General features: G+C 71.6%; 49 protein-coding genes and 1 pseudogene (2 of these 50 running past the window's edge). 26 read left to right on the top strand and 24 right to left on the bottom strand.

Annotated features, from left to right (window positions below; all coding sequences use genetic code 11):
- From ACBJ59_RS26835 to ACBJ59_RS26820, 4 genes are all read right to left on the bottom strand, one after another.
- Positions 1-775, bottom strand: partial view of a hypothetical protein gene (locus ACBJ59_RS26835; RefSeq protein ID WP_375113013.1) — the 5' end (the start) only. 983 nt of this gene lie to the left of the window's left edge; only the first 775 of its 1,758 coding nucleotides appear in the window; the start codon lies at positions 773-775; its stop codon lies off the left edge, out of view.
- Positions 776-1,383: 608 nt separating this feature from the next.
- Positions 1,384-1,758 (bottom strand): hypothetical protein, encoded by a 375-nt coding sequence (locus ACBJ59_RS26830; RefSeq protein WP_375113012.1) that lies wholly within the window; start codon positions 1,756-1,758, stop codon positions 1,384-1,386.
- A gap of 401 nt (positions 1,759-2,159) precedes the next feature.
- Positions 2,160-2,465, bottom strand: a complete 306-nt coding sequence (locus ACBJ59_RS26825) for a DUF2637 domain-containing protein (RefSeq protein WP_375113183.1) — start codon at positions 2,463-2,465, stop codon at positions 2,160-2,162.
- Between the two features lie 859 nt (positions 2,466-3,324).
- Entirely contained in the window at positions 3,325-4,239 is a 915-nt protein-coding gene (locus tag ACBJ59_RS26820) for an alpha/beta fold hydrolase (protein ID WP_375113011.1), read from the bottom strand.
- A gap of 398 nt (positions 4,240-4,637) precedes the next feature.
- On the opposite strand from ACBJ59_RS26820, the gene ACBJ59_RS26815 reads away from it, so the two are divergent.
- The 5 genes and pseudogenes from ACBJ59_RS26815 (at position 4,638) to ACBJ59_RS26795 (ending at position 8,927) form a co-directional block, all read left to right on the top strand.
- A complete protein-coding gene (locus ACBJ59_RS26815) occupies positions 4,638-5,459 on the top strand; it encodes a lysostaphin resistance A-like protein (protein WP_375113010.1) in 822 nt (273 codons plus the stop codon).
- Positions 5,456-6,613 carry a sensor histidine kinase gene (locus ACBJ59_RS26810; RefSeq protein ID WP_375113009.1) on the top strand — a complete coding sequence of 386 codons (1,158 nt, stop codon included), beginning with the start codon at positions 5,456-5,458 and terminating at the stop codon, positions 6,611-6,613. The genes ACBJ59_RS26815 and ACBJ59_RS26810 overlap by 4 nt, the downstream gene beginning before the upstream one ends.
- Positions 6,610-6,913, top strand: a pseudogene (locus ACBJ59_RS26805) (response regulator transcription factor); the annotation flags it as partial. The gene ACBJ59_RS26810 and the pseudogene ACBJ59_RS26805, both read left to right, overlap by 4 nt.
- Positions 6,914-8,083: 1,170 nt before the next feature.
- Entirely contained in the window at positions 8,084-8,668 is a 585-nt protein-coding gene (locus ACBJ59_RS26800; RefSeq protein WP_375113008.1) for a GNAT family N-acetyltransferase, read from the top strand.
- Between the two features lie 61 nt (positions 8,669-8,729).
- Positions 8,730-8,927, top strand: a complete 198-nt coding sequence (locus ACBJ59_RS26795) for a hypothetical protein (protein WP_375113007.1) — start codon at positions 8,730-8,732, stop codon at positions 8,925-8,927.
- Positions 8,928-9,304: 377 nt separating this feature from the next.
- Here the strand turns inward: ACBJ59_RS26795 and ACBJ59_RS26790 are convergent, their stop codons facing one another.
- Positions 9,305-10,426, bottom strand: a complete 1,122-nt coding sequence (locus ACBJ59_RS26790; protein WP_375113182.1) for an ABC transporter substrate-binding protein — start codon at positions 10,424-10,426, stop codon at positions 9,305-9,307.
- A gap of 154 nt (positions 10,427-10,580) precedes the next feature.
- On the opposite strand from ACBJ59_RS26790, the gene ACBJ59_RS26785 reads away from it, so the two are divergent.
- The 3 genes from ACBJ59_RS26785 to ACBJ59_RS26775 are packed head-to-tail and all read left to right on the top strand — an operon-like array spanning position 10,581 to position 14,274.
- A complete protein-coding gene (locus ACBJ59_RS26785) occupies positions 10,581-11,090 on the top strand; it encodes a PadR family transcriptional regulator (protein ID WP_375113006.1) in 510 nt (169 codons plus the stop codon).
- Positions 11,087-11,779 (top strand): ABC transporter ATP-binding protein, encoded by a 693-nt coding sequence (locus ACBJ59_RS26780; protein WP_375113005.1) that lies wholly within the window; start codon positions 11,087-11,089, stop codon positions 11,777-11,779. Before ACBJ59_RS26785 ends, ACBJ59_RS26780 begins: the two co-directional genes overlap by 4 nt.
- Positions 11,776-14,274 (top strand): FtsX-like permease family protein, encoded by a 2,499-nt coding sequence (locus ACBJ59_RS26775; protein ID WP_375113004.1) that lies wholly within the window; start codon positions 11,776-11,778, stop codon positions 14,272-14,274. Before ACBJ59_RS26780 ends, ACBJ59_RS26775 begins: the two co-directional genes overlap by 4 nt.
- Before the next feature lie 52 nt (positions 14,275-14,326).
- On the opposite strand, the gene ACBJ59_RS26770 is transcribed toward ACBJ59_RS26775, so the two are convergent.
- Positions 14,327-15,550, bottom strand: a complete 1,224-nt coding sequence (locus tag ACBJ59_RS26770; protein ID WP_375113003.1) for a cytochrome P450 — start codon at positions 15,548-15,550, stop codon at positions 14,327-14,329.
- Between the two features lie 101 nt (positions 15,551-15,651).
- A complete protein-coding gene (locus tag ACBJ59_RS26765) occupies positions 15,652-16,590 on the bottom strand; it encodes an RNA polymerase sigma-70 factor (protein ID WP_375113002.1) in 939 nt (312 codons plus the stop codon).
- Between the two features lie 206 nt (positions 16,591-16,796).
- On the opposite strand from ACBJ59_RS26765, the gene ACBJ59_RS26760 reads away from it, so the two are divergent.
- The 3 genes from ACBJ59_RS26760 (at position 16,797) to nhaA (ending at position 20,919) form a co-directional block, all read left to right on the top strand.
- A complete protein-coding gene (locus ACBJ59_RS26760; RefSeq protein ID WP_375113001.1) occupies positions 16,797-17,675 on the top strand; it encodes an SDR family NAD(P)-dependent oxidoreductase in 879 nt (292 codons plus the stop codon).
- 478 nt (positions 17,676-18,153) lie between these two features.
- A complete protein-coding gene (locus ACBJ59_RS26755) occupies positions 18,154-19,506 on the top strand; it encodes a TrkH family potassium uptake protein (protein WP_375113000.1) in 1,353 nt (450 codons plus the stop codon).
- Positions 19,507-19,635: 129 nt separating this feature from the next.
- The gene (gene nhaA, locus ACBJ59_RS26750) at positions 19,636-20,919 is read left to right on the top strand and encodes a Na+/H+ antiporter NhaA (protein ID WP_375112999.1); all 1,284 of its coding nucleotides are present in this window, start codon (positions 19,636-19,638) and stop codon (positions 20,917-20,919) included.
- Positions 20,920-21,039: 120 nt separating this feature from the next.
- On the opposite strand, the gene ACBJ59_RS26745 is transcribed toward nhaA, so the two are convergent.
- Positions 21,040-22,077 carry an FAD-dependent monooxygenase gene (locus tag ACBJ59_RS26745; RefSeq protein ID WP_375112998.1) on the bottom strand — a complete coding sequence of 346 codons (1,038 nt, stop codon included), beginning with the start codon at positions 22,075-22,077 and terminating at the stop codon, positions 21,040-21,042.
- Positions 22,074-22,526: a GbsR/MarR family transcriptional regulator gene (locus ACBJ59_RS26740; protein ID WP_375112997.1), complete on the bottom strand. Its 453-nt coding sequence runs from the start codon at positions 22,524-22,526 to the stop codon at positions 22,074-22,076. The genes ACBJ59_RS26745 and ACBJ59_RS26740 overlap by 4 nt, the downstream gene beginning before the upstream one ends.
- A 144-nt stretch (positions 22,527-22,670) precedes the next feature.
- On the opposite strand from ACBJ59_RS26740, the gene ACBJ59_RS26735 reads away from it, so the two are divergent.
- Both ACBJ59_RS26735 and ACBJ59_RS26730 read left to right on the top strand, forming a co-directional pair.
- Positions 22,671-23,357: a DUF998 domain-containing protein gene (locus tag ACBJ59_RS26735; protein ID WP_375112996.1), complete on the top strand. Its 687-nt coding sequence runs from the start codon at positions 22,671-22,673 to the stop codon at positions 23,355-23,357.
- A 227-nt stretch (positions 23,358-23,584) separates the two neighbouring features.
- Positions 23,585-23,968: an STAS domain-containing protein gene (locus ACBJ59_RS26730; protein ID WP_375112995.1), complete on the top strand. Its 384-nt coding sequence runs from the start codon at positions 23,585-23,587 to the stop codon at positions 23,966-23,968.
- Positions 23,969-24,212: 244 nt separating this feature from the next.
- Here ACBJ59_RS26730 and ACBJ59_RS26725 read toward each other — a convergent pair whose 3' ends face one another.
- Positions 24,213-24,773: a TetR/AcrR family transcriptional regulator gene (locus tag ACBJ59_RS26725; RefSeq protein WP_375112994.1), complete on the bottom strand. Its 561-nt coding sequence runs from the start codon at positions 24,771-24,773 to the stop codon at positions 24,213-24,215.
- Between the two features lie 87 nt (positions 24,774-24,860).
- On the opposite strand from ACBJ59_RS26725, the gene ACBJ59_RS26720 reads away from it, so the two are divergent.
- Positions 24,861-25,604, top strand: a complete 744-nt coding sequence (locus tag ACBJ59_RS26720; protein ID WP_375112993.1) for an SDR family oxidoreductase — start codon at positions 24,861-24,863, stop codon at positions 25,602-25,604.
- A gap of 32 nt (positions 25,605-25,636) precedes the next feature.
- On the opposite strand, the gene ACBJ59_RS26715 is transcribed toward ACBJ59_RS26720, so the two are convergent.
- Positions 25,637-26,563, bottom strand: a complete 927-nt coding sequence (locus ACBJ59_RS26715; RefSeq protein ID WP_375112992.1) for an alpha/beta hydrolase — start codon at positions 26,561-26,563, stop codon at positions 25,637-25,639.
- Between the two features lie 151 nt (positions 26,564-26,714).
- Here ACBJ59_RS26715 and ACBJ59_RS26710 point away from each other — a divergent pair, with 151 nt between their 5' ends.
- Entirely contained in the window at positions 26,715-27,590 is an 876-nt protein-coding gene (locus tag ACBJ59_RS26710) for a helix-turn-helix domain-containing protein (protein ID WP_375112991.1), read from the top strand.
- 52 nt (positions 27,591-27,642) lie between these two features.
- Here the strand turns inward: ACBJ59_RS26710 and ACBJ59_RS26705 are convergent, their stop codons facing one another.
- The 6 genes from ACBJ59_RS26705 to ACBJ59_RS26680 form a co-directional block, all read right to left on the bottom strand.
- Positions 27,643-28,140 carry an ATP-binding cassette domain-containing protein gene (locus tag ACBJ59_RS26705; protein ID WP_375112990.1) on the bottom strand — a complete coding sequence of 166 codons (498 nt, stop codon included), beginning with the start codon at positions 28,138-28,140 and terminating at the stop codon, positions 27,643-27,645.
- Between the two features lie 2 nt (positions 28,141-28,142).
- A complete protein-coding gene (locus ACBJ59_RS26700) occupies positions 28,143-29,315 on the bottom strand; it encodes an ATP-binding cassette domain-containing protein (protein WP_375112989.1) in 1,173 nt (390 codons plus the stop codon).
- The gene (locus tag ACBJ59_RS26695; RefSeq protein WP_375112988.1) at positions 29,308-30,933 is read right to left on the bottom strand and encodes an ABC-F family ATP-binding cassette domain-containing protein; all 1,626 of its coding nucleotides are present in this window, start codon (positions 30,931-30,933) and stop codon (positions 29,308-29,310) included. The genes ACBJ59_RS26700 and ACBJ59_RS26695 overlap by 8 nt, the downstream gene beginning before the upstream one ends.
- A gap of 244 nt (positions 30,934-31,177) precedes the next feature.
- Positions 31,178-31,813, bottom strand: coding sequence for a cytochrome b/b6 domain-containing protein (locus tag ACBJ59_RS26690; RefSeq protein ID WP_375112987.1), 636 nt, complete (start codon positions 31,811-31,813; stop codon positions 31,178-31,180).
- Positions 31,779-32,513 carry a molybdopterin-dependent oxidoreductase gene (locus tag ACBJ59_RS26685; protein WP_375112986.1) on the bottom strand — a complete coding sequence of 245 codons (735 nt, stop codon included), beginning with the start codon at positions 32,511-32,513 and terminating at the stop codon, positions 31,779-31,781. Before ACBJ59_RS26685 ends, ACBJ59_RS26690 begins: the two co-directional genes overlap by 35 nt.
- Complete coding sequence (locus ACBJ59_RS26680) at positions 32,510-35,140, bottom strand: BTAD domain-containing putative transcriptional regulator (RefSeq protein WP_375112985.1); 2,631 nt, start codon at positions 35,138-35,140, stop codon at positions 32,510-32,512. Before ACBJ59_RS26680 ends, ACBJ59_RS26685 begins: the two co-directional genes overlap by 4 nt.
- Before the next feature lie 97 nt (positions 35,141-35,237).
- On the opposite strand from ACBJ59_RS26680, the gene ACBJ59_RS26675 reads away from it, so the two are divergent.
- Positions 35,238-36,053, top strand: a complete 816-nt coding sequence (locus tag ACBJ59_RS26675; protein ID WP_375112984.1) for a BTAD domain-containing putative transcriptional regulator — start codon at positions 35,238-35,240, stop codon at positions 36,051-36,053.
- A gap of 35 nt (positions 36,054-36,088) precedes the next feature.
- On the opposite strand, the gene ACBJ59_RS26670 is transcribed toward ACBJ59_RS26675, so the two are convergent.
- Positions 36,089-38,857, bottom strand: coding sequence for an AAA family ATPase (locus tag ACBJ59_RS26670; protein WP_375112983.1), 2,769 nt, complete (start codon positions 38,855-38,857; stop codon positions 36,089-36,091).
- Positions 38,858-39,080: 223 nt separating this feature from the next.
- On the opposite strand from ACBJ59_RS26670, the gene ACBJ59_RS26665 reads away from it, so the two are divergent.
- The 3 genes from ACBJ59_RS26665 (at position 39,081) to ACBJ59_RS26655 (ending at position 41,346) form a co-directional block, all read left to right on the top strand.
- Positions 39,081-39,716: a hemerythrin domain-containing protein gene (locus tag ACBJ59_RS26665; protein WP_375112982.1), complete on the top strand. Its 636-nt coding sequence runs from the start codon at positions 39,081-39,083 to the stop codon at positions 39,714-39,716.
- A gap of 6 nt (positions 39,717-39,722) precedes the next feature.
- Positions 39,723-40,574, top strand: a complete 852-nt coding sequence (locus ACBJ59_RS26660) for an LLM class flavin-dependent oxidoreductase (RefSeq protein ID WP_375112981.1) — start codon at positions 39,723-39,725, stop codon at positions 40,572-40,574.
- Positions 40,575-41,037: 463 nt separating this feature from the next.
- The gene (locus ACBJ59_RS26655; RefSeq protein ID WP_375112980.1) at positions 41,038-41,346 is read left to right on the top strand and encodes an alpha/beta fold hydrolase; all 309 of its coding nucleotides are present in this window, start codon (positions 41,038-41,040) and stop codon (positions 41,344-41,346) included.
- A gap of 5 nt (positions 41,347-41,351) precedes the next feature.
- On the opposite strand, the gene ACBJ59_RS26650 is transcribed toward ACBJ59_RS26655, so the two are convergent.
- On the bottom strand, positions 41,352-41,903 hold the full coding sequence (locus ACBJ59_RS26650; protein ID WP_375112979.1) for a TetR/AcrR family transcriptional regulator: 552 nt from the start codon (positions 41,901-41,903) through the stop codon (positions 41,352-41,354).
- A 164-nt stretch (positions 41,904-42,067) separates the two neighbouring features.
- Between ACBJ59_RS26650 and ACBJ59_RS26645 the strand changes: the two genes are divergently transcribed.
- Positions 42,068-44,830: an AAA family ATPase gene (locus ACBJ59_RS26645; RefSeq protein ID WP_375112978.1), complete on the top strand. Its 2,763-nt coding sequence runs from the start codon at positions 42,068-42,070 to the stop codon at positions 44,828-44,830.
- Between the two features lie 5 nt (positions 44,831-44,835).
- Here ACBJ59_RS26645 and ACBJ59_RS26640 read toward each other — a convergent pair whose 3' ends face one another.
- On the bottom strand, positions 44,836-45,609 hold the full coding sequence (locus ACBJ59_RS26640) for an alpha/beta hydrolase (protein WP_375112977.1): 774 nt from the start codon (positions 45,607-45,609) through the stop codon (positions 44,836-44,838).
- Positions 45,610-45,880: 271 nt separating this feature from the next.
- On the opposite strand from ACBJ59_RS26640, the gene ACBJ59_RS26635 reads away from it, so the two are divergent.
- Positions 45,881-46,939, top strand: coding sequence for an alpha/beta fold hydrolase (locus tag ACBJ59_RS26635; protein WP_375112976.1), 1,059 nt, complete (start codon positions 45,881-45,883; stop codon positions 46,937-46,939).
- An 85-nt stretch (positions 46,940-47,024) separates the two neighbouring features.
- Here the strand turns inward: ACBJ59_RS26635 and ACBJ59_RS26630 are convergent, their stop codons facing one another.
- Positions 47,025-47,582, bottom strand: a complete 558-nt coding sequence (locus ACBJ59_RS26630) for a DUF308 domain-containing protein (protein WP_375112975.1) — start codon at positions 47,580-47,582, stop codon at positions 47,025-47,027.
- Between the two features lie 31 nt (positions 47,583-47,613).
- Positions 47,614-49,230, bottom strand: coding sequence for a tannase/feruloyl esterase family alpha/beta hydrolase (locus tag ACBJ59_RS26625; RefSeq protein WP_375112974.1), 1,617 nt, complete (start codon positions 49,228-49,230; stop codon positions 47,614-47,616).
- A gap of 334 nt (positions 49,231-49,564) precedes the next feature.
- Between ACBJ59_RS26625 and ACBJ59_RS26620 the strand changes: the two genes are divergently transcribed.
- From ACBJ59_RS26620 to ACBJ59_RS26605, 4 genes are all read left to right on the top strand, one after another.
- The gene (locus tag ACBJ59_RS26620) at positions 49,565-50,389 is read left to right on the top strand and encodes an alpha/beta fold hydrolase (RefSeq protein ID WP_375112973.1); all 825 of its coding nucleotides are present in this window, start codon (positions 49,565-49,567) and stop codon (positions 50,387-50,389) included.
- A 29-nt stretch (positions 50,390-50,418) separates the two neighbouring features.
- Positions 50,419-50,865 (top strand): VOC family protein, encoded by a 447-nt coding sequence (locus ACBJ59_RS26615; protein WP_375112972.1) that lies wholly within the window; start codon positions 50,419-50,421, stop codon positions 50,863-50,865.
- 41 nt (positions 50,866-50,906) lie between these two features.
- Positions 50,907-52,355: a dihydrolipoyl dehydrogenase family protein gene (locus ACBJ59_RS26610; RefSeq protein WP_375112971.1), complete on the top strand. Its 1,449-nt coding sequence runs from the start codon at positions 50,907-50,909 to the stop codon at positions 52,353-52,355.
- 100 nt (positions 52,356-52,455) lie between these two features.
- The gene (locus ACBJ59_RS26605; protein WP_375112970.1) at positions 52,456-53,316 is read left to right on the top strand and encodes an oxidoreductase; all 861 of its coding nucleotides are present in this window, start codon (positions 52,456-52,458) and stop codon (positions 53,314-53,316) included.
- A gap of 228 nt (positions 53,317-53,544) precedes the next feature.
- Here ACBJ59_RS26605 and ACBJ59_RS26600 read toward each other — a convergent pair whose 3' ends face one another.
- Together ACBJ59_RS26600 and ACBJ59_RS26595 are read right to left on the bottom strand one after the other, a co-directional pair.
- The gene (locus ACBJ59_RS26600; protein ID WP_375112969.1) at positions 53,545-55,380 is read right to left on the bottom strand and encodes a DJ-1/PfpI family protein; all 1,836 of its coding nucleotides are present in this window, start codon (positions 55,378-55,380) and stop codon (positions 53,545-53,547) included.
- 32 nt (positions 55,381-55,412) lie between these two features.
- Positions 55,413-56,213, bottom strand: a complete 801-nt coding sequence (locus tag ACBJ59_RS26595; protein ID WP_375112968.1) for an SGNH/GDSL hydrolase family protein — start codon at positions 56,211-56,213, stop codon at positions 55,413-55,415.
- 403 nt (positions 56,214-56,616) lie between these two features.
- On the opposite strand from ACBJ59_RS26595, the gene ACBJ59_RS26590 reads away from it, so the two are divergent.
- Positions 56,617-56,741: the beginning of a dihydrofolate reductase family protein gene (locus ACBJ59_RS26590; RefSeq protein WP_375112967.1), read on the top strand. The gene runs 454 nt beyond the window's last position; the window shows 125 of its 579 coding nt (coding positions 1-125); it begins with the start codon at positions 56,617-56,619; its stop codon lies off the right edge, out of view.

The raw sequence follows: 56,741 nt of genomic DNA, 5'->3' as shown, positions 1-56,741 counted from the left end.
GATTCCAGTTCTGGCTCGTCGGAAGATCTGCGGCCAGTGGCCGGCCTAGTACCCGAAGCGCCACCTGATTGAGGAGCCTGGTCGATGGCTTGGACATCGCGACCAGCGCCGTCAGCACGCCGGGCTGGGTCGTCTTGATGAACTCCTCGCCCCACTCCTTACCGAGTCTGCCCGCGCGCTCAGCGTTGGCGTACGCCTCGACAAGCGGGCCAAGGGCCTCCTTCCCCTCCTTGAGGGTGCCGGGTGGCACCCCCTTGTCCATGGCCGGACCTTTGTTCTTCATCCAGTGCATGAACAATGCGCGGAACCTGTCCGGCCCGAGAGCCGATAGCAACGCGGCAGCGTAGGCAGGGTCGTTCAATTTCTGCTTAGTCGCCGCCACGGCGGCGGTCACCTTGCGCCAACTCTCCGGCGAGTTCTCGATCTCATGCTGCTTGAGCGCCCCCATGATCGGCGCCGCGTCAGCCTTCCCCTGACGGGCGGCCTCCGCTTCGCTGGTGAACGCGAACGCCCCGCTGAGCAGGCCGTCTCCTGCCATCGGAACCATCTGCTTGAGGGTGTCCATGCGCCACTTGAGGTCTCGCTGGGTGTCGTTGAAAAACGCCCAAGACCTGTGCATGGCACTGACCCCCTGCGCGCCGGTCCAGGAAGCGCCGGCCTCCGCGATGGCCGCTTCAAGGCCGTGCCGGGTACGGCCCAGGATGTCCTTGCCGGTCTCCATCTGCCGGATCAGCTGATCTGCCCCGCGGGGATCGATGCCGACGAACTCCCCCATGCCCCCTCCCGGAGGATGCGGCTACAACGCAGGAGTTAAGCACACCAGTGGATCCCCAACACATCCATATAAGGAATCGGAATTCGATAAGCAGGGGAAATGTCATGAAGACGGGACGTTTGGGCGTTGATGCCGCGCTCACTAGGGGTGGCGGGTGCGGAGGTGATCAAGCGGTCCTTACCACATAGGGTGCTTCATCGAGGGTTCAAGCACAGTAGCGGCCGATGGCATCGATGATCTGGCCGGCGTTCTTGGCCCACGTGAAGGGGCGGGCGTTCTCGTACCTGCGCTTGAGCCATTACTGCAGCGCGGGGGTGAATTCGTCGAGGGAGCAGAACACGCCACGATCGAGGCGACGGCGCTGTAACCCGGCGAACACTGCTCGACCTGGTTGATCCACGATGATAGGTCGGAGTGAAGTGCAGGTGGACCTCGGGTGTTCGAGGAGCCACTTTGGACCACCAGGGCCTTGTGGGTGGACAGGTTGTCGCAGATCATGTGTACCTCCAGGCTGGCTCGACCTGCTGGAAGATCTCATCCAGGAGTCGCGAAAGTCCACCGCGCGATGCTGCGCCAATAACGTGCCGATCATCTTGCCGGTGGCCACGTCAGCGCTGCGAAAAGGTCGATGGGGCCGTACCGGTGGTAGTCGTGGCTACGCCGCTCGGGAGTGCCGGGCACCATCGGCAGCAGCGGCGCGAACCGTCCGATCGGCTTGATGTGCGGCTTCTCATCGGCGGAGAAGACCACCGCAAGCTCGGGCAGGACAGGTACAGGCCGACCACGTCGCGGATCTTGTCGATCAGCAGCGGATCGGTGTAGATCTTGAACTCCTCCACCCGGTATGGCTGTAGGCCGAATGCCTGCCAGATGCGCCGCACGCTGGACAGCGAGATGCCCACCCGGGCGTTCAACTCCCACCGCGACCAGTGGGTGGCGCCTGCGGGCACCTCTTCCAGCGTGCGGACCATCACCTCCTCCACTTGCGCGTCGGTGAGTTTGCGCGGCGTGCCGTGTCACGTCGTACTCGTGGGTGGAGTAGCACACACCGATCACGGTCGGAGCACCCGCATCTGAAGAGCGGTAACCGTAACGCTTCGTAGGGTTTTCGCCGCAGATAACGTCTTGACCAGCACAAACGCCCGTCAAGCGATGGACGATGGGTGGTCCTTGTCGAGGAGTCGGTGAACACTCGAGCACAACCGCATATCGCCCATCGGTGGATATGTTGGACTCGAAATGACTCGAGCTCTCTTAAAGCGGGTGCCGCAGGTTCGAATCCTGCCGAGGCACTCATCTCGACCAGGCGACACACTTCCGCTCTATGCACGCGGGGGCGTTCCACCGTGGGCTCGGGTCTGGTGGAGCAGAATCAGAATCCGGTTCACATGAGCATCTCGTACGCGCCGATCAGCGCCAGGCTGGGCCAGCCGGCGATCACCCGTGCGTTGACCGTCGGCTCCGCGACCGCCACATTCGCTCCGATGCTCGCCAGACTGCTGGCGATCAACAGCACCCACGGCAGTACGCCACCTCGAGTGCCTTGTCGGCTGGCGCTCAGCAACACCATCGAGGCCGCCAGGATCGTGCCGTCGACCGCCAACGGGATGAGAGTAGCCGCCGGCTCATCCCCACCATGCGCAACAGCCAGCTCACGAGATCGGTCCCCGAGTCCTGCTTCCTCCTCCACAGCCGGTGACACGCCAGCGCCACCCTGCCTTGTTTGCGCCTCGGTCCCGTCAGATACTTCGGCCGAAGCATCGATCAAGGTCGTCGTCCACCCGCCGACGATGGCGGCTTCGCGTGGCGCCGTGGGAGTGGCCTCACAGCCTCGATCTTCGCCCGTCTGCTCCGGTCTCTGTCTACATCGGCAGGCTGCGCAGAAGCCGTCTCGACGTGTTCCCTTCTTCTGGGTCCCTCGCAGGGGGCACTCGGTCTTGAGGAGCGGTTCCGGCCGTTGACCAGGGCAGATATCGCAGGTACGGGCGGGCCGCCAGTCTCACGGAATCCCGCCCGTTCTCGTCGAAGCTCGCGGGTTGAAGACCAGTTGTGGTCCAACAGCGATCTCTGCATGAGTCGTTGCTGCGTGTGCCTGCTGAAAGCCCCGTCCACGCAGATCGAGCGGCATGTACGTATTCGTGGGGTACGCCGCCGAGTCGGTCTCGTCGGCGTATGTCAAGGTTGGCCGGTCTGACTGAATCGATGATCGGGACCGGGACAGCGCGTGGCCGCTCGCGGGCTACCTCAAGCAGAACTTCTGGGTCGCCGGCAGCGGCACCAACAGCCCCCGCTACCTGTGCTGGACCGCCGAGGTCATAGGCACCGACCGGATGCCCACCGGGTGCCGTACTCCATCGGATGCTGTGCTCCACCGCCTACCTTTCGCCTACGGCTTTCGTCCCGGCGGCTTCCCCTATCGGCACCAGCGACGGCGCCGCCCGCTCCTTCCTGGAGGACGCGCCCTTCACCGACGAGCAGAGGGCCGACATCGCCCACCGCGCAACGGGGAACGCCTCACCGCCCGCGCGGCGGAGCGTCGAACCGGCGGGTTACGCACCATGCGCTTGACGTGCGACCTGCGCGGTGACGCGCTCAATGGCCTGGACGGCGGCATCGGGCTGGTCGACGTAAATGTAGTGGCCGCTGTTCGTGGCCGTGCTCAGCTTGCTGCGGCTGGACAGCGCGAGCCACTTGCGCTGGCCTGCGGTCCACGCCTGCTCCAGGCGCTGCCCGTACTCGGGGACGGCCGCGAGGTACGGCTTGCCGTGCTGGATCACCTCCACCGGGATGTTCCCGGCGGAACGGACCTTCCCGTCGGTGATGACGAGCTTCTCCGGGTTCTCGCCCTTGAATATCGCGAGGTTCTGCGTGCGCACCTCGGCCGCCGGCCCCTTGGCGGACTCGGGGATCGACTTCGAGATGTCGGCCAGCATCGTGGGCGGGGTGGCGTCCATCAGGACCAGCCCCTTGACCCTGTCCTGGTGGTCGGGGGCGTACCTGGCGGCGATCAGCCCGCCCAGCGAGTGCCCGGCCAGGACGACCGGGCTGTCCGCGGCGATCCGATCGAGCACGCCGGTCAGAACCTTTCCGGTGCTGGCGAAGTTCTGCGGGCCGTCCGGCTGGTCGCTGGCGCCCGCGCCGAGCCGGTCGTAGGAGCACACCCGGTTCTGCTTGCTCAGCTTCTGCTGGAGGGCGGCCAGCTTGTCCAGCCCATCGCCTCCCCCGTGCATCAGGATGATGACCGGCCTGCCCTTCTCCGGGGCGCCCGAACAGGACACGTTCACCGACCGGCCCGCGACATCGATCTCCGTGGTTCCGGAGATCGGGGCGGCATCGGCTGTCCGTGTGGCGGGGGCGAGGGGGTCCCAGTTCTCCATCGCGTCGCCATCGCAGCCGGCGGCCCCCGCGCCGAGGACGGTGCAGCACAGCGCGGCCACAATGGTTGTCTTGATCTTGCGGGGCATGAGGTCCTCCAGTGAGGGGGTCGACGCCGGGGTGATGCGCACGGCGGTGTAGCGGGAAACTCAGACGAGGCGCCGTGGCTGGGCCGTAACGCTACGGAACGGGGCGGTCCGAGATCATCCCCGCACGGTGGACATTCGCCGGTAGCTCGTGCGGGGGACAAGTGTGGTGTGCGGGAAGGGCCGGGAAGGGCCGCGGTCGTCGCGCTCTGACGTTCGGCTGACGTCCGGTGCGGGCCGCCGCGGCGGCGTCGTACGACGAAGCGCGTGCGCGCCTGTCCCCCGTGCGAGCTACTCGCGAATGTCCACCGTGCGGGGACGATTCCCGACCGTCGGATCTCTAACGTTTCCCTGCGTAGCGGCGGCGCCCCGCCGCAGAGCCCCCACGTAAGAGAGTCGTCATGCGGTTGTTGAAACAGCTCGTCCCCGTCGCGGTGGTCGCCTTCGCCGGCGGCACGATCGTGGGCGCGGTGCGGGGAAACCCGTTCCTCACCCTGCTCCTCGGCGTCGCGACGGCCGTGCTGGCCGTGCTCGTGTACGCCCGGATGGTGCGCTGGTCCGAGCGCCGGGCGCCGGTCGAGGTGGCCGCGAAGGGCGCCGTCGCCGCCACCGTGCGCGGGATGGTGATCGGTGTCGGAATGTTCGCGGCCGTCATCCTGAACATCGCCTTCCTGGGCGGCTACCGGATCGACGGTATGGGCTCGGTGCCGGGCGCGGTGGCGCTGGTCGGGTTCATGGCCGCCGCCGCGGTGACGGAGGAGTTGTTGTTTCGCGGCATCCTGTTCAGGATCGTCGAGGAGCGCACCGGCACCTGGATGGCGCTGGTGCTGACGGCGGTGTTGTTCGGCCTGGTGCACCTGTTCAACGTGCACGCCAGCCTGTGGGGGGCGATCGCCATCGCGATCGAGGCAGGTGGCATGCTCGCCGCCGCCTACGCCGCCACCCGCACCCTGTGGGTGCCGATCGGCCTGCACTTCGGCTGGAACTTCGCAGCGGCCGGCATCTTCGGCACCGAGGTTTCGGGCAGCGGCGCGACGCAGGGGCTGCTGAACGGTGTGACGTCGGGCCCGGCCCTGCTCACGGGCGGTGACTTCGGGCCGGAGGCGAGCCCGTACGCGGTGGTGTTCGGCCTGCTGCTGACGGCCGTGTTCATGTGGCTGGCCCGCCGGCGCGGCAACGTGGTCCCGCTGCGGCGCCGCACGACCGCTACCCTCGCCCAATGATCGATTTACGGCGGGTCACGGAGCTGTGGCGGCGGTGCGACGTCGTGGTCCGGGATCTACCGTTCGGGCTGCTGCTGGCCGTCCTATCGCTCCTGCCGGCGCTCTACGGAAAGGGTACGCAGGTCGGCGACCTGCCGGCCCGTCCCTTCGACGCGGCGGCGTTCGTGGTGATCGCCCTGGAGTGCCTTCCGCTCGCCGTGCGCCGGCGGTGGCCGGCCGTGTGCCTCGTCCTGGTGTCGCTCGGTTTCGTCCTCGACCAGGTGCGCGCGTACCACGTGTTCGCGAGCAACGCGATGCCCATCGCGCTGATCAGCGCGGGCGCCCACCTGGAGCACCACCGGCGCGTCACCGTGGTCGTCCTCTCCATGGCGTACGTGCCGCTCACGCTCGCGCTCGGCCGGCTCGGCGCGACCGAGAGGGTGGAGGGCTACGTGGTCTTCTACCTGGCCCTGGCCCTCGCATGGGGCATCGGCGCCTGGCTGCGCTCCACCCGCGCCACCGAGGCCGAACGCCGCCGCCACCTCGCCGAGGCCACCCGCGCCGCCGAACGCACCCGCATCGCCCGCGAGCTCCACGACGTCGTGACCCACCACGTGACGGCCATGGTCGTGCAGGCCGAGGCGGCACGCTACCTGACCGCCTCCCCCGATCGCCTCGACGCGACGCTGAGCGCCGTCACCGACACCGGCCGGCGGGCCATCACCGACCTGCGGCACATGCTCGACCTGCTCAAAGCCGATCACGACACCGACGTCAGCCTGCCCTCCGCCGGCGAGCTCCACACGCTCGTGGAGCAGACCCGCCAGGCCGGGCAGCCGGTGGAGTTCACCGAAGAGGGCCGCCCGGCGGAATCGGCGGGCAGCGCCGAGTTCGTGACCTACAGGGTCGTCCAGGAGGCCCTGACGAACGCCCTCAAACACGCCCACAGCAGCCCCACCGTGGTCCACGTGCGTTACGGCGAGAAGGAGATCGGCGTGGAGGTCAGCACCGACGGCTCCGGTTCCCGGGCCGCCGCCGCTCCCGGCGGGAGCGGGCGGGGCCTGGCCGGGCTGCGGGAGCGCGTCGAAGCCCTGGGTGGCGAGTTCAGCGCCGACCGGCAAGCGGGGGGCGGCTTCGTCGTACGGGCCCGCATCCCCGCGGGGAGCCCGTCGTGACCGCACCGGTCCGGGTCCTGGTCTGCGACCACCGGGGGCTCATTCGCACCGGGTTCGCGACGATCATGGGTGCGCAGCCCGGCCTTTAGGTGGTGGGCGAGTGCGGCGACGGCCGTGCCGCGGTGGATCTCGCCCGCCGGACATCGTGGTGATGACGTACGGATGCCGGTTCTCGGCGGCATCGAGGCCACCCGCCTGCTGGCCGGCGCCGGGGTGGAGCGTCCGGTCAAAGTGGTCGCGGTGACGACGGTCAACCTGGACGAGTACGTGTACGAGGCGCTGCGGGCCGGCGCGGGCGGGCGTCGCTGCATCCTGCCCTGGTCCCGGACTGTGAACATCGGCCCGCGCGACTGGAACCGGCCGGACGGGAAGACATGCAGCGATCCATCACGACCCTGGACTCCTACGCATTCATTTTATGTGCACATCATGGCCGGTTCGCATGTCTGCGAGATGTCCGGTTGTTGTCCGGCTGCTGCCCTGGTTGCCACAGGAGCGAAAGCGTTACCTTTCTCGCAATAGCTGTTCTTCATCGCAGGAAAGAACCGCAATGCGCACGGCCGGGGTTCCCCTGGGCGCGAATCTACGTGTGCCGTTCATCGAAAGTGGATCAGCGGCGGGGCGCTGGAACGTACAGCTATGCCGGGTCATGTGGTTCGCCGCAAAGATCCAGCAGGAATTCACAAGTCACGAAAGAGGGAAAATGAAGAAAATGGCATGGGTTGCCGCGACTGCCCTGACGGCCGGTCTTCTGACCAGCGCGGCACCCACCGCAGCGACGGCCTCACCAACGGACAACGGGGTTCACAATACGAGCACGATCGCCGTCGGCGCCGTCCAGGCCTGGAGGACGAACTCCTGTGTCTACCGGCAGGGTTGTTACGATGCCCTGATTCCGGCCGGGCAATATTCAGGCTGGCGGTACACGGCTGCTGTCTACTTCGGGGACAACTATTGCCTGAGAGTCCGCGCCTGGCTACCGGGAGGTGGTCTGGGGCCCGTAGAGATCACCCGTGAGGGGCCCGCGTGGTTCGTATTCAACAGTGCTCATCCCGGGTTCGACGTGAGGGCACGGCCGATCGGCGATGTCGGCTGCCAGCGCGCGGCAGAGACCTCCAGAGATACTGGGGAGTTTGTTCAGGCCGCGCAGTAACGCTGAGGGGCCTCTGCGGCACCTCCACAGAGCGCCGCTGTTGCAAAGGCGATCCCGGCCGGCGGGAGCACCGTCAAGTCGGGCTCAGAGCGGTGTGAGTGGCGGACGTGTCCAGGTCGGCGGGGCGGCACCACATCCGACCAAAGCGCCGTGGCGACGATGAAGTCCTCACCGTCCGAGGTGATGCGGCGGGGACGGCCACCCGCCAGCTAGGGTCCTCATCGGCCGCGGCCGAGACAACCCGCCGTGCCCGCACAGGCTCGATCCGGCACAAAGTGCCTGATTACGCAGGTGGTGCGGATGTTATCGTCCATCGCATGACCGAACTGATCGCCCCCACTGAACAGCTGCATTCCTCGTGGCTCACAGCGCGTGACGAGTGGCCGCCCGGTGCTCACCAGGACGGGGCCGGCCTGCGTCTGGTTGATGACGAGGACCTCGACACTCCGGAAGCGTTCGCCTCATGGGTCGAGCAGCTGCGCCAGCAGTCAGACCGGTCACTGCCTGTCGAGGAAGGGCACGTCCACGCCACCCACTGGTGGATCGTCGACGGCGAGACCTACCTCGGCGCCATCGACCTTCGACACTATCTGAACGCCGTTCTGCTGGAAGGCGGCGGACACATCGGCTACAGCATCCGGCCTTCTGCCAGAAGGCAAGGACTGGCCACGTGGGCGCTGGGAGAGGTGCTGCGCAGGGCGCCGGCGCTCGGGCTGGACCGGGTCCTTCTCACCTGTGACGAGGGCAACGTCGGTTCGGCGCGCACCATCGAGAGCAACGGCGGCGTCCTGGAGGACGTGCGCAGCACTGGGATCGGGGTCAAGCGCCGCTACTGGATCGCTCTCGATGACGCTGGTCACAGCCATTCGTTGATGGCGGCGACGAGGACGGGCGCCTCGTAGCGTTCGTGGGCAGGCCGGTGGGTCGTCCGCGGGCCGAGCCGGGCCCGCGGCGGTGGGCGCGTTGGTGGGGGCGTTGGGGCGGGCCGGCGGCGGTACGTTCTTCGAAGCGCTCGTCGCCGACACCCTCGACATCGGCCGGTCCGCACGACAAGGTGCGGGCGTGGCGGGGCGCGCCGTGAAGAGGCCGATGGGCAGGGGCAGGCCGGGTGCCGCAGGGGCGCCGACGAGCGAGGCTCGGATCGGCGTGGTCGGCGAGTGAGGGCTCCTGGATGCGCTGGAACAGGGTGCGGTGCAGAGCGCCGAGCAGGGCGGCGGCCAGGGCCGCCTCGCGCAGGTCGTGCGGGTCGCGCAGGCGGGCAGAGAGGGTGGAGCTGTCGGCGATCATGCGGGCGAAGTCGGGGCCAAGAACCCGGCGACCGGGTCGGCGGCCGTGGCCGCGTCGATGAAGGCGCGGCGCAGAGCCCTGGGGTGAGGGCCTCTTCCAGATCACCGACCCCAACGGCGTGATCGTCCAGTTCGTCGAGTGGGCCGCACCGGCCGCTCCGTGATCCCACGGATGGCCGGCTCGGCGCTGGTGAGCTCGCCTGTTGAACTGTCGCGAGTCATCGCAGCTCGCTGGTGACCGGACGTGCCCTCTCAGCCGGTGTGAAGGGTCCGGAAGCGACCGGGTTCCGCCGGATCTCGATCAACGACGTGGATCGGCGGCCAAGCCCATTGCCAGACGCTGGTGCCCGGCATGCGGGAGAACCGGATCGGCCCGCGGGTGCCTTCGACCGCGACGCGCGGCCAGGATTCGGCGATGCGCGCCCGGTCCGCGCCGTACGAACGCAGCACCTCGGCGAGGACGGCGACCGTGTCATAGCCCTCGAAGGCGACGAAGGAGGGCGCTTCGGCCAGCCGCTCGCGCAGGGCCGTCTCGACTCGTACGCCGAGTGGGCCGAGACGCTCGGGAAGGTAGCGCAAGAACGGGATCGCGGTGCCGTCGTCGCCCAGCGACGTCGCCCATTCGGCGAACTCCGGCTGCCCGGCTGGAGCACCGATCATGATCTCGGCGAGGCGCCGGTCGTGGCGGACACACTTGACGATCGACACTGCCGGCTCCGGCTGACCGACCAGGAGAAGGAGTGCCGTCGCGCGATTGTCGACGAGTTCGTCGCACACGGCCGTGGGGGCGAGCGCGCGCATGTCGAGTTCGATGACGGTGCCGCCGCGTGGAGCGAGGTGGTCCCGCAGAACGCGGGCCCCGGACGCCCAGTAGACGCTCGGCTCGGCCGCTATGGCGATTCGTCTGTGGCCCGCCCTGAGGAGGAAGTCCGCGTAGATCCGCCAGCCGTGGGACTGCGCCGGGGCGAGGCGCGCGACCCAGTCCGTCGGCTGTTCGGTGAGCGCGTCGAGGACCGCCGACGAGCACAGGAACGGCAGGCCGAGGGCGTCGGCCCGGGCCGCGGCGGCGCGAGCGACGACGCTGTGATACTCCCCCGCCAAGGCGGCCACGCCCAGGCGAGCCAGTTCATCGACGGCCGCCGCGGCCTTCTGGGGATCGGCCGCGGTGTCTCGGATCACCAGCTCGAGTGGTCTTCCGACGATCCCGCCGGCGTCATTGACCTCGCGTACGGCCAGCTCGAGTCCCGCGAGCAAGTGCCGGCCCGCCTCGACCCAGCCAGGCCGGCTCAGCGGAACGAGGGCACCGATCCGGACGGGTGATCCATCGGTCCGCTCCGCTCCAGACAACGATGGAGGCGATGGGGGCGTATTCATGCGTTGGCGTCTCCTGTGTGCGATTCGGTAGCAGTATGCCCGGATCACAGAATGGCAACGGCACTGGTGAGACCTCCTGGCCGGGTACGGCAGCCGCCATTCGATGACGCTCATCCCTTGAGAAGCACATACTGCGTATGCATACTTAGTATTCATGTCGGTCAGACACGGGCTGCTCGCCCTGCTGAGCAGGGGCCCTCGGCACGGCTACCAGCTGCGGGTCGAGTTCGAGGCGTCGACCGGGGCGACCTGGCCGCTCAACATCGGCCAGGTCTACACGACGCTGTCCCGCTTGGAGCGTGACGGCCTGGTCAGGCCGGGTGAGTCGGACGAGCAGGGCCGGGTCGTCTACACGATCACCGCGGCCGGGCTGGAGGAGCTGGGGCGATGGTTCGGCACCCCGGTCGTCCAGTCCGACCGGCCGCGGGACGAGCTGGTCATCAAGCTGGCCATGGCCGTCGCGGCCAAGCAGGTGGACGTCGCCGAGGTCATCCGCATGCAGCGCACGGCGACCATGAGCGCCCTCCAGCAGCTGACCAGGGCCAAGCGAGCCGCCACGGAAGGCACGGCCGAGCGACTCGTGCTCGATTCCATGATCTTCCGGACCGAGGCCGAGCAGCGGTGGCTGGACCACTGCGAAGCCGTTCTCAAGGAGGAAAGATGACGGTCGTACGGCTGGCCGAGGTGACCAGGGTTCATGGCAAGGGCGCGACGGCCGTACACGCTGTGAAGGGTGTGAGCCTCGAGGTCGGCGCGGGAGAGCTGGTCGCGGTCATGGGCCCGTCCGGGTCCGGCAAGTCGACCCTGCTCAACCTCGCGGGCGGGCTCGACCGGCCCACGTCGGGGACGGTGCACATCGACGGGCAGGACCTGGCCGCCGTGCGCGATCTGGCGGCGTTGCGGCGCCGCAGCGCCGGCTACGTCTTCCAGGACCTCAACCTGATCACGTCGCTGACGGCGGTGGAGAACGTGATGCTCCCGCGCGAGCTCGACGGTGTGCGGTCACGCCTGGCCCGGAAGGAGGCCATGGCCGTGCTGGCGGAGATCGACGCGGAAGACCTGGCCGACCGCTTCCCCGAGGAGTTGTCCGGCGGCCAGCGGCAGCGGGTCGCGATCGCCCGCGCTCTGGTCGGTGAGCGGCGCCTGTTGCTGGCCGACGAACCGACCGGTGCGCTCGACACGCGGACCGGCGACGAGATCCTGCAGACATTACGGGCTCGCTGTGATGCGGGTGCGGCGGTCCTGCTGGTCACCCACGAGCCGCGCTACGCCGCCTGGGCCGATCGCGTGGTGTTCCTCCTCGATGGGATGATCACGGATTCGGCGAACGGATCGCTGGTGAGCGCGCGATGAGCACCGTTGTCGCCGCGCTGCGCCTCGCCCGGCGGAACGCCTGGCGTTCCCGCGGACGTAGCGCGCTCATCATGGTGATGATCGGCCTGCCCGTCCTGGTGATCACGGCGATGCTCACCTACTTCGCGACCATGACCGTCTCTCCGCGGGAGGGGCTGGTGGCCGAGCTCGGTGCGGCCGACGCCCGGCTCCAGCAGGCACCCGCGGGTACGGTGCTCCACCAGGAGCCCGGTGGGGGCAACTGGAGCACGAACGGCGACGAGGCGCCCGGGCCACGACGCAGTGCCGCCGAGGTGGCGGCGCTGCTCGGACCGGGCGCCCGGGTGATCCCCCTCAACTCCGGCAAGCTCCAGCTCGGCACCGAGCGGGTCGACGCGCTGGAGACCGACCTGCGCGATCCCCTCACCAGGGGAATGCTGGCGTTGCGTGAAGGCAGGTTCCCGGCGGCCGGTGAGGTCGTGGTGACACCCGCGTTCGGCCTGGGGCCGGGCGATCTCCTGCGGCCCTCCGGCGGGGCGCCGCTGACGGTGGCAGGCGTGGTCGAGCACCCGCACCGGCCGGCGCTCCGGCAGGTCGCGGGCCCGGATCTGCCGCTGACGCCGCCGGCTGAATTCTGGTCGCCGTTCGACGAGGGCAGCGGCTGGCTCGCCGACACCGCGAAACCCGTGTCCTGGACCGAGGTGCCCGCACTGAACAGGGCCGGCCTGTACGTCACCTCCCCGGGCACGATCGCGGACACGGAGCTCGCCCTGGCCCGTTCCTCCTCGATGGACGTCCAGCACACCGTCGGGCTCGGCGCCATGGTGATCATGCTGGTGCTGGAGACCGTGCTGCTGGCCGGTCCCGCCTTCGCGGTCGGGCTCCGCCGACGGCGCCGGGAACTGGCCGAGATCGCGGCGCAGGGCGGCTCGGCCGGGCACCTTCGGACCATCGTGCTGGCCGACGGGCTGGTCCTCGGCGGTGCGGCCACCCTCATGGCGACGGTCCTGGGCGTCGGAGCCGGTGCGCTGGGCGCCCCGCTCGTGGCGCGGCTGGGAGGACAGGCCGGCCCGCCGGAAGTGCCGTGGCCGCCGGTTCTCGGCATCGCGGCCCTGGGGCTCCTCACCGGGATCGTGGCGGCGCTCGTGCCTGCCGTGCAGGCCGCTCGGCAGGACACGGTGACCGTGCTGGCCGGCCGCGCGCCCACGATGGCCGACCGGCCGGGATGGCCCCTGGCAGGGGCCGTACTGGTGCTGGCCGGGCTGGGGGCGACCGCGGTGGCGCGGCGCCAGCCGGGCACGGTCTGGGTGTGGTCCTCCGCGCTGCTGATCATGATCGGGCTGGTGGTGCTGACGCCCTGGCTGGTCCGCTGCACGGGACGGGTGGCCGCGCGGTTGCGGCTCCCCCTGCGGGTGTCCGTCCGCGACGCGGTCCGCCACCGATCCCGTACGGCCAGCGCGGTGGCGGCCGTCATGGCCGTCACGGCCACGGTCGTGGCGATGGGCATCGGCGCCTACAGCGAATTCATGGACCGGCGCAACGCCTACACCTCAGCGCGCCCGACCGGCATGCTGGCGATCTGGGGCGGCCCCATGAGCGATACGACCTGGAACCGGCTCCGCGCCGAAACGGCCCGCCGCCTGCCGAGCGTGCCGTTGGCCGCCGGCTATCACGCCAAGGACGCCCAGGGCCGCCGCTACGCCTTGCGGTACACGGTGCGATGGAACGGGACCCGGACGCGCCGCACGGCGGCCATCGGTGACCAGGCCCTGCTCACGCTCCTGCAAGGACGCCACGACCCGCAGGCCGCCGCGGCGCTGGCCGGCGGCAAGGCGGTGGTGTTCGACGCGACCGCGGTGCGGAACGGCAAGCTCGCCCTGCGGGCGGGCTCCACGACCGGCCCCCCGCGCAAGCTCGAAGTGCCGGCGGTGGTGGCCACACCCGCCGACGAGCACCAGGGCGGCGCCCTGCTGCCGCGCTCCCTGATCGAGCAGGCCGGCTTCGCGGCGGCCGAGCGCCAGCTCTACGCCATGCACCGGCTGCCGGCCGGCTCGACGCTGGGGACCGATCTGGGCAAGGTGACCTCCCGCGTGACGATCACCTCCGAGGAGGGCTACCGCCACCTGCCGGACCACGGCCTGTGGGGCTGGCTCGTGGGCGCTCTCGTCCTCGTCGTCGGCGGCACGCTGGCCGCCACCCGCCTGGCGTCCGCCGACATGCTGCCCGAGCGGGCGACGATGCTGGCCATCGGCGCGCCGTCAGGGACGTTGCGGATGGTCGTGGCCGGGCAGGCGCTCTACATCTCCGGGCTCGGTGCGCTGGTAGGGCTGGTCGCGGGAACGGTGACGGGCGTGGCGCTGAGCCGGCCGATGACGACGCACGGCGCCGGGGATCCCGCCACGATCGCCGTGCCCTGGCCGTTCCTGATCGCCGTGGTGGTGGGGCTGCCCGTGCTGGCGACCCTGGCGGCGCTGATCACCCGGACCGGACTGCCCCTCGCCCGCCGGCGCCTGTGACGCGGAGCCTGGACGGGCAGACCGGCTGGACGGGCAGTCCGGCGCCTTGCCGTTACCAGGTGATCGGGAGTTCGTGAACCCCGTAGATGACGGCGTCGGTCTTGAACGGCAGGTCCTCGGCCGGTGTGACGAGCCGCAGGGTGGGGATGCGGCGGAACAGCGTGTCGAAGACGATCTGCAGCTCCAGCCGGGTCAGGTGCTGGCCGAGGCACTGGTGCGGGCCGAAGCCGAAGGCGAGGTGGTGGCGGGCCCCGCGTGCGAGGTCCAGGTCGGCCGGCTCCTTGAACACCGCCGGGTCCCAGTTCGCCGACAGGCCGGAGACGATGACGCCCTCGCCGGCCTTGATGTCCGCCCCGCCGATGCGTACGTCCTGGGTGGCCACCCGGGAGGTGACCCCGTCGGCGATGGTGAAGTAGCGCAGCAGCTCCTCCACGGCCATGGGCGTCCTGCCCGGGTCTGCCGTGATCGAGGCCAGCTGCTCCGGATGGGTGAGCAGCCCGATCACGCCGAGCGAGATCATGTTCGCCGTGGTCTCGTGCCCGGCGGTGAGCAGCAGGAAGGCCAGGCTCACCAGGCCCGCATGGTCGACAGCGCCCTCGCGGCGTTGCCGCGCGATCTGCCGGCCGAACAGGTCGTCGCCGGGCTCGGACTCCTTGCGGGTGACCAGGTCGTCGATGTAGGTGCCAAGTTCGGCGAAGGCGCGCCCGCGCTCCTCCGCCGAGGAGGTCCGGCGCACCAGCACGGTGGTGCGGCTCTGGAAGAAGTCGTGGTCGGTGTAGGGGACGCCGAGCAGTTCGCAGATCACCAGGGACGGCACCGGCAGGGACAGCGCCTGCACCAGGTCGACCGGCCGCCGGCCGGCGCCGAGCAGGTCGTCGATGCAGCGGTCGACGATGTCCTGGATGCGCGGGCGCAGCGCGGCCAGCCGCTTGACGGTGAACTCGCCGATCACCGGGCGGCGGGCCGAGGCATGTTCGGCGCCGTCCATGCCGATCATCAATTGTGGCCGGTCGCGCAGCTGCCGCAGGGTCGCCGCGTCGAGGTTGAAGAGCGGGAAGCCGTCCTTGCGCCGGTCGGAGGAGAAGCGGGGGTCGGCGAGGACGGCCCGGGCCTCCTCGTACCCGGACACCCACCACGCCTCGGTGCCGCTGGTCAGCCGGACCCTGTTGATCGGTGCCCGCTCGCGCAGTCGTGCGTAGGCGGCGGGCGGAGCGAACGGGCAGCCCCGCTCGACCGGCAGTTCCAGGCCGGTGAGCGTGCCGGCGACGTTTTCCATGGATGACCTCCAGTGGTGGATCTGGCTGAGTTCGTGCTGCGGGTCGCTCCGGATCGGCTCGTCACCATGTCGATCGCGATGCCGGGCGGCGGCTGAGGGGGTCACCTCAGCGTGAGTGGGGTCTCGGATTCGACGCGGGTCAGCTTCTGGGGATTGCGGACGTAGTAGAGACCGGTAATGCGGGCGTGCTCGACACGGACCGCTATGACGCCGTCGATCGCGCCGTCCACGCGAAGGACGAGTGCCGGGTTGCCGTTGACCACCGTGTGGTCACTGGTGACCGTGACCTGGGCCTTGCCGAGGCCGCCGACGATGAAGCGGCCCACCTTGCCCGCGCCGGTGATCGGCCGCGGTGCGGCCTGCTTGACGCCGCCGCCGTCGCTGATCAGGACGACCTGCGGGGCGAGCACGTCGAGCAGGCCTTGCAGGTCCCTGGTCTCCAGTGCGGCCTGGAACGACGCCAGCACCGCCCGGGCCTGGTGCGGAGCGACCTCCCCGCGCGGGCGGCGGGCATCGACGTGCTGCCGGGCGCGGTGCGCGATCTGGCGCACGGCCGCGGGGCTCTTGCCGACGGCGGCCGCGATCTCGTCGTGACTGATCCCGAACGCCTCGCGCAGCACGAAGACGGCGCGCTCGGTCGGCGACAGCGTCTCGAGGACGATCATGAGCGCCATCGACACGCTCTCGGCGAGCTCCACGTCCTCGGCCACGTCCGGCGCGGTGAGCAGCGGCTCGGGCAGCCAGGAGCCGACGTAGTCCTCCCTGCGGCGGCTCATGGTGCGCAGCCGGTCGAGCGAGCGCCGGGTCGTGATCCGGACCAGGTAGGCCCGGTGGTCACGCACCTGCCCCAGGTCGGCCTTCATCCACCGCAGCCAGGTCTCCTGAAGGACGTCCTCGGCGTCGGCCGCCGAGCCGAGCATCTCGTAGGCGACGGTGAACAGCAGGTTGCGGTGGGCGACGAACACCTCGGTGGCGGAATCCGTCCCGCCGCCGGCGAGCGGTTCCGCGGAGCCCGTCGTCGATTCGCTGCCCTCGTTCATTGCCGGCTCCTGCCTGTCGATCTCGACTCTGCTCTATGCACGAGACTCCGGCCGGCACCGATGTGTGACACCCGTGATCGGTGGCGCTCGCCACATGACCGGCCTGTCACAGAATCCGGGCGGCCGGCGCCTCATGGTCATCAGGATCGCGGCGGGCACCACCCGCGCGCCGCGTGACCGCCACCGATGAAAGAACGGACGCACATATGAGCAAGGTCTGGTACGTCACCGGCTCCTCCCGCGGCCTCGGCCGCAGCTTCGTCGAGGCCGCACTGTCCCGCGGCGACAAGGTGGCCGCCACCGCCCGGAACACCGCCGGCCTCGACGACCTGGTCGCCACCTACGGCGAGGCGGTGCTCCCGCTCGCGCTGGACGTGACCGACAAGGCCGCCGTCCTCGAGAGCGTGAAACGGGCCAGGGAGCACTTCGGCCGGCTCGACGTCATCGTGAACAACGCCGGCTACGCCCAGATCGGCGCGATCGAGGAACTGACCGAACAGCACCTGCGCGACCAGCTGGAGACCAACCTGTTCGGCGCGGTGTGGGTGATCCAGGCCGCACTGCCCTACCTTCGCGAGCAGGGCGCCGGGCACATCATCCAGCTGTCCTCGGCCGCCGGGCTCATCGCCATGCCGCTCGGCGGCGCCTACCAAGCCTCGAAGTGGGCCCTGGAAGCCCTGAACGAAACCCTCGCCCAGGAGGTCGCCGACTTCGGCGTCAAGGTGACCGTGGTCGAGCCCGGCGGATTCGCCACCAGGTCCGGCAAGAACCCCGATCCCCTCGACAACGGCCACCTGGCCGAGCCCAGCCCGGTCTACGACGGGCTCCGCCGGCGCCTGGCGGGGTTCATGGGCAAGCAGCCCGCCGGCGACCCGGCCGCCGCGGCCCAGGCCCTCCTCAAGATCGTCGACTCCGCCAACCCGCCCCTGCGGGTGCTCTTCGGCCAGGGCTTCTACCCGATGCTCCAGCAGGTCTACGCCGACCGGCTCAAGACCTGGGCCGACTGGCAGGACCTTTCCGCTGAGGCTCACGGCCACCTCGATCAGGCGACCGCAGGCCCCCGGTCCGATCCTGCCGGGAGCTGACCCGCGTCGTTCCGCCCTGCCCGTCCGGCTCCGAGCGGCGCCGCAGCGGGGAGTCCGTGCACGATCAGCGGGTCAAGGGAAGATCGACCACTCCCAGCACGGACAGCAGCGCCAGGACCCCACCCGGCAGCCCGGCCGGTGGCGCCGATGGACGCGCCCGCCGCACCGGGCGCGTCCAGGTCGATCGCCTCCATCGCGCAAATCGCGCGCTTGAGAACAGGGGTCGGTCGGCACCTCCCGCTCAACGCGTCCATGTGCCTCGCGGCCTGGCCCGGACCCGTCGGTCATGCCCTTCCCGCGGCCTCGGCGGAATGGCCCCTTTTGTCCTGGTGGTGCGCCGCATTGCGCTACGGTGTGGCTCGGAGTGCCGGGAAGCCTGGTCGGCGACGTCTACAGCCGTGTGACTTGACGGAGGCTCCCCGATGGGCAGTGACGGTTACAGTTCGTCCGACGGTGGTCCGTATTGCGGGGAAGGCCGATGATGCGGCGTCATCCGGCCGTGCCGGGCCGTGGCCGGCATCCGGCCGTGGTGATCTCGGCCGGGTTCGGCTCCGCCGTACTGATCGGGACGCTGCTGCTCGGCACCCCGCTGGCCACCACCGCGGGCGACAACTCCCACTGGCTCACCGCGCTGTTCACCGCCACCTCCGCCGTCTGCGTGACCGGCCTGGTCGTGGTCGACACCGAGACGCACTGGTCGGTGTTCGGCGAGGTGGTGATCGTCCTGCTCATCAAGGCGGGCGGGCTGGGCATCATGACGCTCGCCACACTGATCATGATCATCGTCTCGGGCCGGATCGGCCTGCGGGCCAGGCTGTCCGCCCAGCTGGAGACCAAGTCGGTCATCGCCGCCGACCTGCGGCACGTGCTGCGCAAGGTGGTGATCTTCAGCCTGATCTGCGAGGCGGCCGTCGCCACAGTCCTCGCCGTACGGTTCGTCACCGGCTACGGTGAGCCGCTGGGCAGGGCCGTCTACCTCGGCGTCTTCCACGGGGTGTCGGCGTTCAACAACGCCGGCTTCGCCCTGTGGCCGGACAACCTGATGCGCTTCGTCACCGACCCGTGGATCTGCCTCACCATCGCTCTGGCCGTCATCGTCGGCGGTCTCGGTTACCCCGTCGTCTTCGAGCTGCTGCGTACCTGGCGGCACCCGCGCCGGTGGTCGGTGCTGACCCGCGTCACCGTCGGCCTGAGCGCCTTGCTGCTCGGCGGCGGCACGCTCGCGTTCCTGATGACCGAGTGGCAGAACCCGGCCACGATGGGGCCGCTCGACGACTCCGGCAAGCTGCTGTCCGCCTTCTTCGCCGCGGTCATGCCACGCTCCGGCGGCTTCAACACCCTCGACGTCGGCCAGATGTACCCGTCCTCCTGGCTGGTCACCGACGTGCTGATGTTCATCGGCGGCGGCAGCGCCGGGACCGCGGGCGGCATCAAGGTCACCACCTTCGGCTTCCTGCTGTTCATGATCTGGTCCGAACTGCGCGGCGAGCACCAGGTCAACATCGGCCACCGACGGCTGCCCGCGGCCACCCAGCGTCAGGCGCTGTCCATCAGCCTGCTCGGCGTCATCCTGGTCGCCGTCTCCACGTGGCTGCTGCTCATCATCACCGCACACGACCTCGACCGGGTGCTGTTCGAGGTGATCTCGGCCTTCGCCACCAACGGCCTGTCCACCGGCATCACCGCCGACACTCCGCTGGCCGGACATGCGCTGCTGAGCCTGCTGATGTTCATCGGCCGCATCGGCCCCCTCACGCTCGGCTCGGCGCTCGCTCTGAAGCAGCGCACCCGCCGCTACGAACTGCCGGAGGAAAAGGTGATCATCGGCTGACGGCCGATCCCCCCTTGCAGGCATAAATCCGTTATGTGGCCATTTATGCGTTCTGATACGTTCTTGAGGGGTGTGCCGGGAAGTCTGGTCGGCGGTGACCGACCCGACCCCTGAGACGAGCGGAGCTCAATGCCCAGCCCCACCCTCCGAAGCACCTCACGCCTGCTCGACAGGAACACGTGGCCAGAGGCCCGCCGCATCGCCGACATCCTGCGCAAGGAGACCATCGGCGGGGCGTTGCTGCTCGCCGCCGCGCTGGCCGCGCTGATCTGGGCCAACTCGCCCTGGGCGCAGACGTATCAAGAGCTGCGCGCGATCGAGGTCGGGCCCGCCGCGCTGCATCTGAACCTCGGCCTTGCCACCTGGGCCGCGGACGGGCTCCTGGCGATCTTCTTCTTCGTGGCGGGGCTGGAGCTCAAGCGGGAGTTCGTCGCCGGTGACCTGCGCGACGTGCGGCGGGCGGTGGTGCCGGTGGCGGCGGCAGTCGGCGGGGTCGTGGTGCCGGCCCTGGTGTACCTGGCGGTCACCGGCGGGGCCGACGCCCGGGGATGGGCCATCCCCACCGCCACCGACATCGCCTTCGCGCTGGCGGTGCTCGCGGTGATCGGCCGGTCCCTGCCCGACGCGCTGCGTACCTTTCTGCTGACCCTGGCGGTGGTGGACGACCTGATCGCCATCGTCATCATCGCCGTCTTCTACACCTCCCAGCTGGCGGTGCTCCCGCTGGTGAGCGCCTTGGTGCCGCTCGCGGTCTTCGCCTTGCTGGTCCAGCGGGGGGTGCGGGAGTGGTGGGCGTTGCTGCCGTTGGCGTTCGCGACCTGGGCGCTGGTGCACGCCTCGGGTGTGCACGCCACCGTGGCCGGAGTGCTGCTGGCCCTGACCGTGCCCGTCCTCACCAAGACGCCTGGCGAGGGAGCGGGACTGGCCGAGCATTTCGAGCACCGGTTCCGGCCGATCTCCGCAGGCGTGGCCGTGCCCGTCTTCGCCTTCTTCTCCGCCGGGGTCGCCCTCGGCGGGCTGGGCGGTCTGTTCGACACGCTCGGCGAGCCGGTCGCGCTGGGCATCGTGGCCGGGCTGCTGGTCGGCAAGCCGCTCGGCATCCTGGCCGCGACCTGGCTGGTGTCCCGCTTCACCCGCGCCACCTTGGACGAGGGCCTGGCCTGGATCGACATGGTGGGGCTGGCGATCCTGAGCGGCATCGGATTCACCGTGTCGCTGCTGATCGGGGACCTGGCGTTCGGCGTGTCCGGTGGCGAGCAGGTCAAGGTCGCCGTCCTTGCCGGCTCGCTGGCCGCGGCGCTGCTGGCCACGGTGATCCTGCGGCTGCGCGCCCGCGTCTACCGGCGCATCCACGAGGTCGAGACCGCCGACGCCGATCACGACGGCATCCCCGACCTCTACCGGAGCGCCTAGCGTCTCAGGAGTCCGTGGCCGGCGACGGCAGACGGGGCGGTTGCCAGCGCCAGGTGGCGTTGCCGTCGGCGGTGATGCCCTTGCGCCACAGCGGCGCGGGCATGAGCCTGATCATGGTGATCAGGGCCCGATGTGCGGCCTTCGAGGTGGTGCGGTGCCCATCGGCGCGCGCTCCGCGGGCGGTGGCCTGGGTGCGCCGGCGGCGGGCGGCGTCGTAGCGGCGCAGTGCGGCCTCGGCGTCGGGCTCGTCGGCGAGGGCCGCGGCGAGCACGACCGCGTCCTCGATCGACTGTCCCGCGCCTGGCCGCGATCCGGGCTCATCGCGTGCGCGGCGTCGCCGAGCAGTGCCACCCGGCCGCGGACGTAGGTGGGCAACGGATCCAGGTCATGGATGTCGATGTGGATCACCGTCTCGTCCGGGGTGGACGCGATCAGTTCCGGGACCGGGTCGTGCCAGCCGCCGATCCGGCGCAGCACCTCCGCCTTCTCCTCCTCGTAGCGGACCTCGGGCCGGTCGGCGGTGGTGACGTAGGCCCAGTAGGCGCGGCCCCGGCTCAGCGGGTGGATGAGGAAGTAGCCGCCGGGTCCCATGGTGATGCTGCCGGGCAGCCCGCCGACGTTCGCGACGCCCAGCCAGGCGGTGCGGCCCAGGAAGCGCGGGGGCGGTGCGTCCGGCCACAGCAGGCGGCGCACCGTGCTGCGGATGCCGTCGGCGCCGATCACCAGGTCGACGGTGGCCTCGCCGCCGTTCCAGGCGACCGTCACCGCGGGCCCGTCCTGCCGCAGGCCGGTGACCTCCGCGCCGGTGCGCACCCAGCCGGCGGGCACCGCCTCCAGCAGCACACCGTGGAGATCCGCACGGTGGAAGGCCACCAGCGGCGTCGGATCGCCCGCGCGGGCCCGTTGCAGGTATCGGCCGTCCGGGAGACGCAGATTACCGGCGGAGTAGGTGGGGATCCCTTTCGCGCGTGCCTGCTCGCCGACGCCGAGCTCGTCGAGCGCTCGCATCGCGTTCGGGGCCTGGGACATCCCGGCACCGATCTCGCGCAGCTCGCCCGCCTTCTCCAGCACGACGGCCTGCCAGCCGATCCGCCGCAGGGCGACGGCGGCGGCGAGCCCACCGATGCCACCGCCGACCACGATCGCATGCCTGCTCATACGTTCTCTCCCGGGTCCGGCGCGTTGTCGAAAACCCTGGCCATCCATTCGAAGGCGGTGTGGGCCTGGTGGATGCGGGCGGCGCGATCGTCGTCCGGCCCGACCAGATCCAGACCGTCGCGGGTGATGTCGAGGAACGAGGTGACGCCGGCGATCTGCTTGCGCACCACGACCGTCCAGGCGTCCTCGGCCATCCGGTAGTAGACGGTCCGCTCCCCCGGCCGGGTGCGCCAGGTGAGGAACCCCATGCTGGACAGCAGCCGCAGGTTGGAGGTCAGCGAGGCGCGGCTGGCACCGATGGCCTCGCTGATCTGCCCGGCCGACTGCTCCGGCGGGTCGCACACCATCAGCCAGCCCAGCACCCGGCCGGCGATCGGCGGCACGCCGTCACGCGCCAGATACATCGCCACCCGCTCGACCCACTCCAGCAACGCTTCCTGGTCGGTCACGCGCCCCACCCCCTCTTGCAGTTATTTCAGCATAAGCTAAAATAACTGTACAAGATGCGCCCTCTGCGGCGCTGCCATGGGCGAGCCGGGAAGTCTGGTCGGCCCGCGACGTTCGCTGTCGCGGAGAAGGAGGAGGACTTCCTGATGACCTCTCGCGCTCTTTCGGCGCTGCTCGGCAGCGGCGTCGCCGCCGGCGTCCTGGTGCCGGTACTGCTGTGGGCCGACGGCGCCACCCGGCCCGGCTACAGCCTGTGGCACCACGGCGCCAGCCAGCTCGGCACCGGCGACCGCGCCTGGCTGCAGACCATCAACTTCGTGCTCGGCGGGCTGCTGCTGGCCGCGTTCGCAGCCGGAGTGCGTCAGGCCCTGCGCGGCGGGCGCGGTGCCGTCTGGGGACCGATCCTGCTCGCGGCCACCGCGGCGGGACTCGTCCTGGCCGGGCTGGTGCCGACCGATCCCGCGCTGGGCTACCCGCCCGGGCAGCCGAACGTCGTCACCACCGCCGGCCGGGTCCACCAGCTCGCCGGTTTCCTGCTCTTCGCCGGGCTCAGCGCCGCCGCGTTCGTCCTGGCCCGACGCCTGCGCGAGACGAGCCGCGCGTGGAGCCGCTACTCCCGGGTGTCCGGCGTCCTCGTCATCATCCTCGCCTTCGCCGCCGGTATCGCCTACCGCCTGGACACGCTGGGCCTCTGGCGGCCGGCACCCGCGGGGCTCCTGGAAAACCTCTCCCTGCTGGCCGGATTCTGCTGGCTGGTCGCGGTGGGCGTACGCCTGCGCCGTACGCACCCCCACCGCGCCTTGCGCTCGGCCGCACCGGGACAGGGCCGGTGATCACAACGCTGGAGTCGCCGCACCGATGCCGCGGACCGGCCGGGCATGAGATGGGGCGGCGCAGGAACAGCCGGGCCGGCAACTCCGGCGGTGTCCACCTTCGAACGCCTTGGCCTTACCGGTTCCGTGTTCCCCGGGACGCGCGGAACGGGTAAGGTCGCCACAGGTGAGCCGGGAAGTCTGGTCGGCATGGTCCGGTCCTGTCGTCAAGCCGAGAGTTCACCCGTATGCCCGGCTCCCAGCCCGCCGACCCGGCTGCTGATGACTTCTCCATCAGAATCCGCACCCGTGGCGACATCCTGCTGATCCAGTTGCAGGGCCCTCTTGCCGGCGCATCCGTCGACGTCGTCCGGATGTACGTCATCAGCACTCTGGCCACGCACACCCCACCGAAGGTCGTCACGGACATCGACGGGGTGAGCCTGATAGACGAGGCCGGGCTCGACATCCTGCGCTCCGCCACCTGCCAGGCCCGCGACGCAGGCGGACGAATGGTCATCACGGGCGGCCACCGCCTGCTCGACCCCACCGGCAACGGCCTGGACCTGGCATCGACGATCAGGGACGCCTTCCACGACCTGGACGGCTTCGGCGAGCCTCCGAGCAGCTGACCCCTCGGGCCGGGCGGGTGTTCCCGCTCCTCGGCGGCACCCCGGTCCATCGGCTCGACCAGTTCGTCCTGCGCCTGCTGGACTCGCGCCACAGCCACGCGCTTCGCCGGTGCCCCAGCAACCGGCCTGGCCGGCTAGCCGTCCGAGCCGGCATCCGGCGGCGGTACCTCGACGACGAAGCACCGGAAACCGAGTTCCTGGACGTTTGTGGCAAGACGGCCGCACCGCCGCGGGCTCAGGTCTCTCAGCCGGGCATGGCGCGCAACCCCGCCAGGGCCACCTCGAGAACCCGCTTCCGCTGCTCCTCGTCGACGTACTCGACCGTGCTGATGCCCGAGATCATCCGCAGGACGTCGTCGATCGAGATCTCCTGGCGGGCGACGCCGGCCCGCTGCGCTCGTTCGAGCAGGGGCCCGCCGGCCGCGTGCATCGCCCTGCGTCGAGTCTGGAAGCCGTCGGTGCTGCGGTTGAGCGCGTCGGCGAAGGCCTGCTTGGTGCCGATGTACTCGACGAACCGGTGCAGCCACGCGACCAGCGCCTCCCACGGCTCCAGCTCGACGACGTCGCCGGCCGCCCGGCACAGCGCCTCGACCTCCTCCCGGTGGACCTCCTCGACCAGATCCTCCCGGGTGGGGAAGTTGCGGTACAGCGTGGCGATGCTCACTCCGGCGCGGCGTGCGACGTCCTCGAGGGAGGTCTGCGTGCCTTTCTCGGCGAACGTGTCGCGGGCCGCCGCGATCAGGGCGTCGAAGTTGCGGCGCGCGTCCGCGCGCTTCGGCCGCCGCGAGACCAGCTCAGGCTCCATGCCACCGTCCACCTTCTCGTTTTGACAACCGTAGGACCCCTACGGTTAAAGTGTAGGGGTACTTTCAGTTTATCCGAGGAGTGAAAGATGGTGCCGTCCACCCCGATCATCGCCCTGGTCACGGGCGCCAACAAGGGACTGGGCCTGGCCACGGCCCGGCAGCTCGCCGAACGCGGCTGCACCGTGCTGCTCGGCAGCCGCGACGCCGAGCGCGGCGCCAAGGCGGCCGGAGAGCTCGCCGAGGCCGGGCTCGCGGTGCGCCCCGTGCGGATCGACATCACGGACGACGCCTCCGTGGCCGAGGCCGCCGCGTTCGTCGACCGCGAGTACGGCCGCCTCGACGTGCTGGTGAACAACGCCGGCGTGCTCGTACGCAGGCCCCCGGCCGAGGTGTCGGCCGACGACCTGCGCCCGGAGTTCGAGACCAACGTCTTCGGCATGGTGCGGGTCGTGCACGAGATGCTGCCGCTGCTACGCCGCTCCCGGTCGCCGCGCATCGTCAACGTCTCCAGCGACTCCGCCACCTTCGCCAACGCCACCGAGCAGGGCTCCATGTTCGCCCGCTCGCACGACTCCTTCGCGTACTCGGCGACGAAGACCGCAGTCAACATGCTGACGGTCAAGTACGCCAACGCCTTCCTCGACGACCCCGAGCTGGCCCACGTGAAGATCAACACCGTGACGCCCGGGTACGTCGCGACCGATCTGAACGGCTTCCAGGGCGTGCGCAGCCCCGACCAGGGCGCCCGCGCCGTGGTGCACTGGGCCATGGTCGGCGACGACGGCGAGACGGGCGGCTTCTTCGACGAGAACGGCCGCGTCCCCTGGTGACGCCCCCGACCGCCCAGGGGGAAGCGGGCCGGCTAGGCCGCCCGGCTCAGGTTCTCGCCGAAGAACCCGGCGATCCTCTCGACGGCGAGATCCACGTGCTGCTTCCTGTCATAGAGGTCAACGTGGCTGGCGCCGTCGATCCAGTGGATCTCCTTGGGGCCGGTGGCGCGCTGGAAGGCTTCGATGCTCATCCACGAGGTGACGGCGCGGGTGCCGACGATCATGAGCAGCGGCCGGTGCCCGATCAGCGGGATCGGCGCGAAGGCGTCGAAGGCCGCCATCCTGTCGATGCTGTCCCAGGTGAGGGCGCCCGCCGAGCGGGGGTGCCGGCCACGTTCGGTGCGGTAGTACTCGAAGCCCTCGGCACCGTGCTCGCCGCCGAGCGCATGGGCCTGCTCGACGGTGTCGGGGAAGAGGGTCAGCACCGGCGGCTCCCCGCCCCGGGCCGCAACGGTACGGGCGTGGGCCGCGGCGTCCAGCATGCCGAGGAACACGGCCGGGTCCTGGGCACCGTCGGCCCCCAGGCGGAACTGGCGGGCGACGTCGACGGCGCTGACGGTGGCGACGGCCTTGACGCGGCGGTCGCCCGCGGTGGCGGCGAGGGCGTAGCCGCCGGAGGCGCAGATGCCGAGCACGCCGATGCGGTCGGGATCGACGTCGTCCCGGCTGGTGAGGAAGGAGACGGCGGCCTTGAGATCCTCGACGCGCTGCGCGGGGTCCTCCAGGCCGCGCGGTTCGCCGCCGCTCTCGCCCTGGTAGGCCGCGTCGTAGGCGAGCGCGACGAACCCCCTTTCGGCCAGGTGGCCCGCGTAGAGGCCGGCGGCCTGCTCCTTCACGCCGGTGCCGGGGTGTCCGACGACGATCGCCGGACGCGGCCCCTCGGCCGGGGTGTCGGGCAGGTGGAGATGGCCGGCGAGCGGGATGCCGGCGCTGTGGAAGGTGACGTCGATCTTCGTCATGGGACTCTCCGTCCAGTGGTCAGCCGGCCCGGCACGGCGCCGGGCACGTGTCCACAGTCGTCGCAGTCCCAAGCGGGCAAAAGCGGCGAGTTCTTGCCTGGGAAAAGACCTGCCCCCTCACTCCCACCGCTCCAGGACCGACAATGGGGACATGACCAGCACATCCCGTCCCGGCGAGCTCGGCGCCTTCCTCAAGGCTCGCCGGGCACAACTGGCTCCGCAGGACCTCGGCCTGCCCGAGCAGGACTCTCGCCGCAAGGTCGCGGGGCTCCGCCGTGAGGAGGTCGCCCAGGTCGCCGCGATCAGCGTCGACTACTACACGCGGCTGGAGCAGGGCCGCGTACGCGCGTCCGCCTCGGTGCTCGCCACGCTGGCCCGGGCACTGCGTCTCGACGACGACCAGCAGCGGTACCTGTACCAGCTGGCCGGCAGGACCGACGCGCGGCCCCGCAGGCGCCGGCCCGCGCAGCGCGTACGCCCCGCCATGCGTCGCCTGCTCGACCAGCTCACCGCAACCCCCGCCATCGTCCTGGGCAAACGGCTGGACATCCTGGAGTGGAACGCCGGCGCCGCCGCCCTGTACACCGACTTCTCGCAGCTCCCGGCGGACCGGCGCAACTACCTGTACCTGTTGTTCACCGACCCGATCATCCGGAGCATGCACCTGGAGTGGGAGCACGACGCCCGCGACGCCGTCGCCGCCCTGCGCATGGAGTCCGCGGCCAATCCCGACGACCCCCAGCTCGCCCTGCTCGTCGGCGAGTTGTCGGTGCGGGACGCCGACTTCCGTACCTGGTGGGCGGAGCACCGCGTCAACAACGCCGCCTACGGCACCAAGCGCTACCGGCACTGGCTGGTCGGCGACCTCACCCTCGAATGCGACACGTGGAGCAGCCCCGACGGCTCGGGGCAGCGCCTCATGGTCCTCACCGCCGAGCCCGGTTCCCCGTCGTACGACGCGCTGCGCATCCTCACCTCGTGGGCGCCCGGGCAACCGAGCGGGAGCCTCTCCTCCGCGCCCCGCTGACGGCTCCGGGGGCAAGTCGACCCGGCCGTCCACGACGGTGACGCGCGAAGGGTCACGGCAGGCTGATGTGGCGGCCCTGCCAGCGGGAGCGCAGCCACCGGTCGTGGCTGGCGACCACGATCCCGCCGGGCCCACCGGTGCCCAGGGCGTCTTCCAGCTCGTCGGAGAGGCCGGGTGAGAGGTGGTTGGTGGGTTCGTCGAGCAGGAGCACCTCGGGTGGGTCAGCCACCAGCAGCGCCAGAGCGAGCCGGCGGCGCTGGCCGACCGACAGCTCTCCCACTCGCATGTCCACGTCCCGCGGGCCGATCAGGCCGAGCGAGAGCAGCGGTACGGACTCGGCGCGCTCCGGACCGAGCGCCCGCTCGTACGTCTCCCGCACCGTGCGGTCCGGCCGCTCGAACACGGTGTCCTGGGCCAGCAGCCCGACGGTCAGCCCGTGCCGTCGCCGCACCTCTCCCTCCGCGTCCAGCCGTCCGGCCAGCACCGCCAGGAGCGTGGACTTGCCCGCGCCGTTCGGCCCGGTGACCAGCAGCCGCTCCCCTGGCGCCACGTCTAGCCGGTCGATGGAGAGCCGTCCCGGAACCCGCACCTCCCGTAGTGACAGCAAGGTCTCGTCGTGGGGATCGCGGAGGCCGGCGGTGGAGGTAAAGGCAGTGGCGGTGGCGGTGGCGGTGGCGGTGGCGGTGGCGGTGGCGGTGGCGGTGGCGGTGGCGGTGGCGGTGGCGGTGGCGGTGGCGGTGGGGCGGGGATCTGCTCGCGTTCCAGCTCGGCGAGCCGGCGGGCGGCATTGCGCACCCGCCGCGCGATCTGGTGCTGCACGCGGCCTGCGCGGTGCCCGTACCCCATCTTCTCGTTGTCGCGTCGCAACCCGTCCGGTGCCACGTGCCGCGCCGTCACCGCGACGGCGCGGCGCAGCTCGCCGAGCTCCTCCTGCTCTTCCGCGTGGCGACGCTCCCAGCGCTCGCGCTCGGCGCGCTTCCCGGCCAGGTACGCGCCGTATCCGCCTCCGTACCGGACGGGCCCGCCCACCGCCGGGTCGAGATCGACCAGGTCCGTGCAGACCGCGTCCAGGAACGCCCGGTCGTGGCTGGCCACGACCACCACCCCCGTCATGCCGCGGAGCCGCTCCTCCACGAATGCTGCGGCGGCATCGTCCAGGTGATTGGTGGGCTCGTCCAGCAGCAGCGCGGCGGGCTGTCTGATCAGGAGCGCCGCCAGGGCGAGCCGCCCGCGCTGCCCGCCCGACAACGACGCGAGCACGCGCCCGTGCGGTACGCCGCCCAGGCCGAGCCGGTCAAGGATGATCTCCGCGCGCCGGTCGGCGTCCCAGGACTCGCGCTGTTGCGCCTGGTCCAGCCGGGCCGCGTACGCTTCGAGCAGAGCGGCGTCGTCCGGGGCCTCGGTGAGCGCCCGGGTGAGCCGGTCGAGCTCGGCCAGGTCCGTACGGGCCTCCCGCAGGGCGTCGTCGAGCACGCCGGCGACGGTGCTGTCGCCGGCGTACGGCACCTCCTGGTGCAGGAAGCCCAGGTCGGCGGGCCGGACGACGGTGCCGGAGTCCGGCTCGTCCGCTCCGGCCAGCAGCCGCAGCAGGGTGGACTTGCCGGCACCGTTCTCGCCGATCAGCCCGATCCGGTGGCCTGGTGCGGCGGTGAGCGAGACGCCGTCGAGCACGCGCCGCGCGCCCAGCGTCCGTACGAGGTCGCGGGCGAGCAGCACGTCACTCACCGGCGGGCCCCCCGGTCTCCAGCAGCCGCCCTTCGGACAGCTCCAGCCAGCGCTCCACCTTGATCTCCGCGAGGAACCGCTCGTCGTGGCTGACCACCACGAACGCCCCCTCGTACGCTCCGAGCGCGCTCTCCAGCTGGCCCACGCTGACCAGGTCGAGGTTGTTGGTGGGCTCGTCGAGCAGCAGGAGCTGGGGCGCCGGCTCGGCGCACAGCACGCAGGCCAGGGTGGCGCGCAGCCGTTCGCCGCCGGACAGCACGCCCACCGGCAGGTGGGCACGGGCGCCGCGGAACAGGAACCGGGCCAGCAGGTTCATCCGGTCCGCGGGCGGCCTGCCGGGGGCGAACGCGGCCAGGTTCTCGGCCACGGTGCGCTCGACGTCGAGCAGGTCGAGCCGCTGCGAGAGGTAGGCGACCCGGCCGTCGGCCCGCCTGGTCGTGCCGCCGTCGGGCTCCAGGTCGCCGCTGATCAGGCGGAGCAAGGTGGACTTGCCCGCGCCGTTGGGGCCGGTCAGCGCGATGCGCTCGGGCCCGCGGACGGTCAGGTCGATGCCCGGCGCGGCGAACAGGCCGCGGGCCTGCAGGCGTTCGCCGTGGAAGACCGTACGGCCGGCGGGCACGTTGGTCCCCGGCAGTTCCAGCGCGATCCTCTGGTCGTCGCGCAGTGCCCGCCCGGCCTCGTCGAGCTTGGCCTTGGCGTCGCTGACGCGGGCGGCGTGCACCTGACCAGCCCGCCCGGCCGACTCCTGCGCGCCGCGCTTCATGTTCCCGGCGAAGATCCGCGGCAGGCCGGCGTTCTTGAGATTGCGGGCGGCGTTGCCGGCCCGGCGCTCGGCGCGCTCGCGGGCCTGCTGCATCTCCCGCTTCTCGCGCTTGAGCTCCTGTTCGGCGCTGCGCACGTCGCGTTCGGCGGCCTCCTGCTCGGCGCGCACGGCTTCCTCGTACGCGGTGAAGCCGCCGCCGTAGAAGCGGAGGTCGCCGCGGTCGAGCTCGGCGATGCGGTCCATGCGGTCGAGCAGGGCCCGGTCGTGGCTGACCAGGAGCAGGCAGCCGTTCCAGTCGCCGAGCACGTCGTAGAGCCGGCGGCGGGCGCCGAGGTCGAGGTTGTTCGTCGGCTCGTCGAGCAGCAGCACGTCGGGCCGCTTGAGGAGCTGCGCGGCGAGGCCGAGCGAGACGACCTGGCCGCCGCTCAGCGTGCCCAGCGTGCGGCCGAACGCGAGGTCGCCGAGCCCGAGCCGGTCGAGCTGGGCACGGGTGCGCTCCTCGACGTCCCAGTCGTTGCCGATGGTGGTGAAGTGCTCCTCGCTCGCGTCGCCGGACTCGATGGCGTCCAGCGCGGCGATCACGGAGGCGATGCCGAGGACCTCGGCCACGGTCAGGTCGCCGGTGAGGGGCAGGCTCTGCGGTAGGTACCCGAGCACCCCCTGCACGGTGACGCTCCCGCCGGCGGGGCGGTGCTCGCCGGCGATCAGCTTGAGCAGGGTGCTCTTGCCGGCCCCGTTCGGGGCGACGAGCCCGGTACGGCCGCCGCCCACGCTGAAGGACAGGTCGTGGAAGACGGGGGTGTCGTCGGGCCAGGAAAAGGACAGGTGGGAACAGACGATGAACGCGTCGGACATGCTGGAAGACCTCGTAGGAGAACACGGGCGCGCCGAAGCCGCCCGGTGAAAGGGCCAGGGATTCGGGGAACGACGACCGGGGCCACGTCGGCGGCGGTCAAGTGCGCCTGCCGGGGCCGGTCAACCTCCGGTATCACCCGGAGATGTCGTCGTCACCTGCCACGTCTGGTCTCCTAGCTTCTGGTCTCAAGCGTCTTTCACCATAGCAGCCGCCCGGAACAGCTCCGGCCGGCCCGGCCCGAGCTCATCGCCGGTCCAGCTCCTCCACCCATTGGGGATGGTTCTTCCTGGCCCACTCCGGCGGCACCGATCCCGTACGCATCCCGCGCCGCGCGAGCGGATCCCGGTAGGCCAGCCGGATGTGCCCGAACACGACGACGGCGATCGCCAGCGCCGTCACGTCGTGCACGAAGATCGCGCTCGTGCGGGAGATGGCCGGCAGGGCCCCGGTGAACCACATCAGCAGGCCGGTGAACGTCATGATCGGCACGGCGCCGGCGATCCAGCCGGCGTAGATCTTCTGCCCGGCGTTGAACTTGCCGGCCGGGCGTGGCCCCGGCGTGTTCCCGCGCACCGCGCGCAGCCACTGCCGGTCGTACGGCGCCAGCCGGTTGAGCCTGCGCAGGTCGGCGCGGAAGGCCCGCGAGACGAGGCCGAGGAGGAACGGCACGGGCAGCAGGAGCCCGGACCACTCGTGGACGACGACCACCAGGTGGCGGCGGCCGACCAGCTGGGCCAGCGGCGTGAAGTACAGGCAGGCCGCCGCCGCCACGCACACCAGCATGAGCCCGGCGGTGACCCGGTGGACCAGGCGCTGGACGCGGTCGAAGCGCGGCAGCAGGCGCTCAGGCCGCCTGGTCGAGCCAGCCGTCGACGTCATAGCCGTACTCCTCCCAGTAACCGGGGATGACCTTGTCAGTGACGGTGATGCCGGAGAGCCATTTGGCGGACTTGTAGAAGTACATCGGCGCGACGTAGAGCCGTACGGGGCCGCCGTGGGCGTGGGTGAGCGGCTTGTCCAGCATGTCCAGCGCCACCAGCACGTCCGAGCGGCGGGCCTGCTCGATCGTGAGGCTCTCGCTGTAGACGCCGTCGAAGCAGGTGAAGCGGACCGCCTTGCCCTCGGGGCGCACTCCCGCCAGGTCGAGAAGGTGCGAGAGCAGCACTCCCGCGAAGGGGACGTCCGGCACCCGCCAGCCGTCGGTGCACCGCGCCTCGCCGACGACCCGCGTCCGGGGCAGCGCGCGCAGCTCGTCCAGCGTGTACGTCCCAGGACGGTCGACGAGGCCGCCGATCTCCAGCCGGTAGTCGGCCGCGGTCTTCCGGGGCACCGAGGCCGCCACGCTGTAGTAGCGGAAGCCGCCCGGGTTGGGCAGCAGCCCGGTGAGCCCGGTGGGGTCGTTCTGGGAGGCGGCCCCGAGGAATCCTTCCCAGCCGCGCTGCAGGAAGGGCGCGGCGGCGATGGCGGCCGCACCCGCGCCGAGCATCGAGAGCATCACCCGGCGCGCGATCGGCGGGCCGCTCTCCGCCGGTTCGGCCGCGCCCGCCTCGCTGGCGGGCGGGGAGACGCCGGGCGTCATCGCCTCCGCCGGTCGTCCCCGCCGGCCACGTCCTGGCGAACGAACAGGTTCAGGTGCCGTTCCGTCCACAGTTCCTCCTCTATCTGGTGGTCTCGCCATTGCTCTGGAGGGTCGGACAGCCAGTCGTGGCCGAAGATCGCGTACGGATCGTCCGCGCGCACGCGCTCCAGCTCGTAGTGACCCAGGTAGTCCAGCAACGGCCGCCACACCTGTCCGTTCGCCGTGACCAGGTACGAGGCCGCCAACCCCGGTTCGTGCAGCCAGCCGCGCATCATCCACGCCTGGAGCACGTCCGTGACGGGGGACGGCTTGCCGTCGAAGCCCGGGTGGATCAGGTGCCGCGTGATCGCGACGTGCGCCCCGGGCGGCACGGCCATGCGCCGGCCCACGTCGTGCCAGATCTCCCCCACGACGGGGTCGGCCGCCAGCTCTTCCTGCTCCGGCGCCCGCAGGGTCAGCCGGCTCATGAAGGCGCGCAGGCGGTTGCTCCCGCGGCACCGGAGCAGGGAGAACGCCCCCGGCTGACGGCCCAGCCAGAACCGGACGGACGCGGCCGTGAACTCGCCGTGGCTCTCGCGCGCCAGGGTGACGAGTTCGTCGTGGTCGGCCGGGGTCACCCCGGACGCCCGCACCTCCTCCTCGCCCACCGTCGAGACGTGCCGGCACACGACCCCGCCGCGCCGGCGCAGATGGGCGATGGTCCGCATGACCGCCACGCACGCGTGCGGGTCGCGGGCGTCGCGCAGGAGCTCGCCCATGACGTAATGGCGGATCCGCCGGTGCATCCGCTCGTAGCCGACGGGATCCCGCCACCGCAGGTGATGGTCGAGGGCTTCGCGCAGCACACCGTTGACGTCGAGGCCGTGAGTGGCGGGCTCGACGTAGGGTTGCGCCCGGAGCCAGTCGAACAGTTCCGCCGCCCGGCCGCCCGGTACCACAGCGCTGAGGAGGTCCTCGGTGGTGTGGCGGGCGAGCGCGCAGACGTACAGCGCCGATCGGTGCGTCTCCGTCGGCGCGCTACCGGCCAGGCGCGCCAGCACGCTGTCGACCACATACCGTACGGCGTCACGGCGCGACGGCTGTCCCGTGGCCGACATGCTCCTGCCGACCTCCGCGGCGAGCGACAGCGCGAAGGGGTTGCCCGCGGCGAAGTCCACGATGGACTGCCGGAGGCCGGGGTCGACGCCGCGGGCTTCGAGCAGCGCGGTGGACTCCTGGACGGTGAGGGCTTCGAGGTGCCGGAGCACGATCGTCCCGGACCAGGCCGGATCGGCGAGCCAGGCGGCGCTCGGCCCGGTCCGGCCCGCCACCACGGTGATCGTGTCGCCGGGCAGCTCGCGGAGGTATTCGTCGCGCAGCCACGGTTCGAGGTCTGCCAGCTCCTCGAAGGAGTCGATGAGGAGCACCGGGCCGGAGCCGCCGGAGGGCTCCTCCGCGAATCGCCGGAGGCGGTCGCGCGCCTCCGCGGGCGCCGAGCCGTGGAGGTGCCATACCTGCCGGCCCGCGGCGGCCGCGGCGTCGGCGAGCTCGCGCAGCAGCGCCGACTTGCCGATGCCGGCGGGTCCGCGGACGAAGAGCAGACCCGGACGTCCGCCACGGCCGTTGTTCAGCAGGTCCTGGAAGGCGGCGCGTTCGGTGTCCCTGCCGACGAACCGCGGATCGGGCGGCCGGCCCACCGGCACGGCGGGCTCCTGCGGGGAGCGGGCGGGGGGCCGCTCGGCCCAGGCGGCGGGGGCGAACTCGTCGTCGTGGTCCGCGTCGGCCCGGAGGATCTTGTCGTGCAGGGCCCGGAGCCGCGGTCCCGGGCCGAAGCCCAGTTCCCTGCCCAGCAGGTCGTAGACCGTCCGGTAGATCTCCAGCGCCTCCGCCCGCCTGCCGCTGCGGTACAGGGCGAGGAGATAGATCTCGTACAACGGCTCTTCGAGCCGGTTCTGCTCGATGAGGAGCGGGACCTCGGCCACCACCTCGGTGTGCTCGCCCAGCTCCAGGCGGAGCTGCAGCAACTCCTGGGTGGCGGTCAGCTTCAGCCGCTCCAGCCGGAACCGCTCACGTGCGGCGGCCTCGCCCGGGACCCCGGCCAGTGCCGTGCCCGTCCACAGGCCGAGCGCCCGCCCCAGACGGTCCGCGGCCGCCGGGACCTGCCCGCTCGCGCGCTCCTGCCGGGCGATCTCCAGCAGGTCGGCGAACTCGGTGGCGTCCAGCGCGAACAGCGACGGGTCCAGCATGTAGCCCCCGGGCTGGGAGCTGATCGCCGTGCCCAGTCCGTGCTCGGACAGCAGCCGCCGGATACGGGAGATGTAGGTCCGGATGACGGCTTCGCCGGTGGCCGGTGCCCGCTCGCCCCACAGGCCGTCGACCAGCTCACCGATCCGTACGAAGCTGCCGCTGTTGGCCAAGAGCGCCATCAGGACGGCCTGTTGCTGCGGTGGGCCGAGATCCAGTCGCGTATCACCGCAGCACAGACCGGGCGGTCCGAGAACGGTGAACCTGCAGGGAGCCGAGACGACGTTCGGCTGTCCAATCACGATCGGGGCGCTTTCCTTACGGGAGTGCACGGCGGCCGGCCCGTCGTACGGGCCGCGGTACCCAGAAGGTAGGTTCACCCGGATCGCCTTCGCGAGCGTCATGTGACGCTGTGCGTGTACGCCATCGCTCAGCCGGACAGCGCGTCAACAGTCCCGACGCGGCGTCAGTAGGCTCGGTCAGAGATGCCGGGGGGCATTGGTGACGGTCGCGCGCTGGGCGAGAGAGTGGGGGTTCTCGATGGCCGGGGTGAGCTTCGGGTTGTTGGGTCCGATCAGGGTCCGGAGCGGTGGGGAGGACCTGGAGGCCGGCTCTCCGCAACAGCGGGGAGTGCTGGCCCTGCTGCTCCTGAGCGAGGGGCGTCAGGTCATGCTCGACGAGATCGTGAGCGCGTTGTGGGGCGACCAGGCGCCGCGCAGCGCCGTCGTGAGCACCCGCACCTACGTCTCCAGGCTGCGCCGGATGCTGACCGCCGGCGGTGCCGCCGGAGCGGGCACCGAGGCGGAGATCAGGTCGGCGGGCGGCGGCTACCAGCTGGTCGTGGACCCCGGCGCGGTCGACGTGGCGGTGTTCCGGCAGGCCACCGCCGCCGCGCGGGAGGCCCGTGCGCGGGGGGACGTCGCGGAGGCCGCCCGGCTGCTGCGCGGCGCGCTGGCGCTGTGGCGCGGGCCGGCGTTCGAGGGGCTGGGCGGATCCTTCTTCGAGGGCCGCCGCGCTTGGCTGGAGCAGTTGCGCGCGTCGGCCATGGAGGAGCGCTGGGCACTCGACATCGCGCGGGGCGACTGTGGCGAGGCGATCGCCGACCTGATGCCTGCGACGGCGGCGGAACCCTATCGCGAGCGGTTGTGGGAGTTGCTGATGTGGGCCCTCCACCGCGACGGCCGCCGGGGGGAAGCTCTGTCGGCCTATCACCGGATCGCCCGGTTGCTGGACGACAATCTGGGCCTGCAGCCCGGCCCTGGCCTGCGCAGGATGTACGCCCGGATCAGGACGGCGGCCGACGCCTCGCTCGTCTGAGCCGCTGATGGGCCGCCGTAAGCAGGATCGGGCCCTTATCGGGAGGCATGCCTTTCCTCGAGGGTCCTGAGCATGCGCGCGAGATCGGCCCGGGAGCTCACCCCCAGCTTGGGGAAGATCCGGTGCAGGTGGGTGCCGACAGTGCGGTGAGAAAGGTACAGCCGTTGCCCGATCTCCCGGTTCGTCAGCCCCTCGGCGGCCAGCTGCGCGATGTTCAGCTCGTGCGGGGTGAGCTTCTCCCGCGCGTCCGGGTCCCGGTTCGGGCTCGACTCCCCGGCGCTGCGCAGCTCCCCTCGTGCGCGCTCGCCCCACGCGGCCATGCCGAGCGCGTCGAACGTCTCCCTGGCCGTACGCAGGTGCGACCGGGATTCAGCGGCCCGGCGCTGCCGCCGCAACCATTCGCCGAACGCCAGATGGAGGCGTCCGCGTTCGGCGGGCCACCCGGTCAGGTCGGCCCGCAGCGCGGCCGTGAACAGCTTCTCCGCCTCCTCGCTCGGGGCCAGCACGGCGCGCGCGTAGCGCAGCCCGATGTGCAGCGCCGGTGACGGCGTCGATGCGGCCAGCGGCTCCAGGCCGCGCAGGATGTCGCGCATGTCGTCGGTACGCCCGGCACGTACGGCGGCCTCGGTGAGCTCCGCGAGGCAGTACGCGCGCAGGGCCAGCTGGTAGGCGGGGTCCGCGGGATCGAGAATCCTGCTCAACGCGGCGAACGCGTCGTCGAAACGCGCCTCGCTCAGGGCCACGAGCCCGCGCGTGAGCTGGACGGTGGCCAGGACGGGCCGGGCGCCGGCCGGGAGTGCGACCCGTTCGGCCTCGTCGGCGAGCGCTCTGGCCCGCCCGTGGTCGCCCCTCAGCGCGGCGATCTCGGCCTGGACGGCCGTGGCCAGGCCGTACATGAACGGCTGCCCGGTTTCCTGGGCGAGCTTGGCGGCCTCCGCCGCGATCGGTAGGGCCGTGGCCAGGTCACCGAGCCGGGCCCGGCTCCACGCCTGGACGGCCAGCGCCCGGGGAAGCAGCCCGAGCCGGCCCTGAGCACGCAGGCCGGGCGCGGCCGCCGCGGAGAAGCGGGCAGCCAGGTCGAACGCCCCGACCTGCAGGGCCGCGCTGCCCAGGTAACGATCGATCTCGGGGACGGCACCGGCCGTGCCGGCCAGTCTGCGCAGCTGGTCGAGCGTGCTGCCGCCCCGCTCGAACGGCGCGACGTACGCGGCGACCGCGACCATGCGCGGGTCGTCGGCGGGGACGGGCAGCCGGTCGGCCACGTTCAGCAACGAGCGGCGGGCGGCCGGACCCGGTTCGGACCAGAAGCAGCGCATGGCCGCCCCCCACAGGATCCGCGCAGCCGGCTCCACCTCGCCGTCGGCAGCCACCGACCCGGCCAGCTCGGCCAGCTCTGACACGCGGGAGACGTCCTCGCGCACCCCGTCCTCGAAGCCGCTGAGCAGCCAGGCGGCGGTGGCGCGCCGGCGCGGGGAGAGTTCGAGGGCTTGTGCGTCGCGCACCAGACGCTCGGCCGTGGCGCGGCTGCCGGACTCGACCGCGAGCTCGGCCGCTCTCAGCAACCTGAGCGCCTTCCGGTCCTGCCCCTCACTCAGCCGGGCCGCCTGCTCCAGTGCCGCGATGGCGGCGGCGACCCCGCCCCGGTGCCGGGCCCGGTCGGCCGCGCGGTCCAGCTCGGCCGCCACGCCCTCGTCGGCTCCGGCCGTCGCGGCGGCCCGGTGCCAGGCCCGCCGGTCCGGCTGTTCGTGCAGCGTCTCGGCCAGCGCCAGGTGGGCCTGCCGGCGTTCGGCGAGCGTCGAGGCCGCCGCGATGGCCGACCGCATCAGGGGGTGGCGGAACGTCACCGTGCCGATGGCGAGGTCGATCAGCCGGACCTCGGCGGCCGGTGCGAGGATCTCCGGCTCGGCAGCCGACCCCAGGATCAGGCCCGTGCCCGCGAGCGTCTCGGCGACCGAATCGCTCTGGTTGAGCGCCGCGACCAGGAGGGCGGTGCGGGCCGGAGCCGGCAGGGCGGCCACCCGGGCGGTGAACGCGCGCTCGAGACGCTCGCTCAGGGGCAGCACCGGGCCCAGCCCGCCCCGGTCATCGCTCAGAGACATCAGTGGGTCCGGGCCGCCGTGGTGTTCCAGGGCCGCCGGCAGCTCGGTCAGCGCCAGCGGGTTGCCCGCGGCCTCCTCCAGCAGCCGCGCCCGTACCGCCGGGGTGAGGTCGGGGGCGATCGAGTCGAGGAGCTCGGCGGCGACCTCGTCGGAGAGCCGGGCAACGGGCATCGGGGCCAGCCCGGCGTCCTGCAGGTGCGAGCGCTCGCCGTCCCGGAGTGTCGCGATCATGACGATGGGCTCGGACTCGATCCGGCGCGCCACGAAGGCGAGGACGTCGGCGCTGGCGGGATCGAGCCAGTGCACGTCCTCGGCGACGACCAGCAGCGGCCGGGCGGCGGCCGCCTCGGCCAGCAGGGTCAGCGTGGCCAGGCCGACAAGGTGGGCGCTGGGCTCGGCCGCCTCGGCGAGGCCCAGCGCGCCGCGCAGGGCGTCACGCTGCGGGGGCGGCAGCGCGTCCACGCCTGCCTGGACCGGGTACAGCAGTTGATGCAAGCCGGCGTAAGCGAGATCCCGCTCGGCCTCCACGCCGGTCGTCGTCAGCACGCACAGGCCCGCGGCCGACGCCGCGGCGACCGCCGCCGCCACGAGCGCGGACTTCCCGATGCCGGCCTCCCCCCGAAGGAGAACGCCGCCGGCGCCCCCGGGGGCGTCGACGAGCTCGGCCAGGGCCTTCAGCTCGGCTCCCCGTCCGAAAAGTGGCATGATGCGGCACTCCTACCCTCGGAATCGTCGGCTGTTTCTCCCCCCAGCCGCGCGCGAGTCCTGCCGCGACCCTACCGAAAGTGCCCGGATACGACGCTTCGCCGGGGCGGCCCGGACGCCCGACGCCGGGACAAGCGGACGTATACGTACGAGATGGACGCCCGTCTCGGGCGCCAACCGTTCGTCAACGGAACCTCCTCCCGCTGCTTCTACGCTCCCCGGCATGTCGACCAACGCTGAGGCCGGGGCCGTCACCGAGACCCGCCTCATTCACGCATTCCACCGGCGCGCCACGACGTTGCTGGCCGAGGCCGCCCTCCGGCCCTCCGTCCCCCTCGCGGCCCTGGCCGAGCTGCGCGAGTTCCTCGTCCAGAACCTGCGCCACCATCACGAGACCGAGGACCACCAGCTGTGGCCGATGATCGCGGCGGTGGCGCCGGAGGCGGCGGCGCAGCTGGCCGTCCTGAGCGAGGAGCACGACGAGCTCGACGCCGCACTCGACGCCCTCGAGGCCGCGCCGAGCCACCAGGATGGTGACCGCCCGGGGTTGCGGCGGGCCGCCGAAGCGGTCCGGGCCCTGGTGCACCGGCATCTGGAGCATGAAGAGCCGATCCTGTTCCCGGCGCTGCGCGAGCACCTCTCGCCGGAGGAGTGGACCGCGTTCTCCCGGGAGGTCGTCGCCACCTCGCCGACCGTGGCGGGGCACCTGATCGTGGGATTCCTCGACCAGGTCGGCACGCCGGAGGAGGTCGCGTTCGTCCTGTCCGGCCTGCCGGAGCCCGCGCAGCGGTTCGTGCCCGTGCTGCGCGAGCAGGCGCACGCCGCCCTCGCCGTCCTGTCCGGCGCCACGGAAGGCTGAGCGCACATGACACTCGGACTCGCCGTGCCCTTCGTCGATCCCGCCGCGCTGGTCGCGTGGGCGCGGCGGGCGGACGCCGGTCCGTACGCCAGGATCGGCGTGCCGGACCGGATCGTGTACGACAACCCCGAGACCATGGTCATGCTGGCCGCCATGGCGGCAGTGACGGAGCGGATCCGGGTGCAGTCGGAAGTGGTGCTCGCACCGCTGCGCGACCCGGTGCTGCTGGCCAAGCAGAGCGCGACGCTCGACAGGTTGTCCGGTGGCCGGTTCGCCCTGGGTCTCGGGGTCGGCGCGCGGGAGGACGACTTCCAGGCCGTGGGCGCCGATCACGCCTCTCGCGGGCGGCGGATGGACGAGCAGCTGGCGACCATGCGCCGGGTCTGGGCCGGCGAACCGGTCGCCCCGGGTCTCGGGCCGGTCGGTCCGGCCCCGGTGCGGGCGGGAGGTCCCGAGCTGCTCTTCGGCGGCTTCGCGCGGCCGGCGCTGGCCCGGATCGCCCGGTGGGGCACCGGCTACGTATGCCCGGCTCCACCGGGGTACGCGGGGGCGTTGTTCGAGCTCGTCAGACGGCAGTGGAAGGACGCGGGCCGGCCGGGCGAACCGCTGCTCGTCGCCCAGGTCAACGTCGCGCTGGGGCCGGAGCCCACCGTGGCGGAGGCGCGGGCGGCGCTGCTGCGCTATTACGGGTTCGCACCGGAGCTCGCCGCGCAGTCCGTGCAGGCGATGGCGACGACCGCCGCGGGGATCCGGGAAGCCGTCGCCGCCCATCGGGACCTCGGAGCGCACGAGGTGATGCTCAGCTGCTGGTCCGACGACATCGAGCAGATCGACCGGCTGGCGGACCTGCTGGCGTGACCCTTTCCGGCCCGACCGCGCGGCGGACGCGACCTGCCGCCGCGCCCGCCGTCCGGCTTGTTCGCGCTCAGACCACCTGGGCGAAGCAGGCGAGGGCGACGGCCACCACGAGCACGGCCACCGCCAACACCCTCATGAGATTCGATACGAGCACCGGATCCTCCTTTCGCCGGGGAATGCGTCACCTGTCTGACTGGTGATGATATTCTCAGCATATCCGTCACCGGTCAAAGCAGTGACGGATGAGCTCTTTTGGACTTGACGGTCCATTTTCGGATGCGGAAGCTGACGAGAGCCGCCCGCGAACGGAGTGACACCCTCATGCCTCTCGACCACTACTACCTGCTCGGACGTTCCGGGGTATACGCGTCGTCAACGTCCCGCATGCAGGCGGCGCCTAAGGTCGTACGCCGTGTCGAGTCACCCGAAATCTCGCGAACCGCCGGACGCAAAAGAAAGGCACATGAACACCGCCGCCACGACCCCGCTGTCGCCGGGCACGCACACCGTCAACGTCGGGCGCGTCGCCCAGCGCTACCAAAGCGCCCCGGTGACCGGCCCCGAGCATTTCGCCGAGTCGGCGCGCAACATGGAGGCGTTCGCGCCGCTGTCCTCCGTCATCTGCGGTCCGCGCCGGGCCGGGGAGCTGGCCGCCGGGATCCCGCGCGCCGAGCTGGTCCTGCTGGAGCACAGCGGTCATCTCGGTCACGTCGAGGAGCCGGAGGCCTTCGCGCGCGCCGTGACGGCCTTCGTGGCAGCCACGGCCGGGTGACGGGGTCAGCGCGCCTGCGGGGTGCCGACGCCGCGCAGCAGCGTGTCGACCACGACGTCGGCGGCCTGCGCGGCGCTCAGCTCGGACAGGTCCTCGGCGGCGTGTTCCAGCAGCGGCGGCAGGACGGTGGCCACCCAGCCGGGTGGCAGGCCGGAGCGCAGCAGACCCTCGTCGGTCGCGCGCCGCAGGAAGGCGTCGACCTCGTCGATCAGCCGGCGGCGGCGCTCCTGGATCGTCACGTCGCGGAGCATCCGGCTCGTCTCCACGGGCCACTTGCGGTTGACGGCGATGATGCCTTCGACGTAGCGATGCAGCGCGACCGCGACGGGGGCCTCGCGCAGCCTGGCGGCCTCGATGGCCTCCTCGACCGCGTCGTAGCGGGCCCCGTAGACGGCGGCCATGAGGTCTTCGCGGGAGGCGAAGCGGCGGTAGACCGTGCGGCGGTCCACTCCCGCCGCGGCGGCGATGGCGGCGATGGTCGCTGAGGGGTCGTCGGCGAGCATGCGGGCGCCCGTGCTCAGGACGCGTTCCAGGTTGCGCGTCGCGTCTGCTCTCACCTGGTCAAAGATACTCCGTCCCGTAGCATATGAAGCAACTTAGTGTCACATTAATGGGAAAGTTATACTTCCAAGCGCTACTCTTATGAGGCACTTATTAGGTTCAGCGCTTCGTGGCCAAGGACTCTGGCCTGATCGGCCATACCCGAAGGAGTGAGGGAAGCGTGGAGTCGCTCGTCTCGACGATGGTGGGCCGGGATGACGTCCAAGGGGAACTGTCGGCGTTCATGGCGGCCACCGGGGGGCAGGCCCTCATCCTCAGAGGCGAGACTGGGGTCGGCAAGAGCGCCCTGCTCGACCACGTGGCCGGCCTCGCCGCCTCGGAGAACCACCGGGTGATCCGCGCCGCCGGCGTCGAGGCGGAGGCGGAGCTGCCCTTCGCCGGCCTGCACCAGCTGCTGTACTCGCTGCTGCCCCGCTCGGCCGAGCTCGACGAGGGCCACCGTGCCGTCCTCGACGTCGTCTTCGGACTGCGCGAGGGCAAGGCGCCGTCGGTCATGTCCCTCGGCATCGTGGTCCTCGACCTGCTGTCCCTGGCGGCGTCGGAGCGGCCGCTCCTGCTGGTGCTCGACGACGGTCAGTGGATGGACGCCTCCAGCGCCGAGGTGTGCGGGTTCGTGGGGCGCCGGCTCACCGGCAGCTCCGTGAAGATGCTCATCGCCGTACGGTCCGACCTGGGCTCGCGGTTCGACACGGCCGCGCTTCCCGAGCTCCCCGTGGCCGCCCTGTCGGACAGGGCCGCCGGGCAGCTGCTGGACCTGCGCCACCCGCAGCTCGACCCGCAGACCCGGCGCATCGTCATGGAGCACGCCATGGGCAACCCCCTGGCGCTGCTGGAGCTGCCCGCCTACGTGAACGGCGGACACACCGGACGCACGGCCGAGGAGCTCCTCGGATTCGGCAACATCCCGCTGTCGCGCCGGCTGCAGCACGTCTACGGCATCCGCATCGAACGCCTGCCCGGTCCCGTACGCGCGGAGCTGCTGCGCGGCGCTCTCGACGGCGTCGGGGCGGGGCCGGGCGGCAACCACGCCCCCGGCGCCCGCTACCGCATGCGCGGGGCCGACGAGGCGGTCGCCGCGGGCCTGCTCGACTCCGACCCCGCCACCGGCGACCTCGTCTTCCGGCACCCGCTGATCCGCACCACCGTCGTGCGGCTGGCGACCCCCAACCAGCGGCGCGCGGCACACGCCGAGCTCGCGGGGGTGCACCGCCATGACGTCGAGCGGCGCGCCCGCCACCTGGCCGCCTCGATCGTGGATCCCGACGAGGAGGTGGCGGCCGCGCTGGAAGCCGCGGCCGACTCGGCGACCCGGCGCGGCGGCGCGGTCGCCGCCGTGGCCTGGCTGATCCGCGCGGCGGAGCTGAGCGAGACCCCCGCCGACCGCTCCAGGCGGCTCGGCGACGCCGCCTTCATCGCCGGGCATGCCGCGCTCCTGGACCAGGTGCAGCAACTCCTCCGCTCCGACCTGCCGCCGGGCGCGAGCGAGTCCCCCGCCACGGTCGTCACCTCCGCCTACGTGGCCCTGTACGAAGACGGCGACGTACGCTCCGCGCATCGCCACGTCGCGGCGGCGATCGAGAGCCTGCGGAAGGACAGCGCGCACGAGCCCGCCGAAGCACTCACCCGGCTGGTGAACGTGCTGCTGGCCATCAGCCAGTACGCCGGCGACGCCGCGCTGTGGGGCCGCACCGAGCAGCTCATGGACTCTCTCGGGGACCGGATCGACACCCGCTCGGCGATCTACCGCGACGCGTGGAGCGACGTCGTCCGGCACGGCGCGGGCGTGCACGAGCGGGTCGAGCGCGCCTTCGCCGGTGTCTCGGAGCTGGAGCCGTGGGACGTCTCGCGCCTGGCCGTCGCCTCCTACCACGTCGACACGCTGGGCCAGTACCGCCCCTACCTGCAGCGGGCCGTCGACCGTGAGGTGGAGACCGGCGCGGTGGCCACCGGCATGACCATGCTGCACCTGATCATGCTCGACCAGCTGGCCGCCGGCGAGTGGGACGACGCCGAACGTACGGGACAACGCGCGCTGGAGCTGACCACGTCCCACGGGAACACGCTGTTCGCCCACCACACCCGCGCCTACCTGGGGCTCCTGGCCGCCCTGCGCGGGCAGGTCGATCGGGCCCGGGAGGCGCAGGCCGTCCTGGACGCCTGGGCCCGCCCGCGCGGCGTGGGCTTCCTGACCCAGATCGCCGACGCCATCGGCACGGCGGCGGCCCTGAGCGAGGGCGACCACGAAGCCGCCTACCTGTACGCCATCGGCATCACGCCGCCCGGATCGTTCGAACGCTACGCCCACCAGGCCGCACGCACGCTGCTCGACCTGGTCGAGGCCGCCGTGCACACCGGGCGCCTGGAGCAGGCCCGCCGGCACGCCCGGGCCGCCCTCGACGCCGGCCTGCCCGCCGTCTCCCCCCGGCTGGCCCTCATCACGTACGGCGCCCTGGCGATGACGGCCGCCGACGAGAAGGAGGCCGAGGACATGTACGCCCGCGCCGAGGCCCACCCGGCCGCGGCGGGCTTCCCGTTCGAGCTGGCGCGCATCCGCCTGGCCCACGGCGTCCGGCTCCGGCACACCCAGGGGCCCAAGGCCGCACGGCCCGTCCTGGTTCGCGCCGCCGAGTCCTTCGAGCGGCTCGGAGCGACGGGCTGGGCCGAACGCGCCCAGGCCGAGCTGCGCGCCTCAGGGGCGCCGGCCCGCGCCTCGCTGTCGTACCTGACCGCGCTGACCTGGCAGGAACGCCGCATCGCGGAGCTGGCCGCGAGCGGGCTGACGAACAAGGAGATCGGCGAACGCATGCACCTGTCACCGCGCACCGTCAGCTCCCACCTCTACCGCGTCTTCCCGAAACTGGGCATCACCTCGCGCGCCGCGCTGCGCGACGCTCTGGGCAAGGCCGGCGACGGCGACATCTGACCCCCTCACCACGTTGCCGGGTCGGCGCGCACCCCTCGCTCGGCGAGCCAGACGAGCACGTAGTCGGCGACCGCCCGCCAGCCGCTGTCGACGACCAGCGAATGGGCCCGGTCGGGGAACTGCTTGAAGCCGCTGGTGGCCGTCGAGTCGCCGTACAACTTGTACACGGCCCGGGTGACGTGGTCGGGCACCAGCCGGTCCTCCTGCCCCGAGATCAGCAGCAGCGGGCCGCGGCCGGTGTTGCCGTGGTCCACGACCGCCCGCGGGTGCCGTACGGCGCCGCCGTGTCCCAGCTCGGCCAGCAGCCGGCGTGACCCGGGGACGACGTGGCGCTCGAACAGCTCGGCGGACTCCTGCTCGGTGACCGCGTTGGCGAACAGCCGCCGGAACCCCCCGGCGTCCATCGACACCGGCCACGGCTCCCCGGGCGCCAGACCGGTCGCGTGATCGACCGGGGCGGGGGCGATGGCGACCGCGGCACGGCCGGCGTTCGTGCCGAGGAGGTGCTGCGCGATGAGCCCGCCCACCGAGTGGCCGACGATCACCGGCGGGGTGTCGAAGGAACGGACGATGCGCGCGTAGTGCTCCGTGAGCGCGTCGAGCCCCAGCTCGTGGAGCGCCTCGGGGTGCCGGCGGGCCTCGCCCACCGTGGCGGGCTCCCCCGGCCAGCCCGGCGCGCAGGCGGCGAACCCGAAACTGGCGAAGCGCTCGTTCCACGAATCCCACGACGACGCGTGGAGCCACGCGCCATGGATGAAGACGACGGGAGTGGGATTCACGGATCCTCCGGAAGGCTCAGGACCAGGTCCGATCAAGGATTGTCCACATGTGCCCGGGCAGGAACAGTCGAATGACTGAATGTTCCTGTGCGCCTCGCGTCGCTGGTCCGGCGCGGTCTGCCGGGACGCCGTGCTCCGGGAGAGGGTTACGCGCGACCGGCACGGCCGCCGTCCGCCGTGTCTCACCGTCATCTGACTGATGTGTCGGATTCCACTGCCAGAAACAGTAACAAATGCTGCATTTCTTGTGACATGACACGGAGGACTCCTCATGATCAACAGGCGCACCTTCGGCAAGGCCGTCGGTCTGGCCACCGGCGCGACCGTCGCCTCGCTGGCGGGTCTGCAGGCCTTCCCGGCCGCCTCCGCCACCACGCGCGGAGCGACCCCGACGTCGCCGGCGGCCACGCCCGGCGCGCACACGTCCTTCGCTCCGCTGAAGCAGGTCAAGGCCGGGCTGCTGGACATCGGTTACGCCGAGGCGGGCCCGGCCCGCGGGCCCGTCGTCATCTGCCTGCACGGCTGGCCCTACGACATCCACAGCTTCGTCGACGTCGCTCCGCTGCTGGCGGCGCAGGGCTACCGGGTGATCGTGCCCTACCTGCGCGGCCATGGCACGACGCGGTTCCTGTCCTCGAAGACGTTCCGCAACGCCCAGCAGTCGGCGATCGCGCTCGACATCATCGCCCTGATGGACGCCCTCAAGATCGACAAGGCCGTTCTCGCCGGCTTCGACTGGGGGTCGAGGACCGCCGACATCATCGCGGCCCTGTGGCCGCAGCGGTGCAAGGCCCTGGTGTCGGTGAGCGGCTACCTCATCACCAACCTCGAGGCCAACCTCGAACCGCTGCCGCCGAAGGCCGAGTACGCCTGGTGGTACCAGTACTATTTCGCCACCGAGCGGGGCCGGAAGGCCATGCAGGACAGGGACAAGCGGCACGACCTGGCCCGGCTCGTCTGGGACACCGTCTCCCCGACGTGGGACTTCGACGACGCCACCTTCGACCGAACGGCCGCGGCCTTCGACAACCCCGACTACGCCGCCATCGTGATCCACAACTACCGGTGGCGGCTGAGCCTGGCCGACGGGGAGCGCCGTTACGACGGTCTGGAGAAGCGGCTCGCCGCCCGGCCGGTCATCAAGGTGCCGACCATCACCCTGGACGCCGAGCGCGACCCCTTCACGGCGCCGCCGGGCGACGGCTCGTCGTACCGCTCCATGTTCACCGGCCCCTACGATCACCGCACCCTGGCGGGCATCGGCCACAACCTGCCGCAGGAAGCGCCCACCGCCTTCGCCCAGGCCGTCGTCGACGTGGACCACCTCTGACGACCGCGACGACCACCCTCGAACACCGAGACAGCCTGCCGGATGAGATCCGGCAGGCTGTCGGTGTGTCGGCGGCCGATCACCGTCAGACGGTCCGCGCCCGGGGCCGGCGGGCACGCCAGGCCAGCAGCCCGGCCTGGATGATGAAGAACACGCCGCCGCCGGTGGCGTAGACCGACAGCACATCGAGCGAGGCGGTGTCCCCGAGGGCCTGGATGTTGTAGAAGATGCCCACGAGGAACGACAGACCGCCCGCGATCAGCATCGGCCACTGAGGGCCCGGCTCGGGCCCGCGCCGCCGCAGCCCGACCAGCACCTGCGCCGCGCCGGAGACGACGGCCCAGGCACCGAACACGTGCAGCACCGCCGGCACCCCGCCCGCTCCCGCGAGGCCGACGCCGACGGCGGCCAACGCGCTGAGCAGCCCGTTGAACAGCGTCAGGCGATCCGCCGATCCGTCCGGGGCCGCGCGCAGCTCGATCAGCGACGACACCGCGTCGATCAGCGGATAGACGACCAGCAAGGTGATCGCGAGGGCGTCAATGGGGTCGTGCGCTGAGGCGAACGCCGCGGCCCACGCCACGGCCAGGACTCCACGGCCCAGGTACAGCCTCAGCAGGGATGACGGAGCCTTCGTGGTCATGACGGGTGGCCTTTCGACGAGCGGATGGTGGTCAGTGCCGGACCGGGGCGCAGTAGTAGCCGGCGGCGTCGGCCAGGTCGCCGTGGCCGCTGTAGCGGGAGACGGACGGGTACAGGCACAGCTCGCGCGTCACCGTCTCGCCGGAGGAGTCCGTGATGGCGGCGCTCAGCGTCCGCGGGGCCTTGCCCTGCTCGACCCAGGCCGTCAGGGCGCCGAGGGCGTCGGTGGGCTTGGGGCCGGTGCTCGTGTCGCCGGCGCAGTGGGCGACGCCCGGCGCCAGGAACAGCCGGTAGAAGTCGTCGACCCGGCTCCCGCCGCCCATGGCCCGCTCCACCCGCCGGCGGTAGTCCACGGTGCCCTGGGCGGGAATCAGCTGGTCGGCCTGGCCGTGCCAGGTGAGCAGCTTGCCGCCGGACTTCCGGAACGCCGACAGGTCGGGGTCGTCGGTGCCGATGATCGTGTCGTACTCGGCCTGGGACTGCTCGAACAGCCTGGCGAACTCGGCGTAGGTGATCGTCGAGAGGTCGTAGGTGGGCTGCCGCTTCAGCCACGTCGCGACCCAGGCGGCCGGGACCGGGAACGGCGCGCCCACGCGGGTGCCGTCCGTGCCGAGCTTGGTGCCGGCGAGGTCGAAGCCGGCCCCGATCGGGACGCCGGCCCACAGCTTCCTGCCGGACGGCGTGCGGGGGCCGTCCCAGATCTTGCGTACGACGGCCGCGTCGGCCGCGGTGATGGTCTCCTGCTCGCCCTCGCACTCGACCGTCTTGCCGATGAGCCGGCGCGGGTCGAAGTCGCACCCGGCGGGGTCGCCGATGAGCCCGTCACGGGCGCCGTCGAGCGGGTCGCACGCCTTGACGGCGGCCTGGTTGAACAGGTTGAACTCGCAGGGGGAGGGGAACGTGTCCTCCTCGTTCATCACCACCTGCGGCCACACGGTCGCGACCTCGAACTCGTCCCAGTTGATCGCCGGAGCGGTGGCCAGGATGCCGTCGTAGTCGCCGGGGTGGCGCTGGGCCTCCATGTAGCCCTGGCGGCCGCCGGTCGAGCAGCCGTTCCAGTACGAGTAGGAGGCGGGCTTGCCGTACACCTTGGCGACGACCTGCTTGGCGACGACCGTCATCTCGTGCTGTGAGCGGTCGGCGAAGTTCTTCAGCAGCGCCGTGTCGACCTCGCCCGCGCTGTTCAGGGCCCAGGTGGTGTCCAGGTAGGTGCTGACGCCGGCGTCGGTGGTCGCGGCGGCGTAGCCGGTCTTGACCGCGCCGGCCAGGCCCGCGCCGTAGTCGCCGGCGGCGAAGGCGCTGCCGCCGAGCGCCTGGAAGCGGCCGGTCCAGCCCGTCTCGGGCAGCCAGACCCGCACCTTGGCGTGGTCGCCGACACCCGGGTGGGTGAGCGTGACCGTGACCTCGCAGCGGGCCGGCACACCGGGGATCTCGGCACCGGGCAGCGGCGTCACCGGCGGAACGGTCACGGTGCCCGCCTCCCGGCGCTGCGCCGTCACGGATTCCACCGTGGTGCCCGCCGGGGCGTTCACGGAGATGGACGAGCAGGTGAAGGGGGCGGCGACGGCCGCGGCGGCGGCGCTGGTGGGCAGGGCTGTCGCCGCCGCCAGCGGCAGGCCGGCCGCGAGAATGATCAAAAGGCGTTTCATGAGGTTTCCTCTCGCTGAAGCACTGGGTCGTCAGCTGTTGGGGTGCGTCTCACTCTCGTTCGCGGCCGGCACCCGGCACATCAGTCAGTTGACGGTCAGCATCGGCGAGGCGCTCCGGCCGCACGTCACGCACGCCGCGGCGCGGTCGGTCGGCCGTACGCGGGGACATGCGCGCGGCTCGCGGCCCACGGCCGGGCGGTGCCGCCGAACGACGGTCCGGCCGCCCCCTCGTGACTGACCGTCAAGTGACCGATGTGGCCGCGATCCTCCCCGGACGACAGTGGTGACGCCAGATTCACCACCTTCGTCAGAAGCCTTGTGAAAGGGGAATTTCGTGGTCAGCAGCAAGGGTGTACGCAGCCGGGGGCTCATGTCGGGCGTCCTGTCGACGGTCGCCATCGGTCTCCTCGCCACCGCCGCCACGCCCGCCCTCGCGGCGGACAAGCCGGCCAAGCCGACCATCGTGCTGGAGCACGGCGCCTTCGCCGACGCCTCCAGCTGGAACGCGGTGATCGAGGAGCTGCGCGCGGACGGTTACCCCGTCGTCGCCGCGGCCAACCCGCTGCGCGGGCCGGCCAACGACGCGGCCGCGCTCCGCAGCGTCCTCGACCACGTCGCCGGGCCGAAGATCCTCGTCGGGCACTCCTACGGCGGCTCGGTCATCAGCGTGGCCGGCGCGAACGACCCCCAGGTCAAGGCCCTCGTGTACGTCGCCGCCTTCCTGCCCGCCCCCGGCGAGACCGCCCTGGAGCTGACGAACAAGTACCCCGGCTCCACCCTCCCCGCCGCCCTCGACCCGACCCCCTTCACCCTCCCGGACGGCACCGCCGGAACCGACCTGTACATCAAGCCCGGCAAGTTCCGCCACCAGTTCGCCGCCGACGTACCGGCCGGCGCCGCGGCCCTCATGGCCGCCACCCAGCGGCCCATCGCCCAGTCCGCCCTGGAGGAGAAGACCGAGGCCGCCGCCTGGAAGGACAAGCCCACCTGGGCCGTCATCACGACCCAGGACCTCAACATCCCCGCCGCGGTCCAGCGCTACATGGCCAAGCGCGCCCACGCGCACTCCGTCGAGGTACGCGCCTCCCACTCCGTCGCCGTCTCCCGGCCCAAGACCGTGGCCGGCGTCATCGAGAAGGCCGCACGCGCCACCCGATAGCCCCACGACCCGAAAGGAAGATCACGACCATGGACATGAAGCTCGAAGTCGTCGTCCTGCCCGTATCCGACACCGACCGCGCCAGGGACTTCTACACCCGGCAGCTGGGCTTCCGCCTCGACGCGGACTTCCCCATCAACGACGGTTACCGGATCGTCCAGGTCACTCCCCCAGGCTCGGCCTGCTCGATCATCTTCGGCGACGGCCTCACCGACGCCGAACCCGGCACGGTCCAGGGACTGCACCTGATCGTGTCCGACATCGAGCAGGCCCAGAAGGCACTGGGCGGCCGCGGCGTCGACGTCACCGGCCCGTTCCACGACGCCACCGGCGCCTTCCACCAGGCCGGCGAGACCGGCCGCGTCATGGGGCTGCACCCGCAGCGGGCCAGCTACGGCTCCTTCGCCTCGTTCGCCGACCCCGACGGCAACCGCTGGTTCCTGCAGGAGATCACCGAACGGCTGCCCGGCCGCTGACCGGCGGCATCCCCGAGACACGGCCACACCATGGAGGACCAGTGACCACCGAAGACACCCGTACCTATGACGTGGTCGTGATCGGGGCCGGTCCGGTCGGCGAGAACGTCGCCGACCGGACCACCGCCGCCGGCCTGAGCACCGTCATCGTGGAGAGCGAACTCGTCGGCGGCGAGTGCTCCTACTGGGCGTGCGAGCCGAGCAAGGCCCTGCTGCGGCCCGCACTCCTGCGGGCCGACGCCGGCCGGGTGCCGGGTCTGGACCCGGCCGCCGCCGGACCGCTGGACGCCGCCGCCGTGCTGGCGCATCGCGACCGCATGGCCGCCCACTGGAACGACGACGGCCAGGTCGAATGGCTCAGGACGGCCGGCATCGACCTCCAACGCGGCCACGGCCGCCTCGACGGGCCACGGCGCGTGGCCGTGACCACCCCCGACGGCGGCACCGTCCACCTGCGGGCCAGGCATGCCGTGGCCGTGTGCACCGGCAGCGGCGCCGCCCTCCCCGACCTGACCGGGCTCGCCGACCTGCGCCCCTGGACCAGCCGCGAGGCCACCAGCGCCGCGCGGCCGCCCGGACGACTCGTCATCGTCGGCGCGGGCGTCGTGGCCACCGAGATGGCCACCGCCTGGCAGGCCCTCGGCACCGAGGTCACCCTCCTCGCCCGCGGCACCCGGCTGCTGCCGCAGATGGAGCCCTTCGCCGGCGAGCTCGTCGCCGACCGCCTCCGCGAAGCGGGCACCGACCTGCGGTTCGGCGTGACCGTACGCACCGCTGACCGTACGGGCGGCGAGGTCCGCAGCACCCTCTCCGACGGCGACCGGCTCACCGCGGACGAGATCCTCTTCGCCACCGGCCGCGCGCCCCGCACCGGCGACATCGGCCTCGAGACCGTCGGCCTGACCCCCGGGGACTGGCTCGCCACCGACGACACCCTCACCGTCACCGCCGTCCCCGGCGACTGGCTCTATGCCGCGGGTGACGTCAACCGGCGGGCCCTGCTCACCCACCAGGGCAAGTACCAGGCCCGCATCGCCGGCGCCGTCATCGCGGCCCGCGCCCTCGGAACCCCGCTCGACACCGGACGCTGGAGCCCCCACGCGAGCACCGCCGACCTCGCGGCCGTGCCTCAGGTCGTCTTCACCGACCCCGAGATCGCCGGTGTCGGCCTCACCACCATCGAAGCCCGGTGCACCGGCCGCCGCGTCCACGTCGTCGACCACGACCTCGGACACGTCGCCGGCGCCATCCAGCACAGCCCGGACTACCGCGGCAGGGCCCGCGCCCTCATCGACCCCGACCGCCGCACCGTCGTCGGCGCCACCTTCGCCGGGCCGGGCGTCGCCGAGCTCCTCCACTCCGCCACCGTGGCGATCATCGGCGAGATCCCCGTCGAACGCCTCTGGCACGCCGTGCCGCCCTTCCCGACCATCAGCGAGGTGTGGCTGCGGCTGCTGGAGACGTACCGGGACCAGCAGGGGTCTCTGTAGCACATGAAGAGATTTGTGTCACTCCACAACGAAGATTGACCATTTAAGTGCTACATTGATGAGACAGTTAGCGAGAAGATCGACCACGAAGGAAACACCCATGGCCAAGACCTGGCTCATCACCGGAGCATCGCGCGGCCTCGGACGTCGCCTCGCCGAAGCCGTTCTCGAAGCGGGCGACCAGGCCATCGCCACCGCACGCAGCCCCAAGCAGCTCGACGACCTGGTGGCCCGGCACGGCGACCGGGTACGCGCGGTCGCGCTCGACGTCACCGACGCCGCCGCGGCCTCCCGGGCGGTCAAGGAGGCCACCGACACCTTCGGCAGCCTCGACGTGGTCGTCAACAACGCCGGCTACGGCAACAGCGCGCCGATCGAGGAGATGGCCGAGGACGACTTCCGCGCCCAGATCGAGACCAACCTGTTCGGCGTCGTGAACGTCACCCGGGCCGCGCTACCCGTCCTGCGCACCCAGCGATCAGGAGTGTTCGTACAGTTCTCCTCCATCGGAGGACGCGTCGGCGGCACCCCCGGAATGGGCGCCTACCAGACCGCGAAGTTCGCCGTCGAAGGCTTCTCCGAAGTCCTCGCCAACGAGGTCGCGCCCTTCGGCGTCAAGGTCATCATCGTCGAGCCGGGCGCGTTCCGTACCGACTGGCAGGGCTCCTCCATGGAGATCCACCCCGTCGGGCCCGACTACGAGCAGACCGTGGGCGCCATCCACCGCTACCGGCGCGACACCGACGGCACCCAGCCCGGCGACCCGGCCCGCGCCGCCCGGATCATCATCGACGTCGTCCGCGACGCCGACCCACCCCGGCGGCTCCTCCTCGGCAGCGACGCCGTCGCCTCCGCCCAGAAGGCCGCCGAGCTCCGCGCCGCGGAAACCGAGAAGTGGGCCGACGTGAGCCGCTCGGCCGACTACCCCACCGACGAACGCCACCTCCCGCAGTCGGGGTAAGGCGTTCTTTCCAGTCTCCCAGGGACGGGTCAGCCACCTCCTTACCCAGCCTTTCCGCCTGTCGCGAGGTGAACATCGTGTCTGCGTACCGGACCCCCGTGCGAAAGACACGACACACCGGGAAGGTGTCTTGCGATCAGCGCTTGTGAACAACTTGGAGCCGTCTCCAAGCGCAGCTCAGCGGCCGGCCGTGGCGGATCTCGGTGGCTGGTCGGACGTCCTGGGGGTTCACTCCTGGCTGCGGGCATCCACCGGCCGGCGGGTACGGGCCCGCCGGATCAGCCAGGCGGCGCCCAGGGCGGCGGCCAGTCCTGCCAGGCCCAGGAAGAGCGGGCGCAGGACCAGCGTCCACGGCCACCCGGGACCGGACAGCCCGAGCCCGCCGGCCGGGTACTCCAGGACCTTGGCGGCCCACTGCGCCGTCGGGACGTCCATGGCGTGGGCCACCTCCCGCAGCCCGGCGTCGAAGGCGAAGCCCGGCTGTGATCGGAGGTACTCCACCGGCACGCCGGCCCGGCGGGCGGCGTCGACGGCAGGGTGGGGGCTCGCGGCGGCGCCGGGCACCAGCAGCCGGTCGAAGCGGTCCGTGGCGTTCGCCAGGGTGCCGCGCGGGACGAACGTCAGCCCGTGGCGGGAGCGGACGGCGGAGCCGTCGGGGGTGACCGCGACGGTCCGGGCGGCCATCGAGTGCTCGGCGTACGGATCGAACGCGGCGGCCAGTTCGAGCTCGCCGACGCCGTCGGTGAGCACCACTCCGACGGTCGGGGCGTCCCAGCGGAAGCCCACGTTGAGCAGGTGGAGAACGGCGTCGCTGAAAGTCAGCTCCGACTGGGGGAGCGCCGCGGCCCTCCCGGGCGTGTAGTACCGCCAGCCGACGGCCTTGGCGGCGGCCCGGGCGGAGTCGGTGCCGACGAGCCGCTCGACCACGCGCAGCGTCCCGTCGACCGCCGACAGCAACCCGCCGGTGCTGATCACGTCACCGCCGTCGATGTAGCGGATCCCGCGCCGCCAGTTCACGCCGGGATGGTCATGTTCGAACTCGGCGAGCCGATACCAGTGCGAGGTCACGTCGCGCCCGTCGAGCAGCCCGGTCTCCGCGACCAGCTGCGCACCGGCGCACACACTCAGCAGCAGCCCGTCGCTCGCGGTGTCCTTGATCCATGAGGTCACCCTGGCGCGGTCGGACGCGTCGGAGTCCGGCATGGCGGGCACGACGGTCACGTCCGGGGCCGAACCGCTCAGCCGCTGCCCCAGCTGCGCGAAGCTGAGGTCCGGCACCAGGTCCAGCCCGCCGAGCAGGGGCAGCGGGCGGCGTTCCGGCGCGACGGTGTAGACGTTGAACGCTCCCGTGACGGCCAGGACCTCGTACGAGACGAGCGCGTCGGCGATGTTGGCGCCGCTGTTGCCGACGACGACCACGGCGGTGGGCTTGCCCGGATCGTGCACCGCAGGCGTGGCGGTGGCCGTGGTGATCCCGGGCCGGCCGTACTGGCTTCGCGCGTACGCCGCCGAACCCGCGGCGTACACGGCACCGGGGACGAGCAGCAAGGCGAGCAGCACGGCCAGGCCGCGGCCGATCACCCGCGCGGCCGGCCGGACCGGGCCGTGCGCCCTGCTGTACTCCTCGCGGCGGCGGAGCATGACGATCAGCATGGCCGGCAGCATCAGCACGTGCAGCAGGGTCATCGTCGTCCCTCCGGAGACCGCCCCCGCCCACAGCAGCGGCACCAGCACCACGAGCGGGGCGAACATGGCCGCCACCATCTCCAGGGTGCTCGCCCAGCCGTGCCGGCGGTAGCGCATCCACGCGGCCATGCCCAGCGACATGGTGAGCACCATCTCCAGTGAGCCGATCACCGGCTGGTCGGCGTGGGAATAGCCCCACCCGGCGGCGCCGAGGACCGCGTTCAGCGCGGCCCCGAGGACCAGCATCCCGGCCAGCATCGCCACGACCATCTCCAGGAAGTGCCAGGCGAAGCGCCACCAGCTCGCGCGGCCGGCGGTGTGCGCCTCTCCGGTGGCCGGCACGCGGCTGTCCGCCGCGTCCTGTCTGGGGTAGTTCACCGCACAACTCCTCTACAGGAACGAAGCCGCTGCTACGTCAACCGCTCCACGAACGACCGGGTGATCGCCATCTGTCCTTCGAGGGAGGGATGCACACCGTCGGCTCCCTGCAGGTCCGGCCGGGCGGGAACGCCGAAGGCGGCGGTGAGGTCCACGACGGGATCGGCGAAACCCTTGACCTCCCCGGCCAGCGCCACGATGTCCGCGTTCCGCCACGTGGCCTGGCTGAAGCCGAAGGTGGGCGACGCGGTGACCCGCTCCTCGATCACCGGCACCGGCGTCATCCACACCCACCTCGCGACAGCGCCGCCGATCCGGCGCAACTCGCGCAGGTTGGCCACGCTCTCGTGCAGGCTGACCTGCGGCTTGGCCGCGTCCGGGCCGACGCGGGTGACGTCGTTGCCGCCGAGGCCGCAGATCACCCAGTCCGGGCGGGCCGCGGCCAGCGTCGCCGGCCAGCGCCGCAGCACCATGGCGGTGGTGTGCGCCGACAAGCCGCCGTTGACCACCCGCACCCCACGCGGATCGAGCAGATGGCGCAGGATCTCGGCCCAGGACTGCAGGTCGTCGGTGATGCTGTCGCCTATGGCGAGGATCGTCTGCCCGGGCTGCACGGGGAGAGCGCCCACCCGGGCGGCGAACGCCTCGTCGGCGAGCATGCCTTCCGCTGCCTCGCGCGCGCGGGCGTCGTACCGGGCGATGATGTCGCGGTACTCCACGCGGCTCATCCGGAAGATCAACGGCAGCGCTTCGGCCATTCCGGGCAGGTAGCCGTACAGCTTGTCGAGATGGGTGTGCTGCAGCCACATCTCACCTGTCATGGCGTGCTTCATGTGCGCCTCCAAGCTGTCGGTCCACCGGCTGCCGGTTACCGATCCTCATCCACCGGAAGCGCGCCTGACGAGGTCAGCGACCGGACATTCAGCGGACTCTGGAGGTCGGCCGGCGCCGCCGAGAATCTCGGCGGGAGTACGGGCTGCGGGGCCGTGCTGTTTTGTCCGGCAATAGTCCGGCTGCTGCCCTGGAGTGCGGCCCGCCGATGCGGCCATACTTTCTCGCCATGGGATCGACGATCCGAGCGGTGACCTTTTTCTCGCCGCCGTATCGCTGACCACGCCCACCTTCGCGACCGTCCTGGCCGTGGTCAATCCGCGCCCGGGCACCGTCCGACGGCGATGGGTTTCGCCGCGAATCCCGGTCTGTATCGACACACCCGTACAACTCGAGGAGGACATCATGACCGCCACCTACACCTTCGACGTCTTCACCAGCCTCGACGGCTTCGGCGCCGCCGGCGGCGACTGGACCGGCTACTGGGGCAAGCAAGGCCCCGAGCTGCTCGAACGCCGCCTCTCCCTGTA

The organism is Nonomuraea sp. MTCD27 (genome assembly GCF_041950495.1).
Classification (GTDB): domain Bacteria; phylum Actinomycetota; class Actinomycetes; order Streptosporangiales; family Streptosporangiaceae; genus Nonomuraea.
This window is presented reverse-complemented; position numbering and strand designations above follow the sequence as displayed.

Bases quoted from the DNA above. Each gene is read 5' to 3' on its own strand.
- ACBJ59_RS26785 (WP_375113006.1), top strand. From the start codon at position 10,581: ATGTCGGTCAGACACGGGCTGCTCGCCCTGCTGAGCAGGGGCCCTCGG.
- ACBJ59_RS26665 (WP_375112982.1), top strand. From the start codon at position 39,081: ATGTCGACCAACGCTGAGGCCGGGGCCGTCACCGAGACCCGCCTCATT.
- ACBJ59_RS26730 (WP_375112995.1), top strand. From the start codon at position 23,585: ATGCCCGGCTCCCAGCCCGCCGACCCGGCTGCTGATGACTTCTCCATC.
- ACBJ59_RS26725 (WP_375112994.1), bottom strand. From the start codon at position 24,773: ATGGAGCCTGAGCTGGTCTCGCGGCGGCCGAAGCGCGCGGACGCGCGC.
- ACBJ59_RS26760 (WP_375113001.1), top strand. From the start codon at position 16,797: ATGAGCAAGGTCTGGTACGTCACCGGCTCCTCCCGCGGCCTCGGCCGC.
- ACBJ59_RS26745 (WP_375112998.1), bottom strand. From the start codon at position 22,077: ATGAGCAGGCATGCGATCGTGGTCGGCGGTGGCATCGGTGGGCTCGCC.
- ACBJ59_RS26695 (WP_375112988.1), bottom strand. From the start codon at position 30,933: ATGTCCGACGCGTTCATCGTCTGTTCCCACCTGTCCTTTTCCTGGCCC.
- nhaA (WP_375112999.1), top strand. From the start codon at position 19,636: ATGCCCAGCCCCACCCTCCGAAGCACCTCACGCCTGCTCGACAGGAAC.
- ACBJ59_RS26635 (WP_375112976.1), top strand. From the start codon at position 45,881: ATGATCAACAGGCGCACCTTCGGCAAGGCCGTCGGTCTGGCCACCGGC.
- ACBJ59_RS26820 (WP_375113011.1), bottom strand. From the start codon at position 4,239: ATGCCCCGCAAGATCAAGACAACCATTGTGGCCGCGCTGTGCTGCACC.
- ACBJ59_RS26670 (WP_375112983.1), bottom strand. From the start codon at position 38,857: ATGCCACTTTTCGGACGGGGAGCCGAGCTGAAGGCCCTGGCCGAGCTC.
- ACBJ59_RS26625 (WP_375112974.1), bottom strand. From the start codon at position 49,230: ATGAAACGCCTTTTGATCATTCTCGCGGCCGGCCTGCCGCTGGCGGCG.
- ACBJ59_RS26605 (WP_375112970.1), top strand. From the start codon at position 52,456: ATGGCCAAGACCTGGCTCATCACCGGAGCATCGCGCGGCCTCGGACGT.
- ACBJ59_RS26815 (WP_375113010.1), top strand. From the start codon at position 4,638: ATGCGGTTGTTGAAACAGCTCGTCCCCGTCGCGGTGGTCGCCTTCGCC.
- ACBJ59_RS26800 (WP_375113008.1), top strand. From the start codon at position 8,084: ATGACCGAACTGATCGCCCCCACTGAACAGCTGCATTCCTCGTGGCTC.
- ACBJ59_RS26810 (WP_375113009.1), top strand. From the start codon at position 5,456: ATGATCGATTTACGGCGGGTCACGGAGCTGTGGCGGCGGTGCGACGTC.
- ACBJ59_RS26735 (WP_375112996.1), top strand. From the start codon at position 22,671: ATGACCTCTCGCGCTCTTTCGGCGCTGCTCGGCAGCGGCGTCGCCGCC.
- ACBJ59_RS26710 (WP_375112991.1), top strand. From the start codon at position 26,715: ATGACCAGCACATCCCGTCCCGGCGAGCTCGGCGCCTTCCTCAAGGCT.
- ACBJ59_RS26780 (WP_375113005.1), top strand. From the start codon at position 11,087: ATGACGGTCGTACGGCTGGCCGAGGTGACCAGGGTTCATGGCAAGGGC.
- ACBJ59_RS26655 (WP_375112980.1), top strand. From the start codon at position 41,038: ATGAACACCGCCGCCACGACCCCGCTGTCGCCGGGCACGCACACCGTC.
- ACBJ59_RS26770 (WP_375113003.1), bottom strand. From the start codon at position 15,550: ATGGAAAACGTCGCCGGCACGCTCACCGGCCTGGAACTGCCGGTCGAG.
- ACBJ59_RS26690 (WP_375112987.1), bottom strand. From the start codon at position 31,813: ATGACGTCGACGGCTGGCTCGACCAGGCGGCCTGAGCGCCTGCTGCCG.
- ACBJ59_RS26595 (WP_375112968.1), bottom strand. From the start codon at position 56,213: ATGAAGCACGCCATGACAGGTGAGATGTGGCTGCAGCACACCCATCTC.
- ACBJ59_RS26630 (WP_375112975.1), bottom strand. From the start codon at position 47,582: ATGACCACGAAGGCTCCGTCATCCCTGCTGAGGCTGTACCTGGGCCGT.
- ACBJ59_RS26720 (WP_375112993.1), top strand. From the start codon at position 24,861: ATGGTGCCGTCCACCCCGATCATCGCCCTGGTCACGGGCGCCAACAAG.
- ACBJ59_RS26715 (WP_375112992.1), bottom strand. From the start codon at position 26,563: ATGACGAAGATCGACGTCACCTTCCACAGCGCCGGCATCCCGCTCGCC.
- ACBJ59_RS26775 (WP_375113004.1), top strand. From the start codon at position 11,776: ATGAGCACCGTTGTCGCCGCGCTGCGCCTCGCCCGGCGGAACGCCTGG.
- ACBJ59_RS26615 (WP_375112972.1), top strand. From the start codon at position 50,419: ATGGACATGAAGCTCGAAGTCGTCGTCCTGCCCGTATCCGACACCGAC.
- ACBJ59_RS26790 (WP_375113182.1), bottom strand. From the start codon at position 10,426: ATGAATACGCCCCCATCGCCTCCATCGTTGTCTGGAGCGGAGCGGACC.
- ACBJ59_RS26755 (WP_375113000.1), top strand. From the start codon at position 18,154: ATGATGCGGCGTCATCCGGCCGTGCCGGGCCGTGGCCGGCATCCGGCC.
- ACBJ59_RS26765 (WP_375113002.1), bottom strand. From the start codon at position 16,590: ATGAACGAGGGCAGCGAATCGACGACGGGCTCCGCGGAACCGCTCGCC.
- ACBJ59_RS26660 (WP_375112981.1), top strand. From the start codon at position 39,723: ATGACACTCGGACTCGCCGTGCCCTTCGTCGATCCCGCCGCGCTGGTC.
- ACBJ59_RS26680 (WP_375112985.1), bottom strand. From the start codon at position 35,140: ATGACGCTCGCGAAGGCGATCCGGGTGAACCTACCTTCTGGGTACCGC.
- ACBJ59_RS26685 (WP_375112986.1), bottom strand. From the start codon at position 32,513: ATGACGCCCGGCGTCTCCCCGCCCGCCAGCGAGGCGGGCGCGGCCGAA.